This is a genomic window from Flavihumibacter cheonanensis (genome assembly GCF_022352215.1).
Taxonomy (GTDB): Bacteria; Bacteroidota; Bacteroidia; order Chitinophagales; family Chitinophagaceae; genus Flavihumibacter; species Flavihumibacter cheonanensis.
In genome coordinates this window covers 692,058-749,728 of sequence record NZ_JAKRWF010000002.1, presented here as the reverse complement: position 1 = coordinate 749,728, position 57,671 = coordinate 692,058, and the positions used below count along the sequence as shown (strand labels likewise).

General features: G+C 43.9%; 37 protein-coding genes (2 of these 37 cut by a window edge). 14 read left to right on the top strand and 23 right to left on the bottom strand.

Annotated features, from left to right (window positions below; genetic code table 11):
• From flxA to MD536_RS12490, 7 genes are all read right to left on the bottom strand, one after another.
• Window positions 1-546, bottom strand: the start of a protein-coding gene (flxA, locus tag MD536_RS12520) for a flexirubin biosynthesis tyrosine ammonia-lyase FlxA (RefSeq protein ID WP_239600170.1). It extends 1,020 nt beyond the left edge of the window; 546 of the gene's 1,566 nt are visible here — the first part of the coding sequence; it begins with the start codon at window positions 544-546; the stop codon falls past the left edge of the window.
• 56 nt (window positions 547-602) lie between these two features.
• Window positions 603-1,892 carry a flexirubin biosynthesis putative acyl-CoA ligase FlxY gene (gene flxY / locus MD536_RS12515; RefSeq protein ID WP_239600168.1) on the bottom strand — a complete coding sequence of 430 codons (1,290 nt, stop codon included), beginning with the start codon at window positions 1,890-1,892 and terminating at the stop codon, window positions 603-605.
• Between the two features lie 15 nt (window positions 1,893-1,907).
• Window positions 1,908-2,282, bottom strand: a complete 375-nt coding sequence (gene acpS, locus MD536_RS12510) for a holo-ACP synthase (RefSeq protein WP_239600162.1) — start codon at window positions 2,280-2,282, stop codon at window positions 1,908-1,910.
• A 120-nt stretch (window positions 2,283-2,402) separates the two neighbouring features.
• Entirely contained in the window at window positions 2,403-3,407 is a 1,005-nt protein-coding gene (locus MD536_RS12505) for a DUF5007 domain-containing protein (RefSeq protein WP_239600157.1), read from the bottom strand.
• Between the two features lie 10 nt (window positions 3,408-3,417).
• Window positions 3,418-4,107 (bottom strand): hypothetical protein, encoded by a 690-nt coding sequence (locus tag MD536_RS12500; protein WP_239600155.1) that lies wholly within the window; start codon window positions 4,105-4,107, stop codon window positions 3,418-3,420.
• A gap of 11 nt (window positions 4,108-4,118) precedes the next feature.
• Complete coding sequence (locus MD536_RS12495; RefSeq protein ID WP_239600153.1) at window positions 4,119-5,615, bottom strand: RagB/SusD family nutrient uptake outer membrane protein; 1,497 nt, start codon at window positions 5,613-5,615, stop codon at window positions 4,119-4,121.
• Between the two features lie 17 nt (window positions 5,616-5,632).
• Complete coding sequence (locus tag MD536_RS12490; protein ID WP_239600151.1) at window positions 5,633-8,821, bottom strand: SusC/RagA family TonB-linked outer membrane protein; 3,189 nt, start codon at window positions 8,819-8,821, stop codon at window positions 5,633-5,635.
• A gap of 434 nt (window positions 8,822-9,255) precedes the next feature.
• On the opposite strand from MD536_RS12490, the gene MD536_RS12485 reads away from it, so the two are divergent.
• Both MD536_RS12485 and MD536_RS12480 read left to right on the top strand, forming a co-directional pair.
• Window positions 9,256-11,583, top strand: a complete 2,328-nt coding sequence (locus tag MD536_RS12485) for a PKD domain-containing protein (RefSeq protein ID WP_239600143.1) — start codon at window positions 9,256-9,258, stop codon at window positions 11,581-11,583.
• 49 nt (window positions 11,584-11,632) lie between these two features.
• Entirely contained in the window at window positions 11,633-14,161 is a 2,529-nt protein-coding gene (locus tag MD536_RS12480; protein WP_239600137.1) for a beta-N-acetylhexosaminidase, read from the top strand.
• A 3-nt stretch (window positions 14,162-14,164) separates the two neighbouring features.
• On the opposite strand, the gene MD536_RS12475 is transcribed toward MD536_RS12480, so the two are convergent.
• Window positions 14,165-15,349: a porin gene (locus MD536_RS12475; protein WP_239600135.1), complete on the bottom strand. Its 1,185-nt coding sequence runs from the start codon at window positions 15,347-15,349 to the stop codon at window positions 14,165-14,167.
• Between the two features lie 72 nt (window positions 15,350-15,421).
• Here MD536_RS12475 and aqpZ point away from each other — a divergent pair, with 72 nt between their 5' ends.
• On the top strand, window positions 15,422-16,105 hold the full coding sequence (aqpZ, locus tag MD536_RS12470; protein WP_239600128.1) for an aquaporin Z: 684 nt from the start codon (window positions 15,422-15,424) through the stop codon (window positions 16,103-16,105).
• A gap of 10 nt (window positions 16,106-16,115) precedes the next feature.
• Here aqpZ and MD536_RS12465 read toward each other — a convergent pair whose 3' ends face one another.
• Window positions 16,116-18,428 carry a glycoside hydrolase family 20 protein gene (locus tag MD536_RS12465; protein WP_239600125.1) on the bottom strand — a complete coding sequence of 771 codons (2,313 nt, stop codon included), beginning with the start codon at window positions 18,426-18,428 and terminating at the stop codon, window positions 16,116-16,118.
• Window positions 18,429-18,514: 86 nt separating this feature from the next.
• On the opposite strand from MD536_RS12465, the gene MD536_RS12460 reads away from it, so the two are divergent.
• The 4 genes from MD536_RS12460 to MD536_RS12445 all read left to right on the top strand — a co-directional run bounded on the left by MD536_RS12460 (window position 18,515) and on the right by MD536_RS12445 (window position 23,643).
• A complete protein-coding gene (locus tag MD536_RS12460; RefSeq protein ID WP_239600123.1) occupies window positions 18,515-20,674 on the top strand; it encodes an alpha-L-fucosidase in 2,160 nt (719 codons plus the stop codon).
• Between the two features lie 89 nt (window positions 20,675-20,763).
• The gene (locus MD536_RS12455; RefSeq protein ID WP_239600121.1) at window positions 20,764-22,152 is read left to right on the top strand and encodes an OmpA family protein; all 1,389 of its coding nucleotides are present in this window, start codon (window positions 20,764-20,766) and stop codon (window positions 22,150-22,152) included.
• 7 nt (window positions 22,153-22,159) lie between these two features.
• Window positions 22,160-22,981: a tetratricopeptide repeat protein gene (locus MD536_RS12450; protein ID WP_239600119.1), complete on the top strand. Its 822-nt coding sequence runs from the start codon at window positions 22,160-22,162 to the stop codon at window positions 22,979-22,981.
• A 5-nt stretch (window positions 22,982-22,986) separates the two neighbouring features.
• Complete coding sequence (locus MD536_RS12445) at window positions 22,987-23,643, top strand: YiaD family glycine zipper/OmpA-like lipoprotein (protein ID WP_239600117.1); 657 nt, start codon at window positions 22,987-22,989, stop codon at window positions 23,641-23,643.
• 5 nt (window positions 23,644-23,648) lie between these two features.
• Here the strand turns inward: MD536_RS12445 and MD536_RS12440 are convergent, their stop codons facing one another.
• From MD536_RS12440 to typA, 12 genes are all read right to left on the bottom strand, one after another.
• On the bottom strand, window positions 23,649-25,325 hold the full coding sequence (locus MD536_RS12440; protein ID WP_239600115.1) for a C45 family peptidase: 1,677 nt from the start codon (window positions 25,323-25,325) through the stop codon (window positions 23,649-23,651).
• A complete protein-coding gene (locus tag MD536_RS12435) occupies window positions 25,322-26,839 on the bottom strand; it encodes a phytoene desaturase family protein (RefSeq protein ID WP_239600114.1) in 1,518 nt (505 codons plus the stop codon). The genes MD536_RS12440 and MD536_RS12435 overlap by 4 nt, the downstream gene beginning before the upstream one ends.
• Window positions 26,829-30,692, bottom strand: coding sequence for a 1-acyl-sn-glycerol-3-phosphate acyltransferase (locus MD536_RS12430; RefSeq protein WP_239600112.1), 3,864 nt, complete (start codon window positions 30,690-30,692; stop codon window positions 26,829-26,831). The genes MD536_RS12435 and MD536_RS12430 overlap by 11 nt, the downstream gene beginning before the upstream one ends.
• A gap of 6 nt (window positions 30,693-30,698) precedes the next feature.
• Complete coding sequence (locus MD536_RS12425; RefSeq protein ID WP_239600110.1) at window positions 30,699-31,910, bottom strand: DUF2062 domain-containing protein; 1,212 nt, start codon at window positions 31,908-31,910, stop codon at window positions 30,699-30,701.
• Between the two features lie 24 nt (window positions 31,911-31,934).
• The gene (locus tag MD536_RS12420; protein WP_239600108.1) at window positions 31,935-34,331 is read right to left on the bottom strand and encodes an ABC transporter permease; all 2,397 of its coding nucleotides are present in this window, start codon (window positions 34,329-34,331) and stop codon (window positions 31,935-31,937) included.
• Between the two features lie 113 nt (window positions 34,332-34,444).
• Window positions 34,445-35,773 (bottom strand): c-type cytochrome domain-containing protein, encoded by a 1,329-nt coding sequence (locus MD536_RS12415; RefSeq protein WP_239600107.1) that lies wholly within the window; start codon window positions 35,771-35,773, stop codon window positions 34,445-34,447.
• A gap of 1 nt (window position 35,774) precedes the next feature.
• Window positions 35,775-37,295 carry a DUF1501 domain-containing protein gene (locus MD536_RS12410; RefSeq protein WP_239600105.1) on the bottom strand — a complete coding sequence of 507 codons (1,521 nt, stop codon included), beginning with the start codon at window positions 37,293-37,295 and terminating at the stop codon, window positions 35,775-35,777.
• Window positions 37,296-37,298: 3 nt separating this feature from the next.
• Complete coding sequence (locus MD536_RS12405) at window positions 37,299-40,550, bottom strand: DUF1553 domain-containing protein (protein WP_239600104.1); 3,252 nt, start codon at window positions 40,548-40,550, stop codon at window positions 37,299-37,301.
• 135 nt (window positions 40,551-40,685) lie between these two features.
• The gene (locus MD536_RS12400) at window positions 40,686-41,063 is read right to left on the bottom strand and encodes a hypothetical protein (protein WP_239600102.1); all 378 of its coding nucleotides are present in this window, start codon (window positions 41,061-41,063) and stop codon (window positions 40,686-40,688) included.
• 113 nt (window positions 41,064-41,176) lie between these two features.
• Entirely contained in the window at window positions 41,177-41,923 is a 747-nt protein-coding gene (locus MD536_RS12395; protein ID WP_239600100.1) for a LytR/AlgR family response regulator transcription factor, read from the bottom strand.
• 10 nt (window positions 41,924-41,933) lie between these two features.
• Window positions 41,934-45,428 carry a histidine kinase gene (locus tag MD536_RS12390; RefSeq protein WP_239600088.1) on the bottom strand — a complete coding sequence of 1,165 codons (3,495 nt, stop codon included), beginning with the start codon at window positions 45,426-45,428 and terminating at the stop codon, window positions 41,934-41,936.
• A gap of 193 nt (window positions 45,429-45,621) precedes the next feature.
• On the bottom strand, window positions 45,622-47,433 hold the full coding sequence (gene typA, locus MD536_RS12385; protein WP_239600086.1) for a translational GTPase TypA: 1,812 nt from the start codon (window positions 47,431-47,433) through the stop codon (window positions 45,622-45,624).
• Window positions 47,434-47,678: 245 nt separating this feature from the next.
• Here typA and MD536_RS12380 point away from each other — a divergent pair, with 245 nt between their 5' ends.
• Complete coding sequence (locus MD536_RS12380; protein WP_239600073.1) at window positions 47,679-48,986, top strand: Gfo/Idh/MocA family protein; 1,308 nt, start codon at window positions 47,679-47,681, stop codon at window positions 48,984-48,986.
• 51 nt (window positions 48,987-49,037) lie between these two features.
• Window positions 49,038-50,030, top strand: a complete 993-nt coding sequence (locus MD536_RS12375; protein WP_239600071.1) for an alpha/beta hydrolase — start codon at window positions 49,038-49,040, stop codon at window positions 50,028-50,030.
• Here the strand turns inward: MD536_RS12375 and MD536_RS12370 are convergent.
• Both MD536_RS12370 and MD536_RS12365 read right to left on the bottom strand, forming a co-directional pair.
• Window positions 50,010-50,360: a TM2 domain-containing protein gene (locus MD536_RS12370; protein WP_239600069.1), complete on the bottom strand. Its 351-nt coding sequence runs from the start codon at window positions 50,358-50,360 to the stop codon at window positions 50,010-50,012. The two genes, MD536_RS12375 and MD536_RS12370, sit on opposite strands and share 21 nt — an antisense overlap.
• Entirely contained in the window at window positions 50,329-50,670 is a 342-nt protein-coding gene (locus MD536_RS12365) for a DUF2752 domain-containing protein (RefSeq protein WP_239600067.1), read from the bottom strand. The genes MD536_RS12370 and MD536_RS12365 overlap by 32 nt, the downstream gene beginning before the upstream one ends.
• Before the next feature lie 95 nt (window positions 50,671-50,765).
• Between MD536_RS12365 and MD536_RS12360 the strand changes: the two genes are divergently transcribed.
• The 5 genes from MD536_RS12360 to MD536_RS12340 all read left to right on the top strand — a co-directional run.
• Window positions 50,766-51,812, top strand: coding sequence for a 3-oxoacyl-ACP synthase III family protein (locus MD536_RS12360; protein WP_239600066.1), 1,047 nt, complete (start codon window positions 50,766-50,768; stop codon window positions 51,810-51,812).
• A 74-nt stretch (window positions 51,813-51,886) separates the two neighbouring features.
• Window positions 51,887-53,191, top strand: coding sequence for a Gfo/Idh/MocA family protein (locus MD536_RS12355; RefSeq protein ID WP_239600064.1), 1,305 nt, complete (start codon window positions 51,887-51,889; stop codon window positions 53,189-53,191).
• Window positions 53,166-54,125: a glycoside hydrolase family 43 protein gene (locus MD536_RS12350; RefSeq protein WP_239600061.1), complete on the top strand. Its 960-nt coding sequence runs from the start codon at window positions 53,166-53,168 to the stop codon at window positions 54,123-54,125. The genes MD536_RS12355 and MD536_RS12350 overlap by 26 nt, the downstream gene beginning before the upstream one ends.
• Before the next feature lie 33 nt (window positions 54,126-54,158).
• Complete coding sequence (locus MD536_RS12345; RefSeq protein ID WP_239600056.1) at window positions 54,159-55,070, top strand: diacylglycerol/lipid kinase family protein; 912 nt, start codon at window positions 54,159-54,161, stop codon at window positions 55,068-55,070.
• Between the two features lie 142 nt (window positions 55,071-55,212).
• Window positions 55,213-57,671, top strand: partial view of a YDG domain-containing protein gene (locus MD536_RS12340; RefSeq protein WP_239600054.1) — the 5' portion only. It continues 1,909 nt past the right edge of the window; only the first 2,459 of its 4,368 coding nucleotides appear in the window; it begins with the start codon at window positions 55,213-55,215; the stop codon falls past the right edge of the window.

Below are 57,671 nucleotides of genomic sequence, written 5' to 3'. Positions count from 1 at the left end.
GAGTGGCTTTATGGAAAGTTGCGCAAATACTTCTTCAGTGGGTCGAATCACACCCTGGTGCCATACATCCCCTTCTCCAATCAGAGTAAGAGCCAGGTGAGCCAATTGAACCAGGTCGCCGCTTGCCCCTACCCCACCATGTTCATAGATAACAGGGTAGACTTTTTTATTGAGCAATTCAACCAGCAGTTCCACCAGTTCCGGATGTACACCAGAATAACCCTGAAGGAAATTATTCAGCCGGGCCAATAATAATCCGCGTACCAGGGTGGGGTCAATTGGCTGACCGCTACCAGTACTGTGACTGCGAATCAGGTTGTATTGAAGCGCATTCAGGTTTTGCTCGCTGATCCGGTATTGAGCCATCGGGCCAAAACCGGTATTGATACCATAAATGATTTTATTGGAAGCGAAGCCTTTGAGAAAATCATGGTTCTTCGCAACATTTTCCAGGATGGAAGGGTGTACGGAAACCGTCCTTTCTTCCAGCACGATTTCCCGAAAGTCAGATAGGGTTAGTTGCTTTTCGATCGTAAAATTTGTCACGTTCTAGTGGTATTGAAAGGGCTCAAAAATAGGTATAATGCATAAAATTGCCGCAATTAGCGGTGATCGATCAATTTCTGCGGCTTTCTGCCTCCCTCCGGGAACTGAAGTGCCTGCAATTCCGCAGCAGAAGCCAGAATTATTTCAGGGATCACCCGTAAATGGGATCTCAGTTTTTCCCGGATGGTGGATAGGAGGCTTTCGGAGGGTTCGGGGATGTCGAGGTGAAGGCGTACTTCATCCAGGTCGTATTCACTACTTCTCAGCTCAACAACATATTCCCGGATAGCCCGGATCTCACTAAGCAGGTCATAGATAGCAGGAGGATAAAGCGTAGTGCCTTTGAACTTGATCATTTGCTGTCTTCTGCCTATCACACCGCTCAGGCGGATAGTATTCCGCCCACAGGAACAGGGATTTGTATATTGAATGCAGATATCACCGGTCTTGTATCGTATCAGTGGCATGCCTTCCACTCCCAATGTGGTAATGGTTACTTCACCAGGCTCTCCGGGATTTACCGGCTGGTTGTTTTCATCCAGTAATTCCACTATTAGCAATTCGGGATTGAGATGACCACCACTACCTGCAGCACACTCGGTAAAAGCAGTTTGCATTTCAGTAGATGCATAAGTGCCATAGAGTTGAATATTCCAGGCATCCGTAATACGATTGGCCAGGCGGTTGGGCTTACCATCGGGCTGGCGAATGGTTTCCCCGATACAAATGGCTTTCCGAACCGAACAGGTATTCAGATCAATACCATTTGCCTCTGCATATTCAATGAGTTTTACCAGGAAGGATGGCACACCAACAATAACAGTGGGGTTTAACCGCTGAATGGTAGCCCATTGGAGAAAGGGGGCACCCGGACCAACCCTCACCAGGGAAGCGCCCAATTTGCGAATTCCCATATAATAAGCGATGCCGGCCATAAACTGGCGGTCGAGTGTTAACATGAGCTGGTAGGTATCGGCAGCTGTGCCACCGGCCATTTTAAAAGAACAAAGTTCATTATAGGCGAGTCGCTCCAGATCCTTTTCCGTTAAGGCGATGGTTACCGGCGCGCCCAGGGTACCCGAACTCGACATATACTCTGCAATTTCAGTACGCGACACACAACAGAAATCCCAGTTCCGCAATTGCAACTCTTCTTTGGTTGTAACCGGAAGCAGTTGCAGGTCTTCCAGCGTTCTGATATCGGCCGGATTTATTCCACAAGCGGCAAAGCGTTCCTGGTAAAAAGGGGAAGCTGCCGCAACATAATTAATCAATTCCTGCAATTTCTTTTCCTGCAGGGAACTGATTTGCTCAGCATGATTAAATGAAATTTCGGGTGAATTCATACAATTGTTGCAAACTCAGGCTTCCAGCAGCACCACTGCGGTGGCCATGGTTTTTTGGTGCGACAAAGATACATGTATACGCCGGATGCTGCGACCGGCAACTGTTTGAGCGGTTTGCCCCAGCAGGTTAATCTGCGGTTGCCCCTGTTCGTTATGTATGATTTCTATTTCATGAAAAGCGGTTCCGTTTATCCATCCGGTACCCAGGGCTTTCAGAAAAGCTTCCTTTGCAGCAAACCTTGCCGCATAGTGCTGATAAGGGTTAGCCTGTTTTTCGCAATAGGCAATTTCCCCGGCCGAAAAAACCAGTTGGCGGAAACCTTCCTTACCCTGCAGGCTTCGCTGAATCCGATCCGTTTCCACCAGGTCGATGCCGGTTCCTAGTATCATTAAATGTGCTTATGCGCCAAAACTACTCCAATTTTTGAAACCTCTGAAATGCAGAAAACCTGAGCAGAAACACCAATTTCGTGTTACTGCTCAGGTTTTTACGGTTCCTTAAGTATCCTCCTATTTCTTGATCAAATCTATTAATTTGAATTCAACTTCATAGGTGCCGGGAACAAATGCCCTGAATACAAATCTCGGATTAGCGGAATAAGTACCATCCGGGAAACTGGTCTGATTGTCATGCGTAAAGAGATTTGCAGGAATCCTGTAATAATAATTGAAACCATTTCCAAGTGAACTTAAAGGAAAGGGTACAACTCCATAGGAAAACTCCATCCTATCATCGTACAAGTCGGTAGCCAGTGAATAATCCTGCATTGTCTGAAGGAAGGGCTGTGGCGGATTATTGCCTGGATAGGGTCTGCGTTGAATTTCGTTAGCTTTAGGATTAAATGTTACTCCATTTTTATCCATGAATCGCACAACTACTTTATTGGGAGCATCTGCTGTTCTTTTAATAGTTACTTCTGGATTTAATAAATTTGAACCAGTGTTTTCATCCCCAACTTTAATCATTCTGTTATAAGGTGTTCCAATCTCTGGATGTGCTTCATAAGGTTTAGCATCAACAAGGTCAAATTTTCCAATCTTTTCATACACTTTTGTGCCACCGGCATTAGAAATTTCAAGATCGAATTCATATTGCCCCAGCGGGAGGTATATAGTAGTAAAATTAGCTTCCAGCTGGCCGCTTACTGGATTTACAACGATCGGGTTGACCTGCATATCCTTTTGTTTGGCACCAATCAGTTCAAGGGTAGTATCACTTTTAGGATCATATAAACCAGTCCACCCTTTTATTTCATACTGCTTAGAAAAAACGGAATCCATAAGTGCCCCTGTTACCCTGTTGTACACATGAAGCAATTTGACAGTAACTGGTCTGCTAGAACCGTCAAAGTTAAGTGCAGAGCTAACTTTGACTCTTCCCCTTTGTATTATAATTGGGTCTTCTTCATATCGAATGATCGGACTTAAAAACCCATCATCCAGCTTTTTACAGCCGGTATTAGCAAGCACTCCTGAAAGAAGGAGGAGCATATATAAATATGTTAGTTTTTTCATTACCTGATTTTTACTTTCTGAAAAACAATGTGTGTTGATTGTTGAGGACATGGATCATACCCGAATTGGATTGTATTCCGGATGTCTGCACACGCTCTCTTTTACCCAAGGTGCTTGGAATATTCTGAGCAACAATGGGAGGAACTATCGGACCGAACAGAAAAGTGTAATAAACAATCCTGGGTATGGTTGAGACATTCGGATTATAACCAAGCGCCGGATCGCGGGTTTCTTCATATGAAACAACAACCTGGCTTCCAGGCAGCATGGTTCCAAAAAGCTTTCCGTTCTGGGTCATCGTGGAATAGTCTATACTTTCCCCAACAATGTAAGCGTCAATAGAATCCCTGAATTTAGGGAGCTCATATTTTATCATTGAGTCAATAGTCCATTTTCTGAAAGGGTCAATGTTTTGTTCTTCTGCCACTCTTTTATTCAGATAACCATTGATTGAATAATCAGTTGGAGCAAAAAAACTGATCCCGGGTTTATTTATTTTCTCTTTCACACCGGCAGCATCTACCAGCAACAGCAAGGTGTCAAATAAACCCTGAGAATTTGACTTTAAATAATCATAGGTGGTCATATCAACTTTCGCATTGTGCTTTGAACCACCAATGAAATAATCATCGCGCTTGCAGGAACAAAAAAACATGACCAGCGCGCCAAACAATACGGTTGTATGTATGATCTTCTTCATAATTATTAAGTTTAATGATTTTTCCACCATTCATTTTGTGTTAACAGCGGATCCTGTGGTAAAAGTGTTCTCATGTTCAAAGGCCAGTAATATCCTTTTTTACTGATTCTTTCCTGGGTGTACGCATCAGGAAACAATTCAACCAGTTTTCCCATACGTATTAAATCGAAGGCCAAAACTCCTTCACCCATTAGTTCACGGTATCTTTCATAAATCAATTCGAAATAAAGATCATCGCCACTTAGTGTAACTTCTTCCAAACCGGCTCTTTCTTTTACCTGGTTTAACAATTGAAGAGCCAGGCCCTCGTTACCAAGATGAAAGGCTGCTTCCGCCTTTAACAGTATGATATCTGCCAGGCGGATCAATACCAGGTTATTGTCCACAACATATGTTTGTGGCCTGGAAGGGTCAAAATAATTTACGTTACTGTATTTAAGCAAAGCTGGTGTTCCGGTATTTATGAGTCCAATCGTAGATTTAAACCGCTCATCTACAGCCGTATCATAAAGCTGATATGCCAACTCAGCATTGACATTCCAACTGGTCCAGGATGCTTTTCCTCTTACAAGCGGATCATGCAAAAAATTGCCAAAGAAAAAATCAGTTGCTTCTGTATTGGCATCATCATGTTTCATAAACATTTCCAGAATCGATTCCTGGGAATTACCCATCCAGATGCTTGAATAATTTTCAGTTGATTCGAGTGCATATTGGTTCGATACTATTACACTATCACAATAACGTGAAGCATTGGCATAGTCTTTCTTCCAGGCATACACCTGTGCCAATAAGGCAAAAGCTGCGCCTTTATCTGCCCTCGTTTTACCAAGACCTGTTTCTGCATTAAAGGATAATAACTGAGTAGCTTTCTGAAGATCTTCAATGCAATAGTCTATCGCTTCTGCTTCACTTGATCTTCCGATTGGCTGTACTTTTGTAGGATCTTTCACTGATTCTCTGGTTATTACAGGATCACCCCAAACCCTTGTAAGGTAGAAATAGGTAAAGGCTCTTAAAAAATGGCCTTCTCCCAGTAATTGATTCTTTTCTTCCTGGCCACCATTGAACTTGTCAACATCAATTTTTTCTGTATTTTCTATAATCAGATGGGTCTGATTGACAGCCCGGTAAAACCTTGTCCAGTTGTGTAAGCTTTGTTCAAGGTAGGGGGCATAACTGTAGGTGAAACGTCTTTCATAAAGCAAATCCTGGTAATTCCAGAATGTACCACCATCAAGCCTGAACGCATCCGTTGGCAGATCACCAAATACAAAATAACTGCGTTCATCCCTGAAAGCGGAACGCAGAATCCCATATGCACCGCTAACCGATTTTTCAACATTGCTTCCATTTGTCCAGAAAACCTGATCGTAAGTGGCATCTTTAGGTTCAAGATAAATGTATTTTCTGCAGGAACTGGTCATTACCAATATTGCGATTAGTAAAACCAGTGCCGGGTAGCTGCCTGTTTTTCCCGGCAACATATTAAATGGTTTCATTTTCATGATAACAATGAATTAGATTAAAATAATACTTCAAAACCAAGGGTGTACTTTCTTGGAAGCGGATAAGCCGTACCGCGGTATTCACCTTGCGGACTAACCAGTTCTGCATCCGGAACATTTGCCTTTTGGAAATTGTAGATATTGTCCACTATGCTGTACAACCGAATATTCTGAACACCCAGTTTCTGAACAAGCGCCCTGTTGAAATTGTAGCCCAAACTGATATTCCTGATTTTAAAATAGCTGCCATTCTCATTCCACATGGTGCTGAAAGGAAGGAATTGATAATAATTGGGGCCATATGGGCTCAGGCTTGGAAAGCTGGCAGCATTGTCATCTCCCTTTGTTGCATCACCTGGAACCCAGTAATTAAACTGGCTAAGATCAGGAAGGCGCTGGGCCGCAAAATTATTGATGCCTCCAAAATTCCAAACATTCTGAAACTGCGAAGAAAGATGGTTGTTAATAATATCTCTGCCAATAGTATACGTACAGAGGATCCCAAATGAGAAATTTTTGTAAGTAAACTCATTGTACAATCCTCCTGTGAGTTTGGGATTTGGATTGCCAGTTGCAACCAGATCTCCTTTTGCTTCTCCTTTATCTTCATCGCTCCACACATCCCAGTCATTGTTCACATCTTCCCAAATGGGGAATCCTGGACGTACAGGATAATAGGTTTTAAAATAACTTATCGGCTGGCCAGTAAGCGGATTAACCGGAATCTGGGCCTGGTTGTTATATACACCGGAATAACGCATTTGAGCCCAGGTATAAATCGGTTGACCAACCGCAAAAATCATTTCCTGGTTGTAATTGTAACTATTTGTAAAGAAAGTTCTATTGCCATTTGGTAAAGAAGATATCCTGTTTTTATTGAACGACATATTCAGATTGGTCGTCCATTGAACAGGACTTGATTTACCAAGATTTCTGGTTTGCAACTGAATGTCAATCCCTTCATTAAGGATATTAAGAGAGGCATTATACGTTTGTGATGTATAACCTGTAAAGAACGGGAAAGGCAGATTCAATATCGGGTTCATTGAATTTCTCTGATAAAAATCCACTGTCAGATTCACTCTGTTCTTGAACATAAATAAATCAAAACCAATATTTGTCTGATCTGATTTATTCCAGGTCAGGTTAGGAAGTGTAACTGGCTTCTGAAAAGAGGGAGTTGCCATGATCGTACCATTGTACAAGCCCTGGTTTACATCCCAAACATTATAAGGAGCATAAAAATCATCAGGCATTGAACCAGATAATCCATAACTACCACGAATTTTTAATAAATCAATCCATGATACATTTTGAAGAAACTTCTCATCTGATACAATGTAAGCAGCAGAAACAGCCGGGAAATATCCCCACTTGGAATCATTTCCGAATCTGGAACTGGCATCCCCTCTCCAGGAAAGATTCAAAATGTATTTCTGATCATAGTCATAAGATAACTGACCCATGAAAGATAATAGTCCTGCCTGTTGAGCATAAGAATAACCAAATAGATTACGTTGCTGAATACCTGATACAACCTGAATATTGTCATCCGGAACATCAAATCCTTCAATCACTGAACCGGATTTATCATCTAATTGAAAACTTTGCGTCAATACCATTCCGAAATTGTGTTTCTCGCCAATGGTTTTTGTGCCAGTTAAAATATTGGCCAGATAATATTGCATGTAATTATTCTGAAAAGAGCCCGCATAGGACCTCCCATCAGGTGTAATTTCTCCGGGCTGAAATCTGTTTCGTTTATCGGTTGTGGAACTTAATGAACCCTGGAAAGAATACTGAATGCCCTTTACGATATCATAATTGGCCTGAACGTAGGCAGAGAAGGCATCCGTTTGGTTTTTATCCCTTTGTTTATCGTAGCCACCATAGTAAAATTCTTTGTCGGCATCTGATAATGCATAAAAGGTTGCTGGCATGGTAGCTGCATTAATCGGTACGATATCATTACGCCCCCTGCCCAATCCTCTTTTACGGTCTGACCTCGTTGCATTTAGATTTAGATTGATGTTGAATTTTTTCGAAACTTTAAAATCGAAATTTCCACGAATGGAATATCGTTTAAAACCAGTTTGACGAATAATACCATCTTCATCATAATAGTTGATTCCCAGGCGATAGTTCAACAATTCACTACCTGCAGAAATGTTTACGTCTGCGTTATTTATTAAACCACTTTGATAAAAAAGATCCTGCCAATCAGTAGCATTGTTAAAAGCCGGGTTAAGGCTGTCCGAAAGAACCTGAGGAATATTTGAAAGATTTTGATAGGTTCCATAATCACGCATCAGCCCCAGTTTTTGCCAGCGTTCTTCTGCGCCAGCCACTGTGCGCATGAGATTTGGCTTCTGCGTTAGTCCTGAGTAATAAGAAAAACGCATCTGAGGTTTCCCTGCTTTTCCACGTTTTGTTTTAATAACAATTACACCATTCGCACCACGGGATCCCCAAACTGCAGTAGCAGCCGCATCCTTTTGAACAACAATACTTTCGATGTCATTCACATTGATCCCAGCAAGGTAGTTGGTACCAGTACTTGCTGAACTTTCCAGATCAGTGATTGAAATGGGAATACCATCAATTACATACAACGGTGTACTTAATGTACGTGCATCGTCAACTCCGGAATTAAGGTCGGTAACAATGGTAGAATTACCTCTTACTGTAAACGTATTGCGTACACCTGGCTCACCGGAAAAATTCTGAATATTAATACCTGACACCTTTCCCTGCAACAGTTGATCAAAGCTCGGTGCCGGCATATTTTCAATTGATTTACCTGATACCACCTGAACAGCCGAAGTTGTCTTCTTTAACGACTGCTTTTGATATCCAACCACCACTACATCACTTAATTGTTTATTACTCTTTTCAGTCAAACGCAGTACTAAATTTTGTTGGCCTTCACTAATTGATAACCTGGCAGTTTCAAAGTCAACAAATGAAATTGTGATTGTTTGCTTTCCAGGTGGCAATTGCATTCGGAATCTGCCATCTGCATCTGATAAAACAGAGCGATTGGCTCCAATTAATGTGATGGTTGCCCCCTCTAATGGCTGTCCCGTCTTTTGTTCGAGGACCACTCCGGTAATCTGTCGTTCCTGTGCCCATAATTCCATTGATGGGCATAAAACACAAAGTGCCGATAATAGCAGTTGTGCAACCACTTTTAATCTCACAAGCATAGTTTAGCAGTTTGGTTTGAATTTTTTTATACGGATCTAAAATAATGGTAAAGCAATCGTAATGATTCGCTGTAAACTTCAATGTGATAACGCTTATCAATACGCAAACGATTGATATTTCTAATCAAACGTTTGCGCTATTTTTTGCATTTATTATAAAATTCAGTTGATGAAAATTGAGCAAACGTTTGCATTGATAGTCTCTGTAAAGTCATGATAGTTTCATAAAAAAAAGAATGCGGAAATTCAAGTTGATCTTTTATTTACTACTTATATCCATTTCGTGTTTTACGCAATTAAGACACGAGAGCTGGCGGGCATTAGGGCCCTTTTCCATTCATAAATCCACCGGAGAAACCAGTGCACCAGGACTAGGCGTATTTCGTACTATTGACATCCATCCAACAAAACCAGATCATATACTTATTGGTGGAATGTCTTCAGGAATATGGTTGAGTACTGATAAGGGAATTACCTGGAAATGTGTTACCGCAGATCTCCCTGTTGAAAATGTCAAAAAAATTCAAATCGCACCATCCAATCCTAAAATTGTTTACGCAGCCAGTACGGTAGGCATCTTGAAATCAGAAAATGGTGGTTTGAATTGGAAATTCACCAATTTGAACATTCTGCAAAAACTACCCTGCAGCGACAGGCAGAAACTAAATGATGACAGAACCTTACTCACTGTATCTCCCAGAAATGAAAATGAATTAATCGCAGCAGTGAATGACAGCCTGTACAAAACTGTAGATGGTGGGCTTAACTGGAAGCTGATTAAAGCTGACTGGTTGTGTCAGTTCCTTGAATACCATCCAGGATCAGGTGAAATTATTTATAGTGGAGGCGCTAATAAAAAAACGCCGAATGCTTTTTCTATCATCCGGTCAACCAATCGTGGCAATAAATTTACTCAGGTTACAAAAGGACTGCCAGATACATCCAAACTATTGCGGCTACACGATATCACAGCGTGTGTTAGCCTTTCGGATCCGGACAAATTATACGTAACAATTTTTGGAGATGCCATGGTTCCTACCACCATAAAAAAAGAAAATAAACGACAAATGGTGGGAACTTTCCTGGTGAGTAAAGACAAAGGAAAAAGTTTTCAATTGGTTCCACAGACCAATAATTATAGAATGATTGATTCACATTTTTCCTTGTTTCATCCCTACAGCGCTGACGAAAATAAAAAAGAGTACAATTTCGAATTTATGGATAAATCCTTCTGGCAAGGAAATTTTCAGCAGGTGGGTTGGGCAACCGCTTTTGCCATTTCAAATAAAGACCCTAAAACCATGGTGCTGGCAGGTTCCGGTGCAGCCCTCAGTACAGATGGCGGTACTACATGGAATTATCTCAGAAAGCAAGGCAATTACCATATCCATGGAGATATCCAGCATGCGAAAATTATTGGCAATGATGTCTGGCTGGTAAACGATGGTGGAGTTAATCATATTGATTTGCAAACCAGGGTTCAAACCAGACTGGAGGGCTACAGCGGACAGGATCTGTGGGGGTTCAGTACTTCCTTTAAATCAGAGGTCATGGCAATTGGAGTAGACCATAGTGGTACCATGATTTATGATGAAAAGAATTATGGTAAAGATTGGTATCACTTTGGTGGTGGCGATGCAATGACTGCATCTGTCAACCCTTTTGACGATAGATATATCTACGCTACTCCTTATAACCATCAAATCATTAAACGCCCAAAATTTTTAAGGGATGAAGCAACTTCAGTTCCATCTCCGATCAGCTTTGGTTATATTCCCTACAGGAATGTTGAATTTCACCCTACCAATATTTATTCTTTTTATGCGGTTGATGAGGATAAACCTCATTGGAGATATGATACCTGCAGAATCGTTTTTACACCGGATAATGGGAAAACAATTGATACCTTATTGGAATTTCCTAAAAAAGCGTATGGCAAAAGAGTACGACTGAGTGTCAGTCATCCGGAGTATGTGTATGCGATTTGCAACAAACCTTCCATAGTTTATAAAAGCATTGATGCCGGAAAAACCTGGCAACTTATTACACCCGACCACGAAAAAGCAATTAAATATGGATTTTCGGATATTGTTATCGATGACCGGGATCCCAATCATCTATTTCTCACTGTGTCTGGATTTCAAAATGAAATAAAAGTACTGGAGTCGAAAAATGGAGGGCAAAGCTGGTCAGATTACCGGAGTCAATCCTTACCTAAAAATGAAATTCTTACAGCAGCATTTCAACGGGGAACAAAAGGAGGTATTTACCTTGGATGTTACCCAGGAGTCTTTTATACAAGTGAAAACCTGAATTCCTGGGAACCTGTAGGTAAAAATCTTCCTTATAGCTCTGTAAATTTTTTGATGATCAACTATGATAAACAGCTCCTTCGGATTGGTACACACCGCGGACTATTCGAAACATCACTGGTTGAAGAAAACAGTCCCAAGGCGCGCTTTGCCTTGAATAAAACAAAATTGCCATCAGGAAAGAGTGATGAATGGAAGGTGTTTTTCTACGACCATTCGGCGATCGCTGGAAAAGGAAGCAGTTGGAAATGGGAATTCCCAGGATCCGTTCAAGGAAGTTCATCCGAACAAAATCCTATCATAGATTATGAAACAGCCAAACCAGGCAAATACTCCGTTCGTTTGACTATTACCGACTCAAAAGGGGTTTCGGACAGTTTTGAATGGAAAGATGCTATAGAAGTGAAATATAATTATCCATGGAATTTGCGAGAGAGAAAACTGGAATAAGTGCAGTTATTACAGATTGTGGACTAATTTTAGTCCACAATCTGTAATAATGAAGTTGACTTTTCTGATTCTTTCCCTCGTACTGGCAATTTCTTCGCCTGTGGTTGCTCAACCAAAGACCTCACCATTGGTTCCTATTGAACTGGAATGGACCCTGCTTACCAATAATTTCAACAAGGAATTCAAAGCACTGAACCAGCTGAAGTTGACGAACATGGGTAAAAAAGCGTTTCCTGCAACGGGCTGGACTATTTATTTTTCCTGCAGCAGGGAAGCCGTACCTACCAGTTCAAACGGGTTGCGGATTGAACATGTAAATGGAGATTTATACCGCCTCTTCCCGGTGGAAGGAGCACTCCCGCTTAAAAGGGGAAGTTCTGTTAGTTTTCAGTACCCTACCATCGGTCATTCGTTGAATCACTCTGCCGCTCCCAATGGCATCTACCTGGTTTGGGACAAAGAACCCATGAAGGGATACAATCTTGCAGGTATTAAGCACGGTCGTTTCAGTGATACAACCATCAATTATATAACTCAGGAAGATCTCTATGCGAAATATGCATCGGCAACTCTTCAACCAATTAAATCACCAGCCATAATTCCAAGTCCGGTTAGCCTGGTTGAAGCCAATGGTTTCTTCAGCTTTGATGCCCAGACTACCATTTTTACTGATCAAGCCTTTGGTTCAGAAGCAAATTATCTATCGCAGCAGGGAATTCGTTTGTTTGGAAAAGCACTGCCGGTTAGTTCGGCTAGCCCAGACCGTAAGGGATCCATCCTATTGAAAAAAAATAACCTTTCCGGAGAGGCTTATGAACTGTCTGTACAGCCGGATGGTGTGACCATCAGTGCCGGAACAGGTGCTGGAATATTTTATGGAATCCAGAGTTTTCAGGCAATGATACCTGCGATTCAATGGAAGAATAAAACTGGTAGCATTCAGTTTCAGTCCGTGGAAGTAAAAGATGCGCCCCGATTCGGATTTCGAAGCCTGATGATTGATATCGCCCGAAATTTTCAGCCAAAGCAGGAACTGCTTCGCATGCTCGACCTGATGTCGATATATAAATTGAATGCCCTTCACCTTCACTTCAATGACGATGAAGGCTGGCGGATTGAAATGCCTTCTTTTCCTGAGCTGACGGCCATTGGATCACAGAGAGGTCATCCGCTGGACAGCAAAAACAACCTGCCACCCTCCTATGGAGCCGGACCAGCAACAGGTAAATTATCTGCGAGCGGATTTTATTCGCGGGCAGATTTTATCGAAATCCTGCGCTATGCCAAAGCTCGTCATATTCAGATCATACCTGAAATTGAAACACCTGGGCATGCAAGGGCAGCCATTAAATCAATGGATGCGCGTTACCGGAAATTCATGAGAGAAGGAAAAAGAGAAGAGGCGCTGAAATATTTGCTGAGAGATACCATGGATCAGTCGAAATACAGTACTGCGCAAGCCTGGACAGATAACGTGATGTGTGTGGCACTGCCATCTGTTTATACATTCATTGAGCAGGTAGTAGATGATATTAGAGGTATCTATAAGGAAGCCGATGCTACATTGACTACGATTCATATGGGTGGGGATGAAGTACCTGCCGGCGCATGGGAAGGCTCTCCGGAATGTAAAGTCCTTATTGAAAAAGATCCAAGCCTGGAAAATGTGGATGATCTCTGGTATTATTATTTTACCAAAGTGCAGAAAATACTGGAGCAGCGCGGACTGAAATTATCAGGTTGGGAAGAAGTAGGCATGCGGAAGACTAAATTGCAGGGACAACCGAAACTGATTGTAAATCCGCGACTCGCAAATGAAGGGTACCGGTTACATGTATGGAATAATATGGTGGGTTGGGGTAATGAAGACTTGCCCTACCGACTGGCAAATGCAGGATATAAAGTGATTCTGTCTCCTGTAAGCAATTATTACTTCGACATGTCCTATCTGCGAGCACCGGAAGAACCCGGTTACTATTGGGGAGGTTTTACAGATGCAGACAAACCATTTTATTTTATTCCATACGATTATTTCCGCAATACAAAGGAAGATGCTGCAGGTAATCCGGTTAAAACAGATGCATTTGTTGGTAAGGACCGGCTAACCGATTTTGGTAAATCAAATATTGTAGGCTTGCAGGGATTGATCTGGTCAGAGACGCTGCGTAGTGAAGCCAACCTGGAATACATGATCCTTCCGAAATTATTGGGCCTATCAGAACGTGCCTGGTCAAAAGACCCGGAATGGGCAACCACCGCTGATGCAGTTAAAGCCGCGGAAGGGTATGCAGCAGACTGGAATCGTTTCGTCAATCAGGTTGGTCAGCAGGAATTGCCAAAGCTTGATTATTATGCTGGTGGGTTTGCCTATCGCGTACCACCGCCTGGTATGAAAATCGAGAATGGCAAACTGTTGCTGAATGTTCAGTTTCCGGGAATGAAAATCCGGTATACAACAGATGGTTCAGAGCCCACAGAAAAATCGTTGGAATATACCGGGCCGATCAACCAGCAGAAAGGAGTTAAAGCAAAAGTGTTTACCAGTTCAGGTCGCAGTTCAAGAACAAGTAGTTGGTAAGAATTATTTTTTTGAAAAGACACCATCAGCATCCAGTCGTAGTCCAAGTGTAAAAACAGAAGTTTCTCTCAAGCCAAGTGCGGTTGTTCCATTCGCTATTCTGGCTTCCGAGTAAAGTTTTAAGAGCCGAAAGGGTCGATACTCGGCTCCTGTAATTATGTATCTTCTTTTAAAGGCCGCATCTATGGGTCGTTCGCCGCTGGATGTAACTATATCGGTATCGGGTTGATAATAATTTCCGCCCAGAAGTACTGATACCTTCTTCCAGTGATAATTGAAGTACAGCTCTCCACCCACTGCTTCAAAAACAACCACCGGATTGCTGATTCCATTCACCGGATCAATAATCCTTCCAGTAACTGCATCCCCATTTTGTTGCCTTGAAAAAAGTCCGGCTATTTCCCAATTGCCAGCTCTATAGTTTACACCTGCCGCATAATACCGGGGGTTTCCTTTCAATCCAATAAACTCTCCTGAATTGATAAGGGAGGGATTTAAAAAAGACTGATTAACTACAATCCCAAATTTTAACTGCTCAATAAGCTGAACCTGTAAATTAAATGCTAATCCATCCAGCCAACGGTTATTATTGCTGTTGAGAAACTGGAATTGTGCTCCGTAAGAAAACCTGCCGGTACTGTTTCGGTAAGTTAATGCCTGATCTGCTCTGCCCGTTCCGGTATAACCCCCATCCGTACCCGCAGTATAAGTTGCACTTGCACCACCCCCAAATACATTGAACCGATCGGTATACCCTGTGATATCATAATAAATGCTGCGCTGCTTTCCCAAAACAACAGTACCCCATTTGCCCAGATCAACTCCCATGTATCCCAGTCTGCTGGACAATACCTGGCGGTCCTGGTTACGATCAGCTTGCAGGTATCCACCCGTAGTGCTGGCACTTAGGTTAAAGGATGTTGCCGATCGGAACATATTTACCTGCATTTCAAGTCCGGCAAAATACCGGATCCCCTTCCGCATTGCACTGATTTCAAAACCCAGGCGGGAAGCATTCTCCTGGATTTCCACTTCTTTATCATACGCCGCAAAATGCCCCCGAAAACTGCCATACACTTTTATTTGAACCGCTGTACTATCTCTTGTTTCAGCTCTGGATTGAGCAAACAGCTGACTGACCGAAAACAATAAAAAGCAACTTAAAAGTCTTGCCCTATGGTCAATCATATACAATTTTTCGTGTATATCAATAATATATAGTAAATTATCATATCTCATATTCCAACAAATATTTTACATATGAAAATTTATCTGGCAGAATTCATCGGCACCTGCTGGCTGGTAATCGGAGGATGTGGTAGCGCTGTATTGGCAGCAGCCTTCCCTGGTGTAGGAATTGGGCTGTTAGGGGTTTCTCTGGCATTTGGTTTGACTGTACTAACCATTGCCTATTCACTGGGACCTATTTCTGGAGCTCACCTCAATCCTGCCGTAACCATTGGATTGGTTGCTGCAGGTAAATTTGAAGCCAGGATGGCACCCATGTATATACTTGCACAGGTTTTAGGAGCAATAGCAGGGGCGGCATTTTTGTACATAGTTGCAACAGGAAATGGAACACAGATCGGAGACTTTGCAGCGAATGGATACCGGTCACATTCACCCGGGAAATATGGTATGAAAGCAGCGATTGTAACAGAATTTATGATGACGGCCATGTTTCTCTTTATCATTCTGGGAGCAACTGCAAAACGAGCAGCTAATGGCTTTGCAGGTATTACGATCGGAATGGCACTCACCCTGATTCATCTTATTTCCATACCCGTTACCAATACTTCAGTTAATCCTGCACGCAGTATCAGTCAGGCTGTATTTGTGGGTGGTTGGGCCATTGAACAATTATGGCTCTTTATCCTGATCCCTATAGCTGGTGCCGCTGTAGCCGGACTCCTGTATAGATACTTACTGGATGAGCCAGCGTAAATGAGTTCCTTTATCTCACCATAATCTCATCCGTATACAACCAAGCAGGCTGTCCTTTTCTGATATGCCAGGATGGTAACTGCAACATACTCTCCGCATGCACTTTTATATATCTTGCTTTGGTTCGGTTAAAGGTTGCATTAAAGGTGTGATAAGGTACTTTGATGATGGCTGGGTTCTCAAATGGGTTCGGATTATGAGGGTTCACAATTTTTTGTGCGGCAGAATAGGTTTTGCCATCCACTGATACAGCATAGCTAACAAAGGAGGGCAAAACAAGCAGATTCCAATCTGCCTGGGCTTGTACATTTAGAAAATCCATAGATACTGAATTAATTGTCATTAGTTTTCCCAAGTCTAGTACAAAATCCATATGCTGCCCTTTATAAGCAACCCAATGAATATCCGGATTGCTCCATGATTCATAAGACCCCAGGATCCCATCCGTCAAAGCGGAAATTGCTGCCTGGCTCTTTTCAGGAAAACTAATGGGAATGACAGGTTTACCAACTGAAATAACCTTATCCATTTCTTCCATCCCTTTAAAAATTCTGTTATAGGATTTAAGAAAATCATCAGGCGGTGTACTTCTTTCCTGAAGCCTTGTAACTCCATCTTCTTTGCACAGTTGAACAAATTCACTCACCATACTTTTCATTTCAGGCTTTACAACTACTTTTTTACCGGATATGCGTTTAAACATGCTTCGAGTTGTGTCCAGCTCATTTCTTCCGATCTGTATCTCTGCATACATAATAGGTAACCTCGCAATCCTTACCCGTTTAAGTAAGTCCGCATTCTTTTTGACTGCTTCCTCTGCCTGATCAAAAATTCGATTGTACTGCCCCATCATTTCCATTGACAACCAGGAATCTTTTGCATCAGTTGGTCCGCCGAAAATATTGAGTTGTGCTCCGCTCTTCAAAAGCGATTCCCGCATACTGTCAATATATAAACGGATGAATTTACCAGCTTCTCCGTAGTAACCATTTAGATACTCATTAATAATAGCATTGTCATCTGCATCCGGGTTGTACATTAGCTTACTGATAAGATAAGCACGCAGTCCGGCCATTTCACCTCCAGCCTCTGCATTGGCTTGCATAAACAAAGCGTTAACCCGATTCTCTTTATAAAATTGAATATTCGGTTTAATCGTGTGAAGATTTGGAAACGGACTCACCAGGTTAGTAAATTGAATGTTGTAATCCCAAATCAGAATATTATTCGTCAACCTACCCCAATCAGTCAGGTCTTTTGAGAATGCAGGATCAGTAGTATACACAGGTAAATGCCGCCTGCTTTCAATATTACATAGCATAATATTGACATTTGGTTCAATACTAATATTAGAAGGTGCTTTTCTTGAATACCAATACGCGAGCGTTGAAATAATTTTATCAGGAAATTTCTTTGCTACCTGGTTCACAAAATAAATAATGGAGCCACTTGGAACACCACCATATTCATTATTCAGCCTGGTACATTCCGAACACTGGCAATGCTGATCATTGTCATTCTGGCTTACTGACCAATAAATAGCCGCAGGTTTCTCCTTTATTTTTTGCTGTAACTTGTTTACAACTTTTTCAAGCACCTGGGCATTCGATAAGCAAATTTGTGTTCCTGGCAACCGGTTGCCATTAATCAATGAAAAATATTCCGGATGCGTTGTTCCGAATTCATCCGGTGGCACCAACTCGTTAAACGTGTGTACAAATAATCCCCATACTTCTCTGGATGAAAGCTTATGCCAGTTGCTATAGGCAGGGTCACGTGTGTCTTTATAGTTGGTTGTACGGTATTTTATAAAGGGAACATGTACTATTTCTTTTTCCGGAAACTGAATGCTTGCTGCTTTCGGAACAAACCCAACCGTTGATGTATATTTTCTAAATCCAATTGATTCAAGGAAATGATAAACTGCATACAGCACTCCCAATTCGCCACCGCCTGCAAGAATCAGATTCTGCCCCTCAGGTTTAATTAAGATACTGTCCTGCTCAAGTTTTAGTGCCTCCGTTTCAATATGGGCCTTTCGGGTATTTCCAATAAAAAAAGCAGACTCTGATCCATACTCATTCTCCTTAACTATAGGAAGATTGAAATCAGACATCAGAAGTAATTGCTGACGAAATTGTTCTGCCGCTTCGAGTTCAATCTTGTTTGCATTATCAGGAACTACCAGCTGATAGGTTGCCCAATTATTCTTTTCTTCTCCAAAAACAGCATGCATTGGAAAAACAAAAATACCACCCGTCAGCAAACCAGCTTCCTTTAAGAAACCCTGCCTTGATATTTTTTTGATTGAATTGTCTCTCATACAGTGAATATAGGCCATTGAATGAACAAGAATGAGTCAATAATTACCCATAACTTGAACTAATTTGATGTCTTATTCTAATCAGTATGAAATCTGTTCAAGTTGTTTCGCTCTTCCTGATGGCTGCCGGAATCTTCTCCTGCTACCCAAGTGTTAAGAAAAATCTGTATACCCCAGCCAGTACAGTGGTTATTACCGAAACGGATACACCTGATTCCATCCTGCTGAAAGCAGCCCATGTAGTGCCTACCGATAACCAATACGAAGCATTGAAAAATGAGTTCATCGCCTTTATTCACTTTGGTCCAAATACCTTCACCCGTATGGAATGGGGCAATGGTATGGAAGACCCAAAAATCTTTAACCTTCAACAACTCGATACTGATCAGTGGTGTGCTGCCATGAAGGCCGCCGGTATGAAAATGGTGATTCTTACCGCCAAACACCACGATGGATTTGTTCTCTGGCAAAGCCGGTATACCACCCATGGTATCATGTCCTCTCCATTTCAAAATGGCAAGGGCGATATCATGAAAGACCTCAGCGCCTCCTGTAAAAAATACGGACTCAAGCTGGGCGTCTATCTGTCACCCGCTGATCTTTTCCAGATAGAAAGCAAAACCGGTTTATATGGCAATCTCTCACCCATCACTAAACGAACCATTCCCCGTCCTGTGGAAGGCCGGCCTTTTGCCAATACCACAACTTTCGAATTTGAAGTGGATGACTACAACGAATATTTCCTGAACCAGTTATTTGAATTGCTTACGGAGTATGGTCCCATTGATGAAGTTTGGTTTGATGGAGCACATCCCAAAACAAAAGGCGGCCAGCAATACAATTACCTCGCATGGAAGAAATTAATTCATACACTCGCTCCCAAGGCAGTGATTTTCGGAAAACAGGATATTCGCTGGTGTGGCAATGAATCCGGTAATACGCGCAGTACGGAGTGGAATGTAATGCCCTATGACACAGATCCCGCCCTGATGAATAATTTCGCCGATCTGACAGATGATTCTCTTGGTCATCCCGAACAACTCTACAAAGCAAAATTCCTGCACTACCAGCAGGCGGAAACCAATACCTCCATCCGCGAAGGCTGGTTTTACAGAGACGATACCGAACAGAAAGTCCGTAGCGCCGATGATGTGTTTGATATGTATGAACGTTCAGTTGGTGGAAACTCTACATTCCTCTTAAATATTCCACCCAACCGGGATGGGAAATTTTCACCCGAAGATGTGGCAGTGCTGGAAGAGGTTGGAAAAAGAATCACCGCTACCTATTCCAATAACCTGCTTCAAAACGCAGATGCCCCCGTCGGATTACTGGACAAACAAGACAACACCTATTATTTTGTAAAAGACACATCCACGGCCATTGAAATCAAAACACCACAACCTGTGACCATCAATCGCTTTGTGATTCAGGAAGCTGTTAAATCTCATGGCGAAAGGGTTACCAGCCACACCCTGGAAGCATGGATCAATAATGAATGGAAAGAAATCGCCGCAGCTACCAATATCGGATACAAACGCATCCTCCGGTTTCCGGAAATTACGACTGATCGTTTTCGGTTACGCATCACTGGTACCAGATACCTGCCCGCTATAACAGAAGTTGCTGCGCATTTTTATAAAACACGTCCGCCTCAACTGAGTTTCAGTCGCACGAAAGATGGTTTGCTCTCCATCCTGCCTGTTCAAAAAACATTCAACTGGAAACCTCATGGCGAAGATTATGGAACTAATATCAACTCCGGAATAAAGATCTATTACACTACTGATGGCTCTGCACCTTCAGACAAGGCTACACTTTATACATCGCCTTTTGAATTCAAAGGCGGACAAATAAAAGCAGTCGCTTTTGCCAACAATGAGATGGGGGCAGTCTCCTCTGATCAGATTGGAGTTTCACCTTTAAACTGGAAAACAATCGAGGCTACTGCTTCACAAATCCAGATAGACCTGGGAGACACCTATGCTTTATCCGGATTTGCTTACCTGCCTCCCAATCATACTAAAAACGGCCTTCTGCAAAAAGGCGAAATTTTCACCAGCACTGATGCTAAAAACTGGCAATCTGCAGGAGCATTCGAATTTGGAAATATTGTAAATGACCCAAGTAAACGCAGTTTTAAATTCACATCTGTTAAACAAGGTCGCTATATCAAACTAGTAATTAAACAAACAAGTGGAAAACCGTCTCCACTAAAAGCGGAATATTTTGACTTCCTGCAATAAATAATTTTTGATATATCGGATAATCAATATATTTAAGTAACGGTTAAAGGCCTGTAGTAGTCATTTATTCATACTAAAATGCTACAGGAATGAGAAAACCATTTATACTGCTTCTACTCCTATTTGCAGGCAGTTTGCTCAGCTATTCCCAGACCATTGTAAAGGAACATTACACCGTTAGTGGTGGATTATTGGGTGCAATGGATTTTAATAAATTCAGAGTCACCGGATCTGTTCCCGATAAGTACGATACTCGTCCGGGTTGGACAGCCGGTGCCTGGTTTAACTTTCCCATCAGCAAACGTTTTTCATTTGAACCCCAATTAACCTTTTCCCAGCTTCAATATGAATCACAGGATGTGGGAACCCTGCTGCGGGATGGCAAGATCGGTTATCTCTCCCTGCCCCTTCAACTGAAATTACACCTGGGCGATGTTTTTGCAATCGTTGCAGGTCCGCAGGTAAGCTTCACAACTTCCGTAAAAGACGAAAATGACATTGTTGACAAAAATGCCTTCAAGTCTACCAGTCTCTCTGCTTTCGGCGGAGTTGAAATTAATCCGCATGGCCGACTTGTTTTATTCGGAAGGTATTTCCATGGTATAACCAATATGGATAATACCAATTCAACAAGAGATGCCAAGTACTTTAATCAAAATATTCAGGCCGGATTAAAATTCAAACTGTTTGGAAAATTAATTCCAGCTGATTCTGATGGAGATGGCATTCCCGATCCAAAAGATAAATGCCCCAACCAGGCAGGACTGGCCCGTTACGAAGGTTGTCCTATTCCTGATCGGGATGGTGATGGTATAAATGATGAAGTCGATAAATGTCCTGATCAACCCGGACTTGAAAAATATGCCGGTTGTCCAATCCCGGATACTGATAAAGATGGCGTCAATGACGAGAACGATAAATGCCCCAATGAAGTGGGATTACCCAAATACAATGGTTGCCCCATTCCGGATACTGACGGTGATGGTATTAACGACGAAGAAGATAAATGCCCCAATGAAAAAGGTCTGGCCAAATACAATGGCTGCCCGATTCCGGATTCAGATGGCGATGGCATAAATGATGAAGAAGATCGCTGCCCAACTGTTGCAGGTGTAGCTGCCATGCTGGGCTGCCCGGCTGTTGAGAATTTCCAGGCAAACGAAGTTACTTTCGCATCAGGCAAAGCAGTACTTACCGCTGCCGGTAAAAAGGAACTGGATCTGCTGGTCGATTATATGCAGAAATACAACACCGTATCTGCAAAACTTACCGGTTATACAGATAATACAGGGACAGATAAAATCAATCTTCCACTCTCTCAAAAACGTGCAGAGGCGGCTAAAGCTTACCTGGTTAGTAAAGGTATTGAGGAAGGCCGGATTACAACCGAAGGACTTGGATCAGCCAATCCGGTAGGCGATAACAAAACAAGCAAAGGCAAGGCATTGAACAGAAGGGTGGAAATGACTGTTCAATAATATTACTATGAAGAATACATTCATCTTTTTTCTTTGTTGTATCCTGGTGAAGGTTGCCGAAGGGCAAACCTTCACCATGGGCAACAAATGTTATGAGCAATTAAAACTTGCCGCATCCTTACTGGCGGAAAAGAAACATACAGAGGCATTGGAAGCATATTCCACTATGGAAAAAAACTGTAAAACCAAAGATGCCAGGGAGCAAATTCAATCTGGGAAAGCAGCAGCATTGAATGGTCTGGGACAATACGAGGATGCCCTGGTTGCAAGTGATCTGGCATTGAAAGCATCGAAAAATAAAAGTATTAGTGCCTGGTTTCAAAAGGCGATGGCATTCAATGCCCTCAACCGCCCACAGGATGCAAGTAACTGCTTTTCAAAACTGGTCGCATTAACAGAAAAAAATCGGGACAATAAAGCGAAAGCTTCCAATTATGCACTACTCGCGAATCTGCACCAACAGCAATTAAACAACAAAGACAGTGCAGCATTCTACCTGGAAAAAGCAAAATCCCTTGATCCGCAAAATGCACAGTTTTATTTACTGGAAGGGGACTGGCGGGTGGCAGAAGGAAATTATGATGCTGCTTTCGAAGCTTACGATAAATCTGTATCCATGGGTAAATCCGACCTGGATATTTATGTCACCCGAATGAATGCAAGAATGAAGATGGTACAGGAAAAATATGGCACCACCAATGCACAGGAGTTGAGGTCAAAAATGACGGCAGAGGAAAAAGAGTTGATCTGCAGGGAAGTTAAAGCCGCATTGGATAAAGGCTTAAGAGAAATGAAATGGGATATGTTTTCTTCACTTGTTTGTAAATAAGATTTATGAGAACAGTATTGTTACCGATTCTATCTGTAGCGCTATTATTAAGTGGCTGCGCTACCATGAATAAACAACAAAAAGGGACAGCCGTTGGTGCGGCAGGCGGTGCAGCGATCGGTGCTGCAGTCTCAAAGGGCAGTATCTGGGGAATACTTGCAGGTGCTGCCATTGGCGGCGTAGCAGGCAATCTCATCGGGAAAAAAATGGATCAGCAGGCCCGCGAACTAAAACAGGCTATACCTACCGCTGAAGTGGAACGGGTAGGAGAAGGAATCAATGTTACTTTTGACTCCGGACTTATGTTCACCATCAACAGCGCTGCCATTAGTGATGCCTACAAAACTGATTTGTCCGGAGCAGTAGATGTATTTGTCCGTTACCCGGAAACACTTATTGTTATTGAAGGCCATACCGATGATACAGGTTCGGATGAATACAATATGATGCTTTCCCAAAAAAGAGCTGAATCAGTTAAAGCTTTCCTTGCCTCCAAAGGAATAACAGAAAACAGAATGGAAGTAAAATGGTATGGCGAAACACAACCAAAATATCCAAACGATAGTGAAGTGAATCGCCAAAAAAACCGTCGGGTTGAGCTGGCTGTTATCGCCAATGATCAAATGAAACAAAAAGCAAAAGACGGTCAATTGGAGCAATGATAAGTTTAGTTGCCTCCTAATTTTTTCAATTTATCCTCAATCGATTTTCTCTCCGGAACCGTGGCAATCTCTTTCGTCAAAGCCTGGCGGTAATAGCGAATTGCTTCCGCCGGCTTCTTTAATTGTGCTGCCATATCTCCTGCCAGTACATAGGCATGATAATAAGATGGATTGCTTGCAATGATGCTATCAGGCGCAACTATACCTCCATCCAATATCCGCTGTTTAAATGCACGAAACTGAAGGAATCGTTTAAATTCTCCGGTTTGTAATAATGTGTCTGCAGGTATCAGGTAACTGCTGTCTACAATTTCACGCCCCTCTTTTAATCCACGCATGGATAACACTTTTTTCAGATCATAACAGACAAACTGTCCCTCCTGCCAGGGTGCGGTTGAAACCCATACCAATCGTTTATTCGGTTCAAATACAATTGCATGATGTGCAATCAACTGATTGATGGCTTTCTCATTTCCCAAACCAATATCTGCACCCTGCTGTCCGCGGGTATCACGCAATATATGGATGGTCTGCTCAACCGTGTTCTCCTTAGCTTGCGCTAATAATTCCTGCACCCTTTTATACCGGTAGGCTGATGCACTTTCAGCTATTTGTTCCTGGTTAGAAGGCAGTTTACTTAACTCCGGACTCTGAAAATGATTCGCGCAAATAATATAATTCTGGTTGGGATCATATACATCCAGCGCCTCCGGTGTTTTTTCAATCACCACCGCTTTCTGGTCAGCCGCCGAACCCACAAGGAAGGATTCCGAGACAAACATTTTTCGCGATCCGGCAATAGCAATTGCCTCTTTAATATTACCTGCATACTGCAATATTTCCCTCGCAACCAATGAAACAGGAGTGGCAGATCCCGGAGGCAAATCCGTTTTTGCAGCATTGATCGTTACCGTTAGTCCGGCTTCATTCATGCCTGATACAGCACCTGTAAATCCACCCCAGGTTACGGTCATAAATCCATAACCACTGTCGGGTTTTATGAAAGCGATCAGCTTATCATCGGCAAAGCGGTCCCCTACATAAAAATCAAAATTCCGACCAATTATAAAAGCACTATCCCTGGAATGAGCACCCCAGGTTCCAAAAGAAGTACATCCTACCAGGGCCATGGTTTGCAAAGCGTGACCGATATCATGTGCCGCATGATAATTTAAGATTCGTTGATAAGGCGTTCCTATATAACCATACTTTTCTGAAGCAGCCTGTGACACGCCATAGATTTCGGCTTTGTATTCTTCTTTCACCTGGTTAGGCAAATCCCGATTAAAAAATCCAATAAAATATTTCAGGAAATGCCGGTAGAAAGTGGAAGGAATCATCTTTTCTATCTGAGCGCTAAAATGATCTTCCTGTCGTTGTACCAGTTCTTTTGTCAGCTTTCCATTGATCACACCTCTTTCATAAGGTTTACCTTCGACATAGAGTTCGTATAAACCAGATCGTGAAACATGAAACCAGTTATTGTTGAGATAATAAAAACTGTCCGATACTTCGGTTCTCTGCAGTTGGTCTGCAGATCGGTCAGTGATGGCCGGTGGCTCAATTTTGGATACCTGTACCAGGTAGATAAACAAGGCCAACAGGAGCAACAATAAAATTCCCAGTATAATCAACAGGGTTTTGCCAATTCTCCAACCTATCGTTTTAGTTGCTTTACTCATGTTGCACTCCTGATTTTTTTCAACAAGTCCTCAACCGGCACGAATTCCGCACAGGTAGTCAGGGCTGTGATCGTTACTCCCAAAATTCCGTGTAATAACACATTCTGTCCTGTTAAAAATAAATTCGGAACCTTGGTCCGCGTCGGGAGATAAGTAGCCATTGGATGGCGGTAATCTTTCGCAATACCATATAGACTACCATCCTCCGTACCAATATAATCCCGGAAAGAAAGTGGTGTTGCGCAGGAGTATGACTTAATAGCCTCCCTTAAATGCGGAAATCGTTTTTCCACCAGGTCGAGTAACAATTCAGCCTTTTCTGTTTTAAGGCGATAATAATCATTCCCCCGTTCACCCTGCTGACTATCTGTATTGAAACTATTTTTCCAGGGCTCCCATTCTCCGGCGGACATATACGTTAAGATGCTTACTGATTCTGCAAATCCGGGGTGATTCGCATCCTCCGTAAAAAACACACCCGCAGATAAGGGCCAGTCCCCAGGCATTGCTTCCACGGCCTTCCATACCGCACCCGGATGGTGCAGGTAATAATTGTGATTCAAATAGGGAAAGACTCCCGGTTTTAATACTGCATTCAAACTGAAACTCGATATTGTGTCAGCCAATCTTTTTATTCTGTTGCGATAGGCTGCCTTAAGAAGTGGCGACTCTGTAATTTCCATGGTTCGTTTCGGATGCAGGTTGGATATGAAATGTTTCGCAATGAACAGTCTTCCATCTTTGGTAACGGCTCTGGTTAAACGCTCATCCTCTCCTTTCAGTTTTATCACTTCTGTGTGATTGAACAAATCCCCACCGGTAGAGCGAATCAGCTTAACGAGGTGTTTGGTTATCTGTGATCCACCGTCCACTATCTTCCAGGCACTTTCGATATAACTGTTGACAACCAGCGCATGTACATACAAGGGCGTTTTAGCTGGTTCGCCCGCGTATAAAAAATTATTTCCTGCCAATACTTCCTGTAATCGTTGGTTGTTGGTGATCGATTGTAAAAAAGCAAGGGTATCAATTCCCATTACGCTCTCTTTCTCACTCATCCCCTCTCCTGTTCTCAGGTTGTACATGGGGAACCTGGAACAGATCTCCCGAATGGTTGAGCAATACTGATCAATGGCCGACTCTTCACCCGGAAATGCCTCTTTCAATTTGGCTGCAAACCGATCATAACCCTGTGCCAATGCGTACTCAGCCCCATCTTCCAGAAAAACGATCCGGTCAAATCCATCTTCGTCCAATTGTTGTAAGTTCAAGGCATCTGTCAAACCTAGATAACTGAATACCTGGTGCAATGTTTGTCCGGGTGCTAGTCCCCCTATATAATGTACCCCACTGTCAAACAAAGTTTTATCTCTCGAGAAGGTCTGCAAACTGCCACCATACTGCCTGTTTTTTTCCAGCACACATACACTGTACCCTTCTTTACCAAGCAGGGCAGCACAAAGAAGGCCACCCAATCCAGATCCGACAATTACTATATCGTACTCAGGCAACATAGGCTACATCTTGTTTTTGGAGTACAAACACAGTATTGCTGGTGCGTTGGGAAGCTTCTATTTCTTCACAGGCATATCCTTTCTCAACCGCTAATTCATGAATAGTGGCTCCCGATAAAAAGGATAACCCGTTGGCGGATGTTTTATTAAATCCAAACACCCGGGTTGAAAAAAACTCCGACAATTCAGTACCCTTGTGCCGGTCGCGGATTTCTGCATTTCCTTCCCGTATGATCAGTTTACCACCGGGATTCAAATGGTCAAGCGCCTTCCGAACCAATGCCTTTTGATCTGATGGCGACAGGTAATGCAATACATCACAAATCAGGATTGCATCATACTGTGACATAGGAAACTCCAATGCATTGCCTGCATGAAATTGTAAAGCAGCACCCCGGCCATAACAGTGTTGCGCCGTGCTGGTTTTTTCTTCATCATAATCAAGTGCGGTAATTACCCTTTCTTTGGAACGAAAATGCAGCATCATCGACATGAATCCATATCCGCAGCCAATATCCAGTATACGACCACTTAAAGGCACCAACTGATCAAAGAGTGCATAATTCTTTTCCAGCCCTGTCTTAATCCGCATATACCATTCCAGCACAGGACCTTTATAAATATAGTTGTATACTAATTGTTCCCGATACCAATCCACCGATTCATATTGCTCCCTACGTTCTCCATACCATTCCTTAAATTGACGGCTCAGTTTTTTTGCTTTTTCCGCATATCCTTCTCCGTAAGTGACCTGATCTTCTGCTTTGATTCGGGGTAAAATATCAATAGTAATTGTTCCGTCTTTTAAAATAAAATCGCCTTTACTCATGGTATAACCCGTACCATGCAACACTACCGGCAGGATGTCAATTCCCAATTCCTCCGCCAGGTAAAAAGCTCCTTTGTGAAACCGTTTCATGGTTCCATCATAGGAGCGGGTACCTTCCGGAAATACGGCTACTGAATAACCATTTTTCACGCGTTCGCGGATACCATCAATATTGCTTTCTACTCCTTTGCTTACGGGGAAATAATCTGCCATCTTCACAACAAAACCAAATACCGGTGAATTCCAAACCCAGTCGTTGGTGAGCAAAATGATTTTGGGATGCAGCATCACAATGGAAAGAATATCCAGGAACGACTGGTGATTGCTGATGATCACTGCAGGTTTGGAAAAATCCTCTCCACCTGGATTGTGAATTCGTTTGGTCACATTCCGCATGATATACATCAGGCTCCAGGTGTATTTACAAAGAATCCGGTGAAACAGATACTTAGCTTTTTCGCCTGCAAAAGGATTGAATTTAACGAGGAGCAGCCCAACCAGTGTTAATACCAATGACCCGATTACAAAATAGAGAAAAGCGAAAGCAGATTTGGCCAGGCTCCAGAACGTAAATGGCTGCATTCCTTTTTTCACCCGGTTGGTGATCAGCAGATGAAACAAAAAAGGAATCATCACCTGTGAGATCAGCACCACACAAACAATTCCCAGTATTGCGATGAGTGCAATACTTTTTAAGGAAGGGTGTTCTGCAAAGATTAATACGCCCAATCCGGTTACTGTTGTGATGGCAGAAAGAAAAATGGAAGACCTGAAAGAGGAGAGATTTTTCTTGCCGTTTTTGTATTCCTGCAATAAGCCATCCAATGTAAACAAACTGTAGTCGTCACCCAATCCAAAAATCAGTGCCGAAATTATAATGTTTACAATATTGAACTTGATTCCAAACAATCCCATGATTCCCAGGATCCAGACCCAGGTGATCAGCATGGGTATAAAGGCAATCAGTGTCAATTCAATTCTGCCGAAGGAAATCAGTAGTACAATAAATACAATCGCAGCAACCATCCAGCTGATGCTGTTGAAATCGGCCCGTACCATATCCACCAGCCGACCGGTAACATACTGCATATCCAATACGGTTATGCCTTCCCGTGAGTCAAACTCTGTATAGATAAAAGACTTGTCTTCAGGGGCTGTTTTTACCAGCGTAAGTACCCGGGTTTGTGAATCGGTGGGCAGTATATAGGATTCCAGCAGTTCGGGCGACAAACTAATGGCCGCTGAATCAGTCAGTGGATCATAGCTTGTACTGAGCATACTCTCTACAGATTGGATTAACTGATCACTAAATCCAATGGCAGCTGCTTCCTGTTTCGTTAACTGCAGCACAGCCTGTTTGCGTTCCGGTGTCCAGAAATTATTCCAGTGTTGCAGGCGTTCGCGTTGCAGGGAATCTGATATCAATATGGCTGACAGCCCGGAATATTTCTTCACCACTCCTGTGCCACCCATTTCATTCAATCGCTTCACCACAGATTCATTTCGCTCCAATGCCTGCTGCAGGTCTTTTCCATTGGAAACGATATACACGGATTGAAGCGCGAATGCATTCAGCCGGTTCACTTCCTGCTCTGCCTTGCGAAGTTTCTCCGACATGAAATTCATCTTATTCATATCAGGTTCAAATCCCACTTTGCGAATAAAAAAGGCAAAAAACAAGGTGAGCAGCAGAATCGTAACCACTAACTTTTTATTCGACTCTATCCGGTAGGAGGCTAGCCGGTCAATCCAGCCTCTGGAGGCATGCGCTGCCGGTTGCTGTTTTCGGCTGATCAGTTGCGGTAAAAAGATCAGGGAGGAAAGAGAAGCCCCCAATAAACTGATGGCGGCAAATAATCCCAGGTCGCGCAGCATTTCAGACTGCACCCATTGCAGGCAAAGAAAGCCACCAATGGTGGTAATGCTTCCAATGGTCATAGGATGCGCCAGGTCGCGCAACACTGTTTCCATATCTGGCTGGTGCCGGTAGTGATTGAACACATGCAGCGAATAGTTGACTGCTATCCCTAAAATAATAGAACCTGTTGCCAGTGCAATTACGGATATAGATCCTTTGGTTAGTGCAATCACCGAGAGCGCGAGCAGGGAGCCCAGGATCGCTGGTACCAATATCAGTACCGGAGCAAAGAACCTTCTGAAATACAAGGCCAGGAAAATAACCAGCACCGCCAGCATGATGCCCTGCGTAAGCAGTGTATCTTTTCTTAATTGAACCGCATTACCAACAGCTACTGCAGTTCCGCCAAAATAAGTGATGCTATAGGTAGGATACTGTTGTTGAAATGTTTCCAGCAACTGATCCAGTTTCTCAAGGAAAACCGCATTCTCCGCTGTATTGTTTTTTGGGTACTCTGGTGTCAGAAAAAGAATCAATTGCTTTCCATCCCGCGTCAGGATATGATTGTCGTATAATTCAAACTGCTGATCATATTGTAACAATTGCAGTTTGCGGAGCGCAGGCAGGGCAATGCCTGCCGGATCACGCGCGATGAATTGTTTGAATGCTAATCCGGCTGGTGATCGCAAGGTTGCATAATTCCTCTCCAGTGTTTCCTTGATCTTATCACGTTGTGTAAGAGAATCCAGGCTTTCATAATCACTTTCTTCCAGGAAGATCGGCAGGTGCTGATGTACCGCATCAAACAATTGCAGCGTAGTTTCTTCTTTTACCTCCCGGTGTAATTCCTTTACATATTCAGGTAACTGTGAAGCAATGGAATCCGCCAGTTCCTCCGCTACTGCTACCAGGGAATCCGGATCCGGTGCTTCAGCCTGCCTGGTTCCAACAGTCAGGATCATACGATCCAGCAATTTGGATTGCTGAAAGATTTCGTTCAGCGCATTGGTCTTTTCATCCCTTGGAATAATGCTGGTGATATCCTCCTCCAGTTTGATGCGGGAAGCCAGCAGCGCAGTGACCCCGACAAAAGCCAGGAACACGATCCAGAAAACAAAGCGATGTTTCCTGAAGAAGCGATCCATTTGAACAAAAGGATTCTGCATACGTGACTATAAAACCGGACCGGTTTTTTTGTTCACCAATTTCATAAAAATGTAGGAGATGATTCCGAACAGGAGTCCTGCCGCAACGGCCAGTGTTATACTACCACTAATATATTGTTGCAGGTTTACCTTGATCGAATCCAGGCTGAGTTCACTGGGCAGGGGAACCGCAGTTGCCTGCTCACCCATCCAGGGAGCGCCAGCCAGAAAACTCCCATACAAAATAAAGGGAATCATGGGAGGTATGCTGATATTAGCAGCAGTTATTACCAGGGCCTTGTTAAGTTTAAGCAATACAGACAAAAAGATCGCCACAATCAACTGGAAACCCCAGATCGGTACAATACCCATGAATACACCAAATCCAATGGATGCCGCTTTGCGTTCATGACTGTGATCCGACTCCAGTAATTCATTTAAGAGCGCCGCTCTTTTTTCTTTACTGAAAAGCGACCGAAAAAAATCTCTTGGTTTGATATAAAGAAAGGCGATAAAAAACAGCACAGTATTCAAAACGCTTATTCGCGAAAAATCCTGAAAGGGACGAAAATGAGAAACTCTTTCTTCTGCCGGGGGATAATATACACTGATAGGGGCAAACTCCACCTTTATTCCATTCCATACCGAACGCACCAGCACTTCCACTTCAAACTCATATTTGCGGGTATAAAACCGGATCTTCTTCATTGCCCGGATAGGATACAGCCGATATCCACTTTGCGTATCCGGTGCCTTTTTGCCGGTATACAACCAGAACCAGAAATTGGAAAACCTGTTGCCAAAACTGCTTTTGCCCGGTACATTCTCCTGGTTCATATTGCGGGCACCTACCACAATGGTGTTAGGATATTGCTCAATGCAATTGAGCATGGTAGGAAGGTCTTTCGCAAAATGCTGCCCGTCTGCATCCAGGGTGATGGCATAATCAAACCCAAGCTCCAGAGCTTTTGCGAAACCTTTTCTCAAGGCAAATCCCTTTCCCCTGTTCTGCGTATAACTCACCAGCTGTACCTGGGGAAACTGTTCCAGCACTTGTAGTGTATCATCAGTAGAACCATCGTTTACAACCAGCACGCAGTTGGTATAGGTCAGCACATCGCGCAGCACAGCAGCCAGACTTCCCGCATTGTTATAAGTGGGGATGAGTACGGTTGCTTTGTGTTGATCAAATGCATCCTGGTATTCCGGTTGTTCGCGCATGTACGGTTTGCCTTCCATTTCAAACCGCAAGTAACGAAAAAATCAGTCCACTTTAAGACTCCTGACCGGGTTTTGCAGCGCTGCTTTAATGGATTGGAAACTAACAGTTAATAGTGCAATTCCCAATACAAGTAAGGCTCCAAGCGCAAATAAACTCCATCCCAACTGGATCCTGTAAGGATAATTTTCCAGCCAGCGGCTGGCTGCCAACCAGGCAAGCGGCAGGGAAATGAGTAAGGATATCGCCACCAGCAACAGGAAATCCTTCGATAAAATAGTTGCTACCTGCTGTACAGAAGCCCCCAATACTTTACGGATTCCGATTTCACGGGTTCTCTTTTCGGTTGATAAAACAGCTAATCCAAACAGGCCGATACAGGAGATGAAGATGGTGATCACTGCGCTGAACAGCATGATTTTTTTCCAGCGCTCTTCTGATTCATATTGTTGAAGATTTACCTGATCCATAAACTCATAAGAATAGGGATTAAGCGGGAAAACAGACTTGAAGGTTTTTTCAATATGACTCAAGGCACTGGTAGAGCTGCCAGGCTTTATCTTGATCAGGGCCAGACCATATTGATTGGAAGGCAACATGGTAAACAACTGCGGACCGATCTTCTGATGCAAGCCTTCATAATGATAATCTTTTACTACGCCAATTACAGTATGTTTCTGATCTCTGTACCAGAAATCCACTTCTTTTCCAATGGGATCTGTCCAGCCTGCCTCTTTAGCAAAGGTTTCGTTTACGAGTATCGATTGAGTGGAATCAGTTGGCAAATCGGCTGAAAAATTCCTTCCCTCCTTCAATTGAATCTTTAACATCGGGAGATAATTCACCCCCACCGTTTCATAGGCAAACTGGATTTCCTGTGTTCCATTCACTCTTGCCCGGGTTCCCCAGGAACCACCATTTTTGAAACTGATATCCTGGATGCCGGCATGTTCTTTCAACTTATTCCGGAAGAGATCAGCTTCACTGTGTTGCATCCGCCAGTTGTTGACCAATACCATATTGGAATCATCATAGCCCTTTTCAAAACTAGTGAGGTATTCAAACTGGGAATATATCGTGAGTGTTCCTACAATCAGGAAGGATGCCAGTGCAAACTGGACTACCACCAATGATTTCTGTAAATAATTTTTTCCAGCCAGGGAAAACCGGTTGTATAATGTTTTAACCGGATCGTACCCGGATAAAACCAGGGCAGGATAGAAACCCGCCAGGAACGCGGTTACCAGGAACAATACGATGAAGCCGGCTATCAGTTTCAGATCTAATAGATAAGAAAGCGACAAGGCTTTATTCGAAAGCTGATTAAAAAATCCTAACAGGCTTTGAGAAATAACCAATGCCATCAGAAAGGAGATCATGCAGATGACTACCGACTCGCCCAAAAACTGAAAGATCAATTGAGAGCGATTGCTACCTACCACTTTCCGAATTCCAATTTCCTTTGCACGTTTGATGGACCGGGCAACCGTGAGGTTCACAAAATTGATACAGGCAATGAGCAGGATAAATAAAGCAATTCCGGTTAGAATATAGGAGTACATAGGATTGCTGGCTCCTGCCAATCCATTGGTAGCACCCATGTCCTTACTGAGATGAATATCCGAAAAGGGCTGCAGTCCATAGTCCATTGTCAGTTTTACATTGAATCTCGCCGACAGCTCTTTCATGATATCAGCGGATTCCTTATCAAATACTGCCTGGATTTTTTTCTCCACTACTGCTTTGTCCGCATTGGGATGTAATACGACGAACGTATTCAAAAAGAAATTGAACCAGTTTTCATCATTGGCAGCTTCCTGTGGTGGTACAACCATCGGTAACAACAATTCGAATTTGATGCTACTGTTCTCCGGGCAATTTTTTGCAACGGCAGTTACTGTATAGGGTTCAAATCCACCATCTTCCTTTTTAATCAGCATGGTCTTACCTACCGCATCTGAATTGCCGAAATAGGAAATGGCCATTTTTTCAGATACAACTGCTGAACGCCTCTCCTTTAGTGCACTGGAAGCGGTACCATGAAGCAGGGGAAAACTGAATATATCAAAGAAGGCAGAGTCTGCATAGAACATATCCTGCGAGATAATTTCTGTCCCTTTTTTTAAATCAACCGAATTGTTCTGTAATCGGGTAAAGGACTTGATTTCCGGAACAGAGGCGGAGAATCGTGGCCCCTGAAAATAGCCGGTGATGGCAGATTTCCGAATCTCCTTGGTTTCTTCATTTACACTGGTATTATAAACCCGGTAAATCTGTGGCAACTGCGCATGGAACCGATCATAACTGACTTCATCTTTTACATACAAAAGAATCAGAATTGCGGCAGCGAGACCCAAACTGAGTCCCAGCATATTAATCAGGGAATAGATCTTATTCCGGCGCAGGTTGCGAATGGCTGTAAGCAGGTAATTTCGAAACATGCATTTTCTGATTCAACCCCTGTGCCAGTCTCTAATAAATTGATTTTCTGAATTTTAGTAAAATTATCAAGTCAATCAGTGTTCGTTTTCGAACAGTTGCTGTCCGCTTTTAATTAGGGCGATGAGGACTCCGAATAATAGACTCTTTTAATCGTGCCGGCAGCTTTTAATTTTGTCAGTCCCGCCTCACTGATCCGCGTCCCGACTAAATTGATTGCTTCCAACCTCTGAAGGGGCTCCAGTAAGGGCAGGAGTTCATCGCCCACAGGGTTTTTATCCAGCCGCAATTTTTCCAGGTTGGTGAACTGTGTTAATACCTGAAGTTCTTTTTCAGTCAGGTTATTGCCAGCCAGGTTGAGCCAGAGGGTATGTTTGGATAAGCTACCCAGTGACGGCTCAAGTGCTTTCCAATCTACTTTAGTGCCTTCCGGTAAGGTGATATCCAATAATTCCGGCTCCCGTAAGAGCAACCGCACCATGAATCCGGCTGCTCTCAATTGCCGGATAGCCGTGCTGTCTGCTTTGATTGCAAGCCCTGGTGGGATATTCAGTTGCTCTGTCGTTTCCTTTGCTGCTTCCCCACCATTCCCGGCTTCCATCCCTAATTGCTTCGCAACAATGGAGCGGATTTCAGGAGAAACAGCAAGACTGGCCAGCGATTTACCTCCTGCCGCACCGGCTTCTTTTACCCACCAGGTCAGCAGGGTAGTTTCTTCTGCTGTCAGGGGTGTTTTTCCATCCGTAGGCATGAACTTCTCATCCGATGGATCCAGTTTGATGCGATGGATCAGTTCACTTTTTTCGGGATCACCAGGCACCAAAGCAGGACCGGTTTTTCCTCCTTTCAACAGTTTAGCCAGGTTGGTAACCGATAACTGTCCTTTTTTCTTGCCCTCATTGTGACATTGGCCACATCGCCGGATCAATAAGGGCTGGATGACATCTTCGTACACCAGGGCCGCTTCTAAAGAATCCGGCTTCGAACGTTTTTGCGCTCTCAGTACTTCCAGGCTTAAATAGTCTTCGCCATGCGTTAGACTTCCACCCTGGTGACCGGCATAGGTAGTAAGCAACGCAATCACCACCCATATTGAGGTTTGAACAAGCACCGGGAACCTGCGTTTTTGATGAAACCAATCCGATTGCAACAAAGCCATACCGAGCGCCAGTAGGCACAAAATAATACCCGCCCACTGATGTTGACTTACTAACGGTCCCGGGTAATCGCCATCTAACGATAAAATATAACCGAAAATGCCTGCGAATAAGGTGCTCGCAAAAAGCAGCCAGCTGAGTAAAGGGATGGCATCCCGCAAATGGCTGTACTTTTTTTTATACGCCAGCAATTCAAACAACAGGACAATAAATAATATACCAATTGGCAGATGAACGATCAGTGGATGCAATCGTCCCAGAAACTGGCTGATTTCAAGTAATATCATCTCAACTTAGAATTCCTTTTATCACTTTACCATGAACATCGGTCAGCCTGAATCTTCTGCCCTGGTATTTATAGGTGAAGCGCTCGTGATCAATCCCCATCAGGTGTAAGAGGGTGGCCTGGAAATCGTGCACATGCACCGGATCCTTTACAATATTGTAACTGAAATCATCCGTTTCGCCATAGCTCATTCCGGCTTTTACACCTGCACCCGCCATCCACATGGCAAAATTCCGCGGGTGATGATCCCTCCCGTAATTATCAGGGAATAATTTGCCTTGTGAATACACGGTTCTTCCAAATTCACCTCCCCAAATCACCAGTGTATCTTCCAGCAATCCCCTTCGTTTCAAATCTTTTATCAATGCCGCAGTAGCCTGATCGGTATCCTTACATTGCTTGGCCATACCGGCTGGCAGGCCACCATGATGATCCCATCCCTGGTGATAGAGTTGTACAAACTTCACATCCTTCTCCAGTAGTTTACGCGCCAGGATGCAATTCGCGGCATAGGTGCCGGGATCCCGGCTATCCGGACCATATAATTCAAATACTTCATCCGGCTCATCTTTCAGACTCATCACCTCGGGTATGGAGGTTTGCATACGATAGGCCATTTCATATTGAGCAATCCTGGCTTCTATTTCCGGATCCTTGTTCACTTCATTCTGGTATTCATTTAATTCCTTGAGTGATTGCAACATCTCCTCCCTGTCTTCGCCATCGTATCCTTCCGGATTATCCAGGAATAAAACAGGATCCTTACCCGCACGAAACTGCACACCCTGATGTTCACTTGCCAAAAATCCATTGCCCCATAAGCGCGCATACAGGGGCTGATCTTTCACAGCGTTTTTAGATACCAGTACAATAAAGGATGGCAGATTCTGGTTGTCTGTTCCTAACCCATAACTTATCCAGGAACCTATAGAAGGCCTGCCCGGTAATTGATTTCCGGTTTGAAAAAAGGTGATGGCCGGATCATGATTGATCGCCTCAGAATGCATACTCTTGATGATACAAAGTTCATCCACTACCTGCGCTGTATGTGGTAACAATTCACTGACCCAGGTATTCGATTTTCCATATTGATTAAACTTGTAAATAGATGGTACCACCGGCAGGATTGCCTGCCCCGCACTCATGCCGGTTAATCGTTGGCCCTGGCGTACTGAATCCGGCAATGGCTGCCCAAACATATCCAGCAACTTCGGTTTGTAATCAAAGGTTTCAAATTGTGATGGTCCTCCACTCATGAACAGGTACACCACTCTTTTCGCTTTGGGTACTAGGTGCGGAATGGCTTGCAGGATTTCCTGTTCCAGGCTAAGTGATGCATCTTCTGAAGCGATCTTACTAATAGATTTTCCAAGCAGTGTATTGCCCATCAATGACCCCAGCGCTATGGAACCCAGGCCCATGGCAGTTCTTGTGAGGAAACGACGCCTATTCAATTGCTTTTGCAACTGATCCAGGTCGGGCGACCATCCGGGTGGTTTTGGAGATCTATGAGAATCACACATAGGTTAACGTTTGGTAATTGTAGCATCGGAGTTTAAAATCAGGCTGGCTACTACAGCATTCGCAGCAATTTCTTCTTTTGGCAAAGACGCATCCACTTTATATTGACCAGCCTCCAGCCATCCTTTTAATTTCTTTGCCTGCTTTTTAAAAAGTGTCAACTGTTTGGTTTTTGCATTCAGTAAAATCTCTTTTTCTTTTTGATCTGGTGTTCGTCCGGTTAACCTAAGAAAGATGGTTTCAATAGCTTTGTCCGAATTTCCCATCTTTACCATCTGCTCTCCCATCACTTTACAGCTCTCCACAAAAACCGGATCGTTGAGTGTTACCAGTGCCTGCAGGGGCGTGTTGGTTGCTTGTCGCCGTACCACACAATAACTCCGATCTCCCGCATCAAAAGTGCCTAATGTTGGATTGGGCACTGATCGTTTGATCAGCACATATAAACTTCTTCTGTAAACCGTTGTACCGGTATCCGCCTGGTAACTGGTATTATTGATTTCCCATAAACCCGCAGGCTGGTAGGGCTTGATGCTTTTCCCTCCAATCGAAGGTTCCAACAAACCACTTGCAGCAAGTGCATTGTCGCGTATCATTTCAGCACTCAACCTGGTTGGAGAAGCATGACTCAGGTATAGATTCTCCGGATCCAGCTGCCTGCTTTTTTCTGATGGCACCGAACTTTGTGCATAGGTCGCCGATAATACCAGTTGCCGGATGAGCTGCTTCAGGTCCCATCCTGATTCCACAAAACTCACTGCTAACCAGTCCAGCAGTTCCGGATGAGAAGGCAAACTTCCCTGGTTACCAAAATCTTCGGTTGTTTTGACCAATCCCTTTCCAAAGAACAGTTGCCAGTACCGGTTCACCGCCACCCTTGCAGTTAGCGGATGTTTTGGATCCGTTAACCAGTTGGCCAATCCCAGGCGGTTCTTAGGCAGTTTGGAATCATACGGAAAGATAGCTTCCGGGGTATTGGGAAATACTTCGATTGTTTTTGCATCATACTGTCCGCGATCCAGGATATAGGATTTTTTTGGCTGCTTACTCTCCTGCATGATCATGAGTTCGGGTATGCGGGTAAGTGTATCCGTTAGCTCCTGCCTGGCAGCTTTTAACAATGCTGCGTCCTGTTTCAGTGCCGGAACTTGTGCGGCCAGGTAATAATCCTGGAGCAGGGTTCTTTCGTTTGCAGTTAAGCCGGAAGCAGGTTTATTGATCAGCAATTTCCATGCTGTTGCATTACTCAGTTGCAGTAACTCCAGCGAACTCAGGGCACGATCGTATACCAGCACTTCTTCCACTTTTCCGTTTTTGAAACCGAGACCGCGATCCCAGGCGCCCACCTGCAAACCCAGCTTTGCATTCCAGGGTGGCAGTATATCTTTTGTGAGCTGATCCATGGTGATCTGCATCTGCATGAGCTTCCCATTCAGGTACAGATTCATGCCTGCTGCAGTAGCAGATCCATCATAGGTCATGGTTAGCTGAATCCATTCTTCCTTGGGTATGGTTTGCTTCGAAACCTTTGTCAGTGCATTGGAGGGTGCCGCATGGGATATGCCCATTTCCAGCTGGTCATTTTTATAATAGAGATGATAACCGCGATAATTGAATAAACGCTCCGCGATGGTCTTATGAAAAATCACCCCTTCCTTGAAATCTTTTGGAATCCAGCAATTGATATGGATTGTAAACGGATCATTTCTTTTGAACGCGCCAACAGGAGTCAGATCCAGCCATTCATCACCATTCAGGAGCAAGGCTTTTCCACCGGGAGATGCAACAAATTTGGGAGGATCTCCCGCCGAATAACTCAAATCCCGTTTCATGGCAGCCGTACTATTGGAAGTTCCGCCAGCCGAACGAAGATTTCCTCCATCAAAATTCAGGGAAGCCTGTAAGCCGGTAACGGGGACGCGCACCTGCTGCATGGATTTGTATTTTTCCTGGTCTATCCATTGCTGTGCCTGCTTCGTATATGCTTCCTGGTTAGTAAGCAGTTTTTTCTCCTGTTCTTTTATTTTCTGATTTAATAAGGCCAGTACCTTGTCTTTTTCTTCATCCGTGAGCAACATGGAAGGGGATGGCATGGTGAGGTCAAAGGATATTTGTCCCGCTTCCTGTACCGTATTGAAGAAACTGTAGAGCTCATAAAAATTCTTCTGTGATACCGGATCGTATTTATGATCATGACAGCGGGCACAACTGATGGTGAGTCCGAGAAAAGCAGTTCCTACAGTATTGACCCGATCCACCACATATTCCGTCTGAAACTCTTCTTCAATAACACCACCTTCCAGGTTTTGCGGATGCATCCGGTTGAAGGCAGTGGCAATTTTCATTTCCTTGGTTGGATTCGGTAACAGATCCCCTGCCAGTTGCCATTCTATAAACTGGTTATAGGGCATATTGCGGTTGAATGCAGCAATCACCCAATCTCGGTAAGCTGATACATCTCTTAATCCATCAACCGTATATCCATGCGAGTCGGCAAATCTTGCCAGGTCCAGCCAGTCGACCGCCATCTTTTCACCAAACTGTGGCGATTGCAGCAAGCGGTCCACCTGCTTTTCTACTGCCTTAGGTGAATTGTCTTTTACAAACGCGTTGATTTCTTCCTCTGTTGGCGGCAGACCGGTTAAGTCAAGACTCAGCCTGCGCAACAACAATTCTTTAGATGTCCTATCTGAAGGCGACAGTTTTTTTTCTTCCAGTTTTTTCAGGATGAAGGCATCCACCGGAGTTTGTACCCATTCTTTTTGTTGAACCTTTGGTATAGCTGGTTTTGTCGGTGTCACAAAGGACCAATGGGGCTGGAATTCCGCACCTTGTTGGATCCATTTGATCAGGATGGCTTTTTCTTCCGTGCTTAATTGCAGGTTGGATTCCGGTGTAGGCATCCGGTAGTCATGATCCTCTGATAAAATGCGATGAAACAGTTCACTGTTGGTCAGGCTGCCCGGATCAATCGCCACTTTACCAGGTGTTTCAGGCAATTCGGCGTAAGCAGCCTCAGAAAGATCGAGCCGCAGTCCGGCTTCTCTTTTTGCCTGGTCGGGACCATGGCAGGAAAAACATTTATCCGACAGAATGGGTTTGACATGCAGGTTATAATCCACTTTATCGGGCAATTGCTCATAGGCCTGTTCAATCTCCTCCGGCAGGTCAGGCGCGCAACCTGTCAGCAGGAAAGAAAACAGAAAACACAGGCTAAACGACCTGCCCAACAAATAAAAAAGCCGCCTTTGAAACATGGTTTTCTAATTTAAACCATATCCCAAAGCCGGCCTTATGTGAAAATGCTCTTTTCTGAAACTATTTTAGCATAGGTGTCAGATACCAGTTAATACAAGGTAAGGAGAGAGCACATACAAGTGCAAGACATTTAGCTAACGAGATAACGTAAAGGTTCCCTGTTCCCCTCCATTGTTGCTCCAGTTTCCTGAAAGTTTTTTAGATGACCGGCTATATTGACCATCGATGGTTACCAGGGTATTACCATTTTTAAATTGATAGCTGGCTGTAAATTTTTTCCCTTGCAAACTCCAGGTCCCTTCGGCCGTAGCAGTACCATTACTATTGATTCTTTCAATTTTGCCGTCAGGGTAAATCTGAACTGCATATTGTCCGGATGGAGGAACTGGTCCTTCGCCAATTTTACCTTGCCAAAATCCAGTAATGTTTACTGGCTCTTCTTTTTCTTTAGCGCAGGAAAAAAGTAAAATACTACTGATTGCAATCATCAAAAGACGTGTCAGAAATTTCATTGTGATAGGTTTAATAGTTAATGTGTATTTGAATTTGCTACACAAAACTAGTATCCCTTTTACCCGATTCCCTGCACCATTGAGTGGGTTGCATTTTTTTCTATGTCATTTACCTAAAATTTGGAAAACCGTTCCATAAATTCCTGTCTACGGGACCTTGAAATAAGAATCGTTGTTCCATCAGACATGATAAGATAGCCGCCATCTCCCCTTACGTATTTTTGGATATGATTCAGGTTGATAAGATAAGAATGGTGAATACGGAAAAAATCTTCGCCTGCCAATGCTTCGTCGATATCTTTTAATACTTTGGAAACCATAATTTTTTTTCCATTGCTCAAAACCACCTGAGTGTAGTTACTTTCAGCCTGACAATAAATAATATCATTGGTTGAAACGAAGATCATTCCGTCTCCGGTGGTCAGCGCAATTCTGGAGATCGTTGGTTTCTGTTGTTGCAAACTGGTAAATAAAACTTCCAGCTGTTCCTTCATGGGGAGACTGTTTTTTTTCTCTACCCGCTGGATGGTGTCTGCTAGGTCTTTAGGATCTATCGGTTTTAGGAGGTAATTGAGGGCTGCATATTTAAACGCCTTAATCGCAAACTGATCATAAGCGGTACAAAATACCACATCAAAAAAAAGCGGATCGAACTGCTCCAGCAGATCAAATCCATTCATTCTGGGCATTTCAATATCCAGGAAAACCAAGTCCGGACGATGGCTTGTAATCGCCTTTATTCCTTCTTCCGCACCCAGGCACATAGCTTCAATCCTCACCTGGGGACAATAGGTACGAAGTAACCACTCCATCATTTCAAGTGCATTCTTCTCATCATCAATTAATACAACCCGTATCATATGCTGAATTTTAATCGTCAATCGGAATTTTAAGGATTACCTGGGTTCCAAGAGAACGGCCATCTTCTAACAGGTCTTTAACTTCTACTGAAGCCTGCACCCCCTCTTCCTTATTCAGTAGTGCCAGTCGATCTTCTGTTAACCGCATTCCCAATGATTTTTTGGTAGCGGCTGATTTGCTTTTTAAAACAGCCGCCTTTTCTCTGCCAATGCCATTGTCTTCAATGCAGCATTCTAATAAATTTGATCCCGTCAGTCGCAGTTCAATTTTTAATTCCCCCGGTTTATCCAAATGAAGAAGTCCATGCCAAATGGCATTTTCAACATACGGCTGTATGATAAGCGGGGGTACGTAAATGGTATCGGGTTGAAGGCCTTCAGCCAGACAAATTTGATAATTAAATTGTTTCTCAAAACGAATCGATTCCATCTCGAGATAAAGCTGTAATGCTTCCAGTTCATTGCTTAAGGTGATGGATCGGTTATTTGAGTTATCCAGAATCAGGCGGATCAGTTTTGCAAATCTTGTGAGGTACAAGGAAGCTGTTACTTGGTCACTTTTAACAATATACCGGTTGATGGAGTTTAAACAATTGAAAATGAAATGAGGATTCATCTGCGCGCGTAGTGCCTGCATTTCAATATCAGCCATTTTTTTTCTTGTGTCCATGAGTGTTTTTTCTGCCAGCTGTCGCTCCTGCTCAGCACGTGCTTTAATTATTTTGTTGGCACACAAGGACGCAATGGTGGTTAATATGGACAAGTGTTTTTGAGTAAAGAACCCTTTTTTTGAGTGTTCGGAATCAATTACGCCCAACACTTTTCCATCTGCTATAATGGGAACAGTCAGTTCAGATAGCCGATGTTTATCATCTGGTATATATCGGTTATCCTTTGAAGTATCCGAAATAATTTCAGCTAAACCGCTAGCTGCGACAGCGCCGGTTATCCCGCTCCCTACAGGTATTTCAATTGGAGATAAAATCTGGTTTCCGAGTCCGCTCTTTGGGCCATACGCAGCTTTTTGAATCAGAACATTTCGTTCTTCATCCAACAGATATATAACACAATCTTCAAACTTTAACTGACCTATACAGTTACGGGCCACATCCCATAACATGGGATCAACCGCAGCATACTCATTCATGCTGGTTGCAAAAAAATGGATCGCCTGCTGAGCTTCCAGCTCTTCCTGCTTGGCCTCCAGTTTTTTATTTCTATTATGCAACAAAAGCCATACTAGGAATACAGCTACTGCAAGCACGGATGTAATAAACCATATTGACAACCAAAAGGGTTCATGAATGGAAAAACTGAAAACTTGCTGAGCTTTTATCCAATTTACTTTATTCAAGCTGGCCTCGAGTTCAAATTGGTAATGGCCGGGTGAAAGAGAACTGATTCTTACCAGATTTGAATTCCCGATTTCCTTCCAGGGCTCTTCTGTAGTCAGGCGATACCGGTAGTAAACATTCAATGGACTATTGTAATAAGGAGCGCTCCATTCAATTTCCAAATCACGATCCTTATACTGCAACTGTAAGGATTTATTAAAATCATGAAACAAGGAATCGGTACTTCCAAAACGCACCTGACGGAGATAAACAGATAATTCTTCCCCGCTTATATCAAATTTTTCCGGATGGAAATAATTCATGCCATTCGTTCCTCCCAGATAGAGGGTGCCATCCCTGCTTCTCCACCAACTGTTTCCATTGAAGCCAAAGCCCTGTACATTGTCTGATTGATCAAATAAGTTTAAACTGGAATTGGCAGGATCGTATCTGTAAATACCCTTTTCGGAACTTGCCCAAATGGCCCCTATGCTGTCCTGGTAAAGGGTAGTAACTATGATGTCCTGAAATAAACTGGAAAATGGCTGGATAACCGCCTGCCCTTTCTCCAACTTCACTGTGTATAACCCTGCCGAACAACCGAATAACAAGGAATTATCTTTCAATGCATAGGTACAGGATATGAATTTATCTTGAAACGGAAGTGCGATTTCACCAATGTAATTCAGATTACTATCCAGACAATGCAAGCCTTTTTGGGTAGTTATCCAAATTATTCCATTCGGCGACTGAACAATGTAGTTGGAGTTTTCCCGGGAGGGAGGGATATCCAATTTTGACAGGAGATAGCTTTTCCCATTCAGTAAATACAAGCCATCCCGACCCGCCAGCAAATGATTTCCATCCTGAAGGGTATACAGATCATCATAAAAGTCCTGTTCACTCAATACACGAACAGAATCATTGGCATAAAAAGGCCTTTCATATTGAAAGGTAGTTGGATTCATCAGCCAGATCCCCCGATCCGTCGGAGCAATTATTAATTTTTTGCCATCATAAACCAAGCCCCGAATGGATGGGTAATTCAACTTGTTGGTGGCTTTCAGGTCAGGAGGAAAATACATCCATTCAGCACTTGCTTTATTTCTGCAGGCAAGCCCATGGCCCGTTGCAATCCAAAGATTCCCTTCTCGATCTTCTGTTATCTTCCGGATATTATCTATACCAACCGGCTTTTCATCATCCAGCTTGCGTAAGCGTATCAGTCCGATCGTCTGCCTGTCTGCCGAAAACCTGCCTATCCCGTCAATATTAGCCAACCAAACAAACCGATGTGCATCAATGTGCAGGTAATTGGCAAAATCATTCGTTCCAATTTTGCGGCCATTTAAAAAGAATCTGGGCCGACTCAATTTCCTGGCGGCCAGGTTGTATTCAAAAATACCTTCCCGGGAAGCAAACAGATAGGTCCCGGGCCGAATAAATCCAACAGCTCTAACCCCGAAGGACCCCGATTCGAGACTTGATAATCCCGACGGCAGGAAAATCTGATTAACTGCAGCTGTTGGGAAATGATACCAGTAACTTGTATTATCCCAGGTTGTAACCAGTAAGCTGTCTGGAGTCAACGCAAAGATTCTCATCGCGTTTCTGTCTGGCAAACTGTCTACTCGTCCATTGCTGAACTGGTACCGGAACAGGGTATTGGCCTTTCTGAAATAGATTACCCCATCCTTTGAAGCAAATACCCTGACACTAATAGGCCCGGCAATAGGTAGACGAACCGGCGAAGCTTTGAATTTTTTGGTTGCTTCATCATACTGAAACAATCCCTTACTTGTCAAAAGAGAGGCAGTCTGGTTGTGTAACTGAAAGAGATCTCCCAGGTAATCCGTACTATCAATTCCTTCGATTCCGGTTTCAATAAACCGACGCTGTTGCGTTGAGTAGAGAAACAGGTGATGATTCGAACTAACCCAAATCCGGTTCTGCGCATCACAAAACAACCGGTTGGAGCTGACCGGAAGTTTAAACGACTCGAGCTTTTTCCCATTGAAGCACTGCACCTGCCGCGGATACAGGATCCATAAAAAGCCCTGCTGATCTGTTGTCAGTGCAGTGATGGTTCCTGCCTGAATGCCTGATTTATGATCAAATAACTGCAGATGGTAATCCCTGGGCTGACTCCAGCTTATTAGCCAGCACAACATACAGCATACTATTGACATCAACTTTACCCGGGTGAGCATGGAACGTTTATTGCTCTATTAAGTTCCTGCTAATATTGGTAAGTTGCTCATTTCATTGAGCAGATGGTCATTTTTTTTAGCAACTGACACAAAAAAGCCAGGATAGGTAGTACCCATCCTGGCTAATGCTTATTGAAATCACTTTTTTTGTGATTTAAACCTCCTCAGCCTTCATTGACTTCGCCTGACGAATCCGCTCGTTTTCATCCAAATGGATCTTACGCATGCGGATAAAGTTCGGCGTCACTTCAATACACTCATCGTGCTGGATATATTCCATACACTCTTCCAGGCTCATCAGCGTTTTAGGTGCAATGCGGGTTGCATCATCACTTCCGCTGGCACGGTGGTTGGTCAGTTTCTTACCTTCTGTAACGTTTACCACCAGGTCGCCTGGCTTGATGTTTTCCGCCACAATCTGGCCGGCATACACATCTTCTCCCGGATCCACAAAGAAGGTTCCGCGATCCTGTAATTTATCAATAGAGTAACCTGTTGTCTTCTCGGTATTCTTGGAAATCAGTACACCATTGTTACGTCCAGGGATGGGTCCTTTCCAGGGTTTGTATTCCAGGAACCGGTGCGCCATTACAGCCTCTCCGGTTGTAGCAGTCAGCATTTGCGTACGCAGACCAATTAATCCACGTGAAGGAATTTCAAATTCCAGGTGCTGCATATCACCCTTGGTTTCCATCACATGCATTTCACCTTTTCTGCGGGTAACCAGGTCGATTACTTTAGATGCAAATTCCTGCGGCACATCCACTACCAACACTTCATATGGCTCGCAACGCTTGCCATCAATATTCTTTAAGATAACCTGTGGTTGTCCTACTGTCAGTTCATATCCTTCCCGGCGCATGGTTTCAATTAATACACCCAGGTGCAGGATACCACGACCATAAACCTGGAAACTATCACCACTATCTGTATCGAACACACGAAGTGCGAGATTCTTTTCTGTTTCCTTCATCAGGCGGTCGCGCAGGTGACGTGAAGTCACGAACTTGCCATCCTTACCAAAGAAAGGAGAGTTGTTAATGCTGAACAGCATGTTCATCGTTGGTTCATCCACACTGATCACCGGTAATGCTTCCATTACTTCCTGGTCAGAAATGGTATCTCCAATATTAAAATCTTCCAATCCTACTACAGCACACAAGTCGCCGGCCAACACTTCTGTTACCTTACGCTTGCCCATTCCTTCAAACACATAGAGTTCTTTTACGCGCTGCTTTTTAACAGTACCATCTGCCTGCATCAACGCGATCGGCTGATTTTCTTTAATTGCACCGCGCTGTACTTTACCAATGGCAATACGTCCAAGGAAGGAGGAGTAATCCAATGATGTGATCTGCATTTGCAACGGACCTTCTTCCACTTTAGGCTCCGGTACATATTGTAAAATACCATCCATCAACGGCGTGATATCTTCACATTGTGTATTGGTATTATTGAACCAGCCATTTTTACCCGAACCGTAGAAGGTGGGGAAATCCAGCTGCTCTTCCGTAGCATCCAGGTTGAAAAACAGTTCGAATACAGCATCATGCACTTCATCAGGGCGACAGTTAGGCTTGTCTACCTTGTTAATTACCACGATGGGTTTCAGATTCAACTGAAGGGCTTTCTGCAACACAAAGCGGGTTTGTGGCATGGGACCTTCAAACGCATCCACCAACAGGATCACCCCATCGGCCATCTTTAATACGCGTTCTACCTCACCACCGAAGTCGGCGTGACCCGGAGTGTCAATTACATTGATTTTGGTATCCTTATAAGTAACAGCTGCGTTCTTACTAAAGATGGTGATTCCTCGTTCGCGTTCCAGATCATTGTTGTCCATGATCAGTTCGCCTGTATCCTGGTTCTCGCGGAACACTTTGGTGGTGTGAAGAATCCGGTCAACCAGGGTAGTCTTACCATGGTCAACGTGTGCAATAATGGCTATATTCCTAATATTCATAACTCGATTTCTGTACCCGAACAAAATTTGCCTTTGGGCGCGCAAAGGTACAGCTATTTGCCCGCCCCGCAAGCTAAATTCCCATAAAGATTATGTTATATATCATAACCCTTTGTTAATCAGCACCCCCTCTTCCCTTCCTCCCTCTTCCTTTCCTCCATATTTTTAACCAAATCCTCATCTCCCCCTCCCCCTACCCTTCGTACCTTTCACCTTATTTTTTTGAACGATAAAACAGATTGGTTATGACGACGAATTTTAAGGAGTTCCCCTATGATGATAAGACCACCCATATTCTGTTACCCGAACGTTTTGAAACAATTGAAAAACCGGTTACTGCTATTGTGATTGGTGCCGGTCGCCGGGGTTATGTATACGGACAGTTTGCATCCCAGTACTCCCAGCAGTTTGATATCATTGGGGTGGCAGAACCCAACCCGATCCGAAACCAGCGTTACGCTACAACCCATAAAATCGCGCCTGAGAATTGCTTTCTGAACTGGGAAGATGTTTTTACAAGACCCCGCTTCGCGGATGCAGTTATTATTGCTTCACCTGACCGCCTGCATGTGGGTCCCTGCCTCGCAGCACTGAAAGCAGGATATCATGTGTTATTGGAAAAACCGATCGCACCATCAGAAGAAGAATGCCGCCAGATCCTGGAAGCCTCCCGCGCCTCCGGAAAAATTGTAGCAGTTTGCCATGTATTGAGATATGCCCCCTATTTCCGCAAACTCCGCAGCCTGATCAGAAGCGGGGCCATTGGAGAATTAATCAGTATCCAGCACCTCGAACCCATCGAACATGTGCACATGACCCATTCCTATGTAAGAGGGAACTGGAAAAACAGTGAAACTACAACCCCTATTGTGTTAGCTAAAGCAAGTCACGATCTTGATATTCTTCGTTGGCTGGTTGGCAAACCCTGTACTGCAGTTCATGCATTTGGTGGCCTCAGGTGGTTCCGTGAGGAAAATGCACCGGAAGGCAGCACGCACAGATGTACCGATGGTTGCAAAGTAGAAGAAGAATGCCCCTATTCCGCGATTAAAATTTATCACAAAATGCGGGAACGTACTTATGTATTTGATCTGCCCGAAGACAAGGATGCACAGGGAGATTATATACTGGAACAGTTACGCACAACCGATTATGGAAGATGTGTTTACCAGATGGACAATGACCAGCCGGATCATTATGTGGCCAACCTGCAATTCGAAGGCGGTGTTACAGCCAGTTTTTCTTTGCAGGCGTTTACTTCCTATGAAGGCCGGCGTACCCGCGTAATGGGCAGTCACGGTGATATTGTAGGTGATATGACCGAAATGGTAATCACCAGTTTTCAAAATGGTAAAAAAGAACAATGGGCAGAAACAACCGACCTGCATGGCGGAGGTGATTTCCGCCTGATGGCTGATTTTGTGATGGCAATACATGCCAATGACCCGAATATGCTGACTTCCACACTGGAAGCTTCCATCGAAAGTCACCTCATGGGATTTGCAGCTGAGAAAAGCCGGAAAGAAGGGATCGTAGTGCCTGTTCAGTGTTAATCTATGGATTCATAAAAGGAATGCTTATTTTGCTTACAAAGCATTTCTTTTATGGCCAGCAAAAAATGGTTGTTTGGTATTCCAGTTGTACTGGCAGTTGTCTATATAGCAGGACCCAATCCTTCCACCCCGGACTATTCTTCTCAAATGCCCGTAGTACCTTCAGCTCCGGAAGTGGAGACCTATGTCCGCAATAAAGAGGCTTCCTTTAAACTCAAGCCGGATAATGAGGCCCGCATTATCTGGAACAATGATTCCCTGGGCCAGCCTACCGAATATTCAATAGTATACCTGCATGGTTTCAGTGCCTCCCAATTTGAAGGAGCGCCAACACATGTACATGCAGCCAAAGCTATGGGTGCCAATCTCTACCTGGCACGCTTAGCCGAACATGGCATCGATACCAGTGATGCCCTGGTCAATCTGACTCCGGGCAACTATTGGGAGTCGGCAAAAGAAGCCCTGGCCATTGGCAAACAATTAGGCAAAAAAGTTATCCTGATGGGCACTTCAACAGGAGGAACCAACGCTCTGCAATTGGCTGCTACCTATCCGAACGACGTGTATGCATTGGTGTTATTATCGCCCAATATTGCGATCAATGATCCGAATGCCTGGCTGCTGAACAATCCTTGGGGCTTACAGATTGCACAACTGGTGCTGGGTGGTAAATACCGTACGGCTTCAGATGACCGCCCCACTTACAAACAATATTGGAATACACCATACCGACTGGAAGCCACCGTTGCCCTGGAGGAATTGCTGGAAACTACCATGACGCCGGAAACATTTGCCAAAGTCAAACAACCCCTCTTACTGCTTTACTATTATAAAAATGAGCAGGAACAGGATCCCGTGGTGAAAGTCTCTGCCATGCGCGAAATGTTCCAACAGGTAGGCACACCCGAAGCCTGGAAGAAAGAAATCGCCATGCCCAATACGGGTGATCATGTGATCGCCTCTCCTTTTAAATCAAAAGACGCGGCTGGAGTTGAAAAAGAAATTACCGACTGGCTGCTGCAATTAAAGGCCAACCATCCTTGAGGATTCATACATCTGCTGGAGGTTATATTCAGTTGCCAGTTTTTTATGATTGACTACATCTACAATAGTACCGATCAGGCATAGTCCCCCGGTAAAAAGATAGAGTATGCCCATGCCTACCTGGCCAACTACAAATCGCTGAATACCTGCCACCACTACAAATCCCAGGCAAGTCAGCAGCAGGATCTCTCCTGGCTTCTTACGTTTGCCACTATAAATCATGAGAAACTGATTTCGTTGAGATTCAGTCATCTTACTGGTCAGGTCTTTAATGCCAGCAGCTTCTTCAGGTTGCAAATCAGGCAGACTCATCAGATAGGTATCCATCATTTCCAGGTTGGTTTTTAATTTGGGTTAGCACTAAAGTTACAATTCTGCTGCAAATAATCAACAGGGCTGGAATCCCCATCCAATGATGCTGCCAGGAAAGTTTCCATTCAGCATGCAGGGCCGCTGCGATACTTCTTCCCAACCCACAACCCGGACATGCTTCCAAGCCTGTAAGAGCTTCAAGTCCCAACATCCGAAAAGGACAAAATCCTCCTGCAGTTGCATGATAATCCACGCCGAAAGCGAGCCACAAAATAGCTCCCATCCATATCACCAGTTCCAGGTTTTGTCTGATCCACTTTACAGCCATCTTTCTAATCTACGAAATTTTCAACTCCACCCGTCCGGTGCCACCCGTCCGGTGGTACCGGACGGGTGATTATATTTGCAGGATAATTGTTTGCCATGCTCCGATCAAAGATTGCGGGAATAGGAATGTATGTTCCAAAGAATGTTGTGACCAACCAGGACCTGACACAGTTTATGGAAACCAGTGATGAATGGATCCGCGAGCGAACCGGAATCACCCAACGCAGGTATGCCGACCGCCAGGGTGAAACCACTACCACCATGGGTGTAGAAGCAGCCAAAATCGCTATAGAAAGAGCAGGCATCACCCCACAGGATATCGATTTCATTGTTTTCGCTACCCTCTCTCCTGATTATTACTTTCCCGGCTGTGGCGTACTGGTTCAACGAGCCCTAAAGATGAAAGAGATTGGCGCCCTTGATATCCGTAACCAGTGCAGCGGTTTCGTTTATGCATTATCGGTAGCTGACCAGTTCATAAAAACCGGGATGTACAAAAACATCCTGGTGATAGGCAGTGAGAAACATTCCTTCGGCCTGGATTTCAGTACCCGCGGACGCAATGTTGCAGTGATCTTCGGAGATGGCGCTGGTGCAGTAGTACTGCAACCTACCGAAAATCCTAACCAGGGCATCCTGAGCACCCACCTGCACAGTGATGGTGAAAGCGCTGAACTGCTTGCCATGTACAACCCTGGCACCCATGCCAATCACTGGGGACACTATGCTGATTTTAAGGAAGGCGCCACCATCGGAGAACAGTTCATGAGCCATGAAATGATTGACAAGGCGCAGAACTTCCCCTACATGGATGGTCCTGCTGTTTTTAAAAAAGCCGTGGTTAAATTCCCGGAAGTCATCAATGAAGCACTGCAGGCAAACGGATTAAAAGCTTCCGACATCAACATGCTGATTCCGCACCAGGCCAATCTGCGCATTGCCCAATTCGTACAACAGCAACTCCAACTGGGCGATCACCAGGTCTATAACAATATCCAGCAGTATGGAAATACCACAGCCGCCTCTGTTCCCATCGCCCTTTGTGAAGCCTGGGAAAAAGGAAAGATTAAAACCGGCGACCTGGTTTGCCTGGCCGCATTCGGAAGTGGATTTACCTGGGCCAGTGCCCTCCTTAAGTGGTAAAGTCCTACAGTACAGCATGGCATTTATCGATTTAGTTTGTATATTCCCAATCCATACAAACCAAACCAGCCGTCATGTCAAATCAACGTAGACGTTTCCTTGCGCAATCCGCAACGCTTGCACTGGGTGTAACTGCCCTGCCTTCCTTCGCAAACTCATTTTCCGGCAAATTGAGCGCCACTGATCAGATCAATGTAGGTGTGATCGGTTGTAACGGAATGGGCTGGAGTAATCTCCAGGCAATCCTGAAACAACCCAATGTTCGCTGTATCGCACTTTGTGATGTAGATGAAAATGTGTTAACCAAAAGGTCCGGAGAACTTGCTTCCCGCAACATGCCGGTAAAAACCTATAAGGATCACCGTGAGTTACTGGATAATAAGGATATAGATATTGTAATCATAGGCACCCCCGATCACTGGCATTGTATCCAGATGGTGGATGCCTGTGCCGCCGGTAAACATGTATATGTTGAAAAACCATGTGGCAACTCTGTAGAAGAGTGCCGCGTTATGGAAGCTGCCCAACAACGTTATGGCTCTATCGTTCAGGTTGGCCAGTGGCAAAGAAGTGCACCTCATTTCCAGGAAGCTGTCAATTTTGTGCACAGTGGTAAGTTGGGTAATATCCGCACGGTCAAGTCCTGGGCCTATATGGGCTGGATGAAACCGGTTCCCATCAGACAGGATTCCGCAGCTCCTAACGGGGTAGATTACACGAGATGGCTGGGCCCCGCTACCAAACGCCCTTTTAATGCAAATCGTTTTCATTTTAATTTCAGATGGTTCTGGGATTATGCAGGCGGACTCATGACAGACTGGGGTGTTCACATGATGGATTATGCTCTATTGGGCATGAAAGCCCAATTCCCCAACCAGGTGATGGCTTCTGGCGGCAAAATGGCTTATCCGGATGATGCTTCTGAAACACCGGATACCCTGGCTGCTGTGTTTGAATACGATAAGTTTAACATCGTTTGGGAACATGCTACTGGTATTGACCTCGGACCATACGGACTCACACATGGTACTGCTTTTATCGGTAATAATGGTACCCTGGTATTAAACCGGGAAGGCTGGTATGTGAAAGAAGAAAAAGGAAAGATGGAGCCGGTTACCTTCCAGAAAGACAAAGGAGATTCCCTCGAAAGACATATGGCTAATTTTTTGGAAGCGATCAAATCAAAAGACCCTTCAAAACTGAATACGCCTATCCAACAGGCATCCCTAACCGCACAGGTTTGTCAACTTGGAAATATTGCATTCCGCACCAGGGAACTGCTCAAATGGGATGCCGCGAAGGCACAATTCAATAGCAAAGCCGCCAACGCGCTGCTGAAAGCCAACTATCAAAATGGTTATAAAGTACCAAAAGTATAAGCTCCTGCTGGCAGTGATCCTCGGATTACTGCCAGAATTTTCCTCCGCCCAATCCACCACCACTGACAGCGTACTTATTTTCTCCTATTTCAAGGGAAATGGAGAAGACGGACTTCATTTAGCCTACAGTAAGGATGGTTTAGAATGGTTCCCGCTCAAAGGAGACTCCTCTTTTCTTACCCCCACTGTAGCCAATGATAAACTGATGCGCGACCCCTGCATTACCCGCGGAGGGGATGGACGTTTTCATATGGTGTGGACTGTAAGCTGGAATGATCAGGGTATCGGTTATGCACACTCGAAAGATCTCGTTAACTGGTCTGAGCAGGTATTCATTCCTGTTATGAAACATGAACCTACCACACTGAATACCTGGGCACCGGAAGTATTTTATGATAAACAGTCAAAACAATACCTGATCTTTTGGTCTTCTACCATACCAGGGCGCTTTCCACTAACTGAAGGAAATGGAGACGATAAGTACAATCATCGCATTTTTTATACACTTACCAGGGATTTTAAATCATTCACGCCGACCGCCTTGTTGTACGACCAGGGATTTAATGTAATTGATGCCAGTATCTATAAGACCGGCAAATCCTACACCCTATTGCTGAAAGATGAAACACTCAAGCCTACACCCGAGAAGAATATCCGGATCGCCACCAGTAAACAATTGACTGGTCCTTATTCCAAACCATCCGAACCAATTTCCGATAAAACCTGGGCTGAAGGTCCCACAATGATTTACCACAAAGGCTACTGGTGGATGTACTATGATCAATATACGGCTCACAAATATGCCTGTTTACGATCTACCGATTTACGCCAATGGGAAGATATGAGTCCGCAACTCAGGTTTCCTCCTGGCGCCCGGCATGGTACCGTCATTAAAATTTCAGCAGCAGAATTTAAGCAAGTTAAACAGCCCTGATACCTTAGCTTTGCCTGAACCAAAGGGCAATGCATGAGAGTGGACCCCTCGCAGAAAAAACTGATCTTCCTGGTCAACCCGATTTCCGGAACCAGACCCAAAGCCGATCTGGCTGATTTAGTCAATCAGACCGCTGAAAGGTTCCAGTCGCAGGCTATTGTACTGCCTACCGTTGCTAGTGGCGATTATTCCTTTGTTCGGCAAAGAATTGAAGAAGAGGGTTACACTGATGTTATTGTTTGTGGTGGAGATGGTACTGTCAACAACGTGATGAGTGATCTCCGGGACCTTGATATTAATTTTGGAATTGTACCCTGCGGATCTGGAAACGGCCTGGCATATTGCGCAGGTATTCCAAAAAACCCGCAAAAAGCCATTGAACTCGCCTTCACAGGAAAAGCCCGCTATATTGATGCCTTTCTCGTAAATGAACAGTTCGCCTGTATGTTATGCGGACTTGGATTTGATGCCAAAGTGGCCCATGATTTCGCACAACAGCCAGGAAGAGGATTGCTTACCTACACACAGCAAACTATCAAAAATTATTTCACTGCTACTACCTATCATTTCGAAATGGTAGTGGAAGAACATGTGATCCAGACCGATGCCTTCTTTATCAGTGTTGCCAACAGCAATCAGTTTGGAAATCAGTTTACCATAGCGCCAAAAGCAAGCCTGAATGATGGATTACTGGACATCGTTGTTGTACCCAAAATGAATAAAGCGATACTTCCTTTTGCCCTCATGCAGCAAGTAAGAACCGGAGAATTAACAGGTGCACATGAAGAGCAAACCGGAACAATCCAATATTTTCAAACAGGTAAAATCCAAATCCGCAACCGGGATCTCGCACCATTACATATTGATGGCGAACCCAGAGAAAGCCTGGAAACCCTGAACATTCGGGTACTTCCAAGATGTGTTCAGTTGATTCAATCTATTTGATTTTTATCAAACTAAAATTTTATTCCTCATTTTGCTAAGAGTATTTCCTTACTCTTTTCTGTAACAATTTTCTAATCCCCTACTGCATTGCAATTACGGTACTACAATTCCGTTCGTCTAGGTCTAACCGTAATTGGAAGCAATGAAAAAACTTTTACCCCTAATCCTATCGTTATCTTTACTAGTATCCTTACAACCGGCATTTTCTCAAACAACGTACAACTTTAACTCAGGCGCTACGCTCTCTGCTCCGATCTGGTCATTCTGGAAAACCCGCGCTGTTATAACCATTGATGGCGTTCGATACCAGATGGACTGTGGAGGAAATGGTTCTTTCGCCAATTCAGCTACTGAAGGTGTTAGCAACAGTGCTTCATTAAAGAAAGATGGTTCCGGTGGAGATCAGTTCACCTTACAAAGAGAAGACGGTCAACCCTTTCAATTTTATGGGTTCTGGGTTAAACACCAGAGCATGAACAGCTATTCGCAGTTTATGTCGCTCCCCCCCTGGTATACGATCACCTATAACCTGGCAAGCGGAGGTACTCAAACAGATAAGGACATGACCGCCAAGCAGGGTAATAATACCGCTCTGACTACTAGTGCGATCACTTATACCAAAGATATGGCAGTTACATCTGTATCCATCCAATTCAATGCAATCATATATTTCTGGATTGATGATATCAAAGTGGGGCCAGTTGCTGCGGTTGCTGCACCCACTATTACTGCTCAACCAAACAACAGATCCATCTGTTCCGGTGGAAATACAACTTTCTCAGTTACTGCGACTGATGCCAGCTCTTATCAATGGCAGGTGAACACCGGTTCAGGTTTCTCCAATATCTCCAATAACAGCACATATGCTGGAGCTACAACTAATACCTTAACGATAACCAGTGCTTTTACTGCAATGAACGGTTATCAATATCGTTGCGTTGTAGGAGGATCCTCCTCTGTAAATTCTAATAGCGCTACATTAACTGTAAGCGGAGTTAACAATTCTTTCTCTTTAACCAATATTGCCTGCAATGGTACTGCAACCGGTGCTGCAAGCATCTCGGTGAGCGGAGGCGTTGCTCCTTACACCTATCTATGGTCAAATGGAGCAACCACATCTTCTGTAACCGGACTTGCTGCTGGTGCTTATTCTGTTACGGCAACGGATGTGAATGGTTGCTCAACCACACGGAATTTCACAATTACTCAACCTACTGCCATCAATGTAACCAGTTCACAAACAAATGTGTCCTGCAATGGTGCAAGTAATGGCACAGCAAGTGTTTCGGTTAGCGGTGGTGTTGGTCCATATACCTATAGCTGGGCTCCTATGGGAGGAACAGGTGCAACGGCAACTGGATTGTCTGCAGGTACCTATATAGTAACTATCACAGACCAATACGGCTGCCAGACTACCCGCAACTTTACCATCACCCAACCAGCAGCAATGCAGGTTGGTACTTCTCAAACCAATATTGCCTGCAATGGAGGAAGCAATGGAAGTGCCAGTGTCACTGTTACTGGTGGAGCAGGTCCTTATTATTATAGCTGGTCTCCTATGGGAGGAACAGCAGCAACTGCAACCGGTTTGGCGGCAGGTTCCTATACCGTTACGATAACAGATCAAAATAGTTGTCAAATCTCCCGCAGTTTCACCATCACACAACCCACCGCAATGCAGGTTAGTACTTCTCAAACCAATATTGCCTGCAATGGTGGCAGCAATGGAAGCGCCAGTGTTACAGTTTCAGGTGACACTGCCCCCTATACCTATCAATGGTCAAATGGTGCAACCACCCCTACTGCATCCGGATTATCAGCCGGCACCTACTCCGCTACCATCACAGATTCCAATGGATGCCAGTCCAGCAGAAACTTTACAATCACGCAACCCGCAGCAGTTACAGCAAGCGTTAATAAAACAACTGAAACCATCTGTTCAGGTTCGGCTACATCTATTGAGCTCACCGGCTCCAATGGCACAAGCTTCAACTGGACAGTTGCCGCAGTTTCAGGAAATGTAGCTGGCTACAGCAATGGTTCCGGTGAAACGATCTTCCAAACGCTAACAGGTAATGGTAAAATCAACTATACAATTACTCCATCCAATGGAATTTGTACCGGAAATAACATTGAAGTATCAGTAACCGTAAATGCCTTAACATCAATTACAACCCAGCCAATAGCTCAATCCATCGAAGAAGAAGAATCCACTTCTTTCGAAATTGCTGCTGCAAATGCTACCAGTTACCAATGGCAGGTAAATACAGGAAACGGATTTGTTAATCTTTCCAACAATGAAGTTTACAGTGGTGTAAACAGTTCAAAACTGATGATCACCAGCGCTTCCGGAGAATTGGATGGTTCCACCTATCGTTGCATTGCAACTGGTCTTTGTGCTCCTGTAGCTATTTCTGATGCCGTAAGCCTGGACGTGAATGTAAAAGCAACTCAATCCATCAACTTTGAATCCATTCCTGCACAGATCTATGGCGAGCAATATAGTTTGCAGGCCAGCAGCAACTCAGGATTAGCAGTAGCATTCAGCTCCAGTGATCCTTCCATTGCAGAAATCAGCAACGGTATCCTGTATGCGAAAAA

Excerpts from the sequence above, each read along its gene's own strand:
- flxY (WP_239600168.1), bottom strand. The coding sequence starts at position 1,892 with ATGAATTCACCCGAAATTTCATTTAATCATGCTGAGCAAATCAGTTCC.
- acpS (WP_239600162.1), bottom strand. The coding sequence starts at position 2,282 with ATGATACTAGGAACCGGCATCGACCTGGTGGAAACGGATCGGATTCAG.
- MD536_RS12505 (WP_239600157.1), bottom strand. The coding sequence starts at position 3,407 with ATGAAAAAACTAACATATTTATATATGCTCCTCCTTCTTTCAGGAGTG.
- MD536_RS12500 (WP_239600155.1), bottom strand. The coding sequence starts at position 4,107 with ATGAAGAAGATCATACATACAACCGTATTGTTTGGCGCGCTGGTCATG.
- MD536_RS12495 (WP_239600153.1), bottom strand. The coding sequence starts at position 5,615 with ATGAAAATGAAACCATTTAATATGTTGCCGGGAAAAACAGGCAGCTAC.
- MD536_RS12490 (WP_239600151.1), bottom strand. The coding sequence starts at position 8,821 with ATGCTTGTGAGATTAAAAGTGGTTGCACAACTGCTATTATCGGCACTT.
- MD536_RS12485 (WP_239600143.1), top strand. The coding sequence starts at position 9,256 with ATGTCTTCAGGAATATGGTTGAGTACTGATAAGGGAATTACCTGGAAA.
- MD536_RS12480 (WP_239600137.1), top strand. The coding sequence starts at position 11,633 with ATGAAGTTGACTTTTCTGATTCTTTCCCTCGTACTGGCAATTTCTTCG.
- MD536_RS12475 (WP_239600135.1), bottom strand. The coding sequence starts at position 15,349 with ATGATTGACCATAGGGCAAGACTTTTAAGTTGCTTTTTATTGTTTTCG.
- aqpZ (WP_239600128.1), top strand. The coding sequence starts at position 15,422 with ATGAAAATTTATCTGGCAGAATTCATCGGCACCTGCTGGCTGGTAATC.
- MD536_RS12465 (WP_239600125.1), bottom strand. The coding sequence starts at position 18,428 with ATGAGAGACAATTCAATCAAAAAAATATCAAGGCAGGGTTTCTTAAAG.
- MD536_RS12460 (WP_239600123.1), top strand. The coding sequence starts at position 18,515 with ATGAAATCTGTTCAAGTTGTTTCGCTCTTCCTGATGGCTGCCGGAATC.
- MD536_RS12455 (WP_239600121.1), top strand. The coding sequence starts at position 20,764 with ATGAGAAAACCATTTATACTGCTTCTACTCCTATTTGCAGGCAGTTTG.
- MD536_RS12450 (WP_239600119.1), top strand. The coding sequence starts at position 22,160 with ATGAAGAATACATTCATCTTTTTTCTTTGTTGTATCCTGGTGAAGGTT.
- MD536_RS12445 (WP_239600117.1), top strand. The coding sequence starts at position 22,987 with ATGAGAACAGTATTGTTACCGATTCTATCTGTAGCGCTATTATTAAGT.
- MD536_RS12440 (WP_239600115.1), bottom strand. The coding sequence starts at position 25,325 with ATGAGTAAAGCAACTAAAACGATAGGTTGGAGAATTGGCAAAACCCTG.
- MD536_RS12435 (WP_239600114.1), bottom strand. The coding sequence starts at position 26,839 with ATGTTGCCTGAGTACGATATAGTAATTGTCGGATCTGGATTGGGTGGC.
- MD536_RS12430 (WP_239600112.1), bottom strand. The coding sequence starts at position 30,692 with ATGCAGAATCCTTTTGTTCAAATGGATCGCTTCTTCAGGAAACATCGC.
- MD536_RS12425 (WP_239600110.1), bottom strand. The coding sequence starts at position 31,910 with ATGGAAGGCAAACCGTACATGCGCGAACAACCGGAATACCAGGATGCA.
- MD536_RS12420 (WP_239600108.1), bottom strand. The coding sequence starts at position 34,331 with ATGTTTCGAAATTACCTGCTTACAGCCATTCGCAACCTGCGCCGGAAT.
- MD536_RS12415 (WP_239600107.1), bottom strand. The coding sequence starts at position 35,773 with ATGATATTACTTGAAATCAGCCAGTTTCTGGGACGATTGCATCCACTG.
- MD536_RS12410 (WP_239600105.1), bottom strand. The coding sequence starts at position 37,295 with ATGTGTGATTCTCATAGATCTCCAAAACCACCCGGATGGTCGCCCGAC.
- MD536_RS12405 (WP_239600104.1), bottom strand. The coding sequence starts at position 40,550 with ATGTTTCAAAGGCGGCTTTTTTATTTGTTGGGCAGGTCGTTTAGCCTG.
- MD536_RS12400 (WP_239600102.1), bottom strand. The coding sequence starts at position 41,063 with ATGAAATTTCTGACACGTCTTTTGATGATTGCAATCAGTAGTATTTTA.
- MD536_RS12395 (WP_239600100.1), bottom strand. The coding sequence starts at position 41,923 with ATGATACGGGTTGTATTAATTGATGATGAGAAGAATGCACTTGAAATG.
- MD536_RS12390 (WP_239600088.1), bottom strand. The coding sequence starts at position 45,428 with ATGTTGTGCTGGCTAATAAGCTGGAGTCAGCCCAGGGATTACCATCTG.
- typA (WP_239600086.1), bottom strand. The coding sequence starts at position 47,433 with ATGAATATTAGGAATATAGCCATTATTGCACACGTTGACCATGGTAAG.
- MD536_RS12380 (WP_239600073.1), top strand. The coding sequence starts at position 47,679 with ATGACGACGAATTTTAAGGAGTTCCCCTATGATGATAAGACCACCCAT.
- MD536_RS12375 (WP_239600071.1), top strand. The coding sequence starts at position 49,038 with ATGGCCAGCAAAAAATGGTTGTTTGGTATTCCAGTTGTACTGGCAGTT.
- MD536_RS12370 (WP_239600069.1), bottom strand. The coding sequence starts at position 50,360 with ATGATGGATACCTATCTGATGAGTCTGCCTGATTTGCAACCTGAAGAA.
- MD536_RS12365 (WP_239600067.1), bottom strand. The coding sequence starts at position 50,670 with ATGGCTGTAAAGTGGATCAGACAAAACCTGGAACTGGTGATATGGATG.
- MD536_RS12360 (WP_239600066.1), top strand. The coding sequence starts at position 50,766 with ATGCTCCGATCAAAGATTGCGGGAATAGGAATGTATGTTCCAAAGAAT.
- MD536_RS12355 (WP_239600064.1), top strand. The coding sequence starts at position 51,887 with ATGTCAAATCAACGTAGACGTTTCCTTGCGCAATCCGCAACGCTTGCA.
- MD536_RS12350 (WP_239600061.1), top strand. The coding sequence starts at position 53,166 with ATGGTTATAAAGTACCAAAAGTATAAGCTCCTGCTGGCAGTGATCCTC.
- MD536_RS12345 (WP_239600056.1), top strand. The coding sequence starts at position 54,159 with ATGAGAGTGGACCCCTCGCAGAAAAAACTGATCTTCCTGGTCAACCCG.